Origin of the sequence: Balneola sp., assembly GCA_002694685.1 — a bacterium.
Taxonomy (GTDB): domain Bacteria; phylum Bacteroidota; class Rhodothermia; order Balneolales; family Balneolaceae; genus Gracilimonas.
In genome coordinates this window covers 1-57,671 of record NZMW01000010.1, presented here as the reverse complement: position 1 = coordinate 57,671, position 57,671 = coordinate 1, and the positions used below count along the sequence as shown (strand labels likewise).

The 57,671-nt window shown below is 42.0% G+C and carries 45 protein-coding genes and 1 other RNA gene (1 of these 46 running past the window's edge); 35 read left to right on the top strand and 11 right to left on the bottom strand.

Going from position 1 to position 57,671, the window contains the following annotated elements; translation table 11 throughout:
• Positions 1-420 carry the start of a hypothetical protein gene (locus CL667_09815; protein MAL17996.1) on the bottom strand. The gene continues 438 nt to the left of window position 1, outside the view, so only the first 420 of its 858 coding nucleotides appear in the window; the start codon lies at positions 418-420; its stop codon lies beyond the left edge, outside the window.
• A gap of 222 nt (positions 421-642) precedes the next feature.
• On the opposite strand from CL667_09815, the gene CL667_09810 reads away from it, so the two are divergent.
• Both CL667_09810 and CL667_09805 read left to right on the top strand, forming a co-directional pair.
• A complete protein-coding gene (locus CL667_09810; GenBank protein MAL17995.1) occupies positions 643-3,363 on the top strand; it encodes a hypothetical protein in 2,721 nt (906 codons plus the stop codon).
• A 211-nt stretch (positions 3,364-3,574) separates the two neighbouring features.
• A complete protein-coding gene (locus tag CL667_09805) occupies positions 3,575-5,275 on the top strand; it encodes a hypothetical protein (protein ID MAL17994.1) in 1,701 nt (566 codons plus the stop codon).
• A 17-nt stretch (positions 5,276-5,292) separates the two neighbouring features.
• Here CL667_09805 and CL667_09800 read toward each other — a convergent pair whose 3' ends face one another.
• Positions 5,293-5,700 carry a DUF3052 domain-containing protein gene (locus tag CL667_09800; protein MAL17993.1) on the bottom strand — a complete coding sequence of 136 codons (408 nt, stop codon included), beginning with the start codon at positions 5,698-5,700 and terminating at the stop codon, positions 5,293-5,295.
• Positions 5,700-6,554, bottom strand: coding sequence for a hypothetical protein (locus CL667_09795; protein ID MAL17992.1), 855 nt, complete (start codon positions 6,552-6,554; stop codon positions 5,700-5,702). Before CL667_09795 ends, CL667_09800 begins: the two co-directional genes overlap by 1 nt.
• A 122-nt stretch (positions 6,555-6,676) precedes the next feature.
• Between CL667_09795 and CL667_09790 the strand changes: the two genes are divergently transcribed.
• Genes CL667_09790 through CL667_09775 form a run of 4 tightly spaced genes read left to right on the top strand, consistent with a single transcriptional unit; the run spans position 6,677 to position 10,108 of the window.
• The gene (locus CL667_09790) at positions 6,677-7,912 is read left to right on the top strand and encodes a hypothetical protein (protein ID MAL17991.1); all 1,236 of its coding nucleotides are present in this window, start codon (positions 6,677-6,679) and stop codon (positions 7,910-7,912) included.
• A 10-nt stretch (positions 7,913-7,922) separates the two neighbouring features.
• Positions 7,923-9,140: a site-2 protease family protein gene (locus CL667_09785; GenBank protein MAL17990.1), complete on the top strand. Its 1,218-nt coding sequence runs from the start codon at positions 7,923-7,925 to the stop codon at positions 9,138-9,140.
• On the top strand, positions 9,140-9,574 hold the full coding sequence (locus tag CL667_09780; GenBank protein ID MAL17989.1) for a hypothetical protein: 435 nt from the start codon (positions 9,140-9,142) through the stop codon (positions 9,572-9,574). The genes CL667_09785 and CL667_09780 overlap by 1 nt, the downstream gene beginning before the upstream one ends.
• Positions 9,575-9,631: 57 nt before the next feature.
• The gene (locus CL667_09775; protein ID MAL17988.1) at positions 9,632-10,108 is read left to right on the top strand and encodes an SsrA-binding protein; all 477 of its coding nucleotides are present in this window, start codon (positions 9,632-9,634) and stop codon (positions 10,106-10,108) included.
• Here the strand turns inward: CL667_09775 and CL667_09770 are convergent, their stop codons facing one another.
• A complete protein-coding gene (locus tag CL667_09770; protein ID MAL17987.1) occupies positions 10,109-10,492 on the bottom strand; it encodes a hypothetical protein in 384 nt (127 codons plus the stop codon). It abuts the gene before it with no gap.
• Between the two features lie 6 nt (positions 10,493-10,498).
• An RNA gene (gene rnpB / locus CL667_09765) (RNase P RNA component class A) lies at positions 10,499-10,971 on the bottom strand.
• Positions 10,972-11,242: 271 nt separating this feature from the next.
• Between rnpB and CL667_09760 the strand changes: the two genes are divergently transcribed.
• Positions 11,243-15,244, top strand: a complete 4,002-nt coding sequence (locus CL667_09760) for a hypothetical protein (GenBank protein ID MAL17986.1) — start codon at positions 11,243-11,245, stop codon at positions 15,242-15,244.
• 145 nt (positions 15,245-15,389) lie between these two features.
• On the opposite strand, the gene CL667_09755 is transcribed toward CL667_09760, so the two are convergent.
• Positions 15,390-16,124 carry a hypothetical protein gene (locus CL667_09755; protein ID MAL17985.1) on the bottom strand — a complete coding sequence of 245 codons (735 nt, stop codon included), beginning with the start codon at positions 16,122-16,124 and terminating at the stop codon, positions 15,390-15,392.
• An 11-nt stretch (positions 16,125-16,135) separates the two neighbouring features.
• Positions 16,136-17,197, bottom strand: coding sequence for a Nif3-like dinuclear metal center hexameric protein (locus tag CL667_09750; protein ID MAL17984.1), 1,062 nt, complete (start codon positions 17,195-17,197; stop codon positions 16,136-16,138).
• 198 nt (positions 17,198-17,395) lie between these two features.
• On the opposite strand from CL667_09750, the gene CL667_09745 reads away from it, so the two are divergent.
• The 6 genes from CL667_09745 (at position 17,396) to CL667_09720 (ending at position 21,327) form a co-directional block, all read left to right on the top strand.
• Positions 17,396-18,100, top strand: coding sequence for a YggS family pyridoxal phosphate-dependent enzyme (locus CL667_09745; protein ID MAL17983.1), 705 nt, complete (start codon positions 17,396-17,398; stop codon positions 18,098-18,100).
• Between the two features lie 63 nt (positions 18,101-18,163).
• Positions 18,164-18,478, top strand: a complete 315-nt coding sequence (locus CL667_09740) for a hypothetical protein (protein ID MAL17982.1) — start codon at positions 18,164-18,166, stop codon at positions 18,476-18,478.
• A 15-nt stretch (positions 18,479-18,493) separates the two neighbouring features.
• Complete coding sequence (locus CL667_09735) at positions 18,494-18,853, top strand: hypothetical protein (protein MAL17981.1); 360 nt, start codon at positions 18,494-18,496, stop codon at positions 18,851-18,853.
• Positions 18,854-18,898: 45 nt separating this feature from the next.
• A complete protein-coding gene (locus tag CL667_09730) occupies positions 18,899-19,558 on the top strand; it encodes a hypothetical protein (protein MAL17980.1) in 660 nt (219 codons plus the stop codon).
• Positions 19,559-19,612: 54 nt separating this feature from the next.
• On the top strand, positions 19,613-20,449 hold the full coding sequence (locus tag CL667_09725) for a purine-nucleoside phosphorylase (GenBank protein ID MAL17979.1): 837 nt from the start codon (positions 19,613-19,615) through the stop codon (positions 20,447-20,449).
• A gap of 101 nt (positions 20,450-20,550) precedes the next feature.
• A complete protein-coding gene (locus CL667_09720) occupies positions 20,551-21,327 on the top strand; it encodes a hypothetical protein (GenBank protein MAL17978.1) in 777 nt (258 codons plus the stop codon).
• Positions 21,328-21,397: 70 nt separating this feature from the next.
• Here CL667_09720 and CL667_09715 read toward each other — a convergent pair whose 3' ends face one another.
• Complete coding sequence (locus tag CL667_09715) at positions 21,398-22,402, bottom strand: beta-aspartyl-peptidase (protein MAL17977.1); 1,005 nt, start codon at positions 22,400-22,402, stop codon at positions 21,398-21,400.
• Positions 22,403-22,609: 207 nt separating this feature from the next.
• Here CL667_09715 and CL667_09710 point away from each other — a divergent pair, with 207 nt between their 5' ends.
• From CL667_09710 to CL667_09700, 3 genes are read left to right on the top strand one after another with little or no spacing between them, the layout of a single operon-like run.
• The gene (locus tag CL667_09710) at positions 22,610-23,299 is read left to right on the top strand and encodes a hypothetical protein (protein ID MAL17976.1); all 690 of its coding nucleotides are present in this window, start codon (positions 22,610-22,612) and stop codon (positions 23,297-23,299) included.
• Entirely contained in the window at positions 23,286-24,317 is a 1,032-nt protein-coding gene (locus tag CL667_09705) for a hypothetical protein (protein ID MAL17975.1), read from the top strand. Before CL667_09710 ends, CL667_09705 begins: the two co-directional genes overlap by 14 nt.
• Positions 24,317-24,991 (top strand): DNA-binding response regulator, encoded by a 675-nt coding sequence (locus tag CL667_09700; GenBank protein MAL17974.1) that lies wholly within the window; start codon positions 24,317-24,319, stop codon positions 24,989-24,991. The genes CL667_09705 and CL667_09700 overlap by 1 nt, the downstream gene beginning before the upstream one ends.
• Positions 24,992-25,048: 57 nt before the next feature.
• Here CL667_09700 and CL667_09695 read toward each other — a convergent pair whose 3' ends face one another.
• On the bottom strand, positions 25,049-25,588 hold the full coding sequence (locus tag CL667_09695) for a hypothetical protein (GenBank protein MAL17973.1): 540 nt from the start codon (positions 25,586-25,588) through the stop codon (positions 25,049-25,051).
• Positions 25,589-25,773: 185 nt separating this feature from the next.
• On the opposite strand from CL667_09695, the gene CL667_09690 reads away from it, so the two are divergent.
• From CL667_09690 to CL667_09605, 18 genes are all read left to right on the top strand, one after another.
• A complete protein-coding gene (locus tag CL667_09690) occupies positions 25,774-26,187 on the top strand; it encodes a DoxX family protein (protein ID MAL17972.1) in 414 nt (137 codons plus the stop codon).
• 89 nt (positions 26,188-26,276) lie between these two features.
• Positions 26,277-26,966 (top strand): DNA-binding response regulator, encoded by a 690-nt coding sequence (locus CL667_09685; GenBank protein MAL17971.1) that lies wholly within the window; start codon positions 26,277-26,279, stop codon positions 26,964-26,966.
• The gene (locus tag CL667_09680) at positions 26,963-28,240 is read left to right on the top strand and encodes a hypothetical protein (protein MAL17970.1); all 1,278 of its coding nucleotides are present in this window, start codon (positions 26,963-26,965) and stop codon (positions 28,238-28,240) included. Before CL667_09685 ends, CL667_09680 begins: the two co-directional genes overlap by 4 nt.
• 100 nt (positions 28,241-28,340) lie before the next feature.
• The gene (locus tag CL667_09675) at positions 28,341-30,752 is read left to right on the top strand and encodes a hypothetical protein (protein ID MAL17969.1); all 2,412 of its coding nucleotides are present in this window, start codon (positions 28,341-28,343) and stop codon (positions 30,750-30,752) included.
• Between the two features lie 216 nt (positions 30,753-30,968).
• Positions 30,969-31,373: a hypothetical protein gene (locus CL667_09670; protein MAL17968.1), complete on the top strand. Its 405-nt coding sequence runs from the start codon at positions 30,969-30,971 to the stop codon at positions 31,371-31,373.
• A gap of 3 nt (positions 31,374-31,376) precedes the next feature.
• The gene (locus CL667_09665; GenBank protein MAL17967.1) at positions 31,377-31,664 is read left to right on the top strand and encodes a hypothetical protein; all 288 of its coding nucleotides are present in this window, start codon (positions 31,377-31,379) and stop codon (positions 31,662-31,664) included.
• 80 nt (positions 31,665-31,744) lie between these two features.
• Positions 31,745-32,272, top strand: a complete 528-nt coding sequence (locus CL667_09660) for a hypothetical protein (protein ID MAL17966.1) — start codon at positions 31,745-31,747, stop codon at positions 32,270-32,272.
• Between the two features lie 129 nt (positions 32,273-32,401).
• Positions 32,402-34,012: a hypothetical protein gene (locus tag CL667_09655; GenBank protein ID MAL17965.1), complete on the top strand. Its 1,611-nt coding sequence runs from the start codon at positions 32,402-32,404 to the stop codon at positions 34,010-34,012.
• A gap of 195 nt (positions 34,013-34,207) precedes the next feature.
• Complete coding sequence (locus CL667_09650) at positions 34,208-37,156, top strand: hypothetical protein (GenBank protein ID MAL17964.1); 2,949 nt, start codon at positions 34,208-34,210, stop codon at positions 37,154-37,156.
• Positions 37,157-37,213: 57 nt separating this feature from the next.
• Complete coding sequence (locus CL667_09645; GenBank protein ID MAL17963.1) at positions 37,214-38,221, top strand: hypothetical protein; 1,008 nt, start codon at positions 37,214-37,216, stop codon at positions 38,219-38,221.
• 77 nt (positions 38,222-38,298) lie between these two features.
• Positions 38,299-38,739, top strand: coding sequence for a hypothetical protein (locus tag CL667_09640; protein ID MAL17962.1), 441 nt, complete (start codon positions 38,299-38,301; stop codon positions 38,737-38,739).
• Between the two features lie 75 nt (positions 38,740-38,814).
• Positions 38,815-40,068, top strand: coding sequence for a hypothetical protein (locus tag CL667_09635; protein MAL17961.1), 1,254 nt, complete (start codon positions 38,815-38,817; stop codon positions 40,066-40,068).
• Positions 40,065-40,361: a hypothetical protein gene (locus CL667_09630; protein MAL17960.1), complete on the top strand. Its 297-nt coding sequence runs from the start codon at positions 40,065-40,067 to the stop codon at positions 40,359-40,361. The genes CL667_09635 and CL667_09630 overlap by 4 nt, the downstream gene beginning before the upstream one ends.
• A gap of 41 nt (positions 40,362-40,402) precedes the next feature.
• Positions 40,403-42,052 (top strand): hypothetical protein, encoded by a 1,650-nt coding sequence (locus tag CL667_09625; GenBank protein MAL17959.1) that lies wholly within the window; start codon positions 40,403-40,405, stop codon positions 42,050-42,052.
• A gap of 22 nt (positions 42,053-42,074) precedes the next feature.
• Entirely contained in the window at positions 42,075-45,152 is a 3,078-nt protein-coding gene (locus CL667_09620) for a CusA/CzcA family heavy metal efflux RND transporter (GenBank protein MAL17958.1), read from the top strand.
• Between the two features lie 566 nt (positions 45,153-45,718).
• Positions 45,719-46,237, top strand: a complete 519-nt coding sequence (locus tag CL667_09615; GenBank protein MAL17957.1) for a hypothetical protein — start codon at positions 45,719-45,721, stop codon at positions 46,235-46,237.
• Positions 46,238-46,245: 8 nt separating this feature from the next.
• On the top strand, positions 46,246-49,314 hold the full coding sequence (locus tag CL667_09610; protein ID MAL17956.1) for a hypothetical protein: 3,069 nt from the start codon (positions 46,246-46,248) through the stop codon (positions 49,312-49,314).
• Positions 49,315-49,327: 13 nt separating this feature from the next.
• On the top strand, positions 49,328-53,302 hold the full coding sequence (locus tag CL667_09605; GenBank protein ID MAL17955.1) for a hypothetical protein: 3,975 nt from the start codon (positions 49,328-49,330) through the stop codon (positions 53,300-53,302).
• 137 nt (positions 53,303-53,439) lie between these two features.
• On the opposite strand, the gene CL667_09600 is transcribed toward CL667_09605, so the two are convergent.
• Both CL667_09600 and CL667_09595 read right to left on the bottom strand, forming a co-directional pair.
• Positions 53,440-53,685, bottom strand: coding sequence for a hypothetical protein (locus CL667_09600; GenBank protein ID MAL17954.1), 246 nt, complete (start codon positions 53,683-53,685; stop codon positions 53,440-53,442).
• Positions 53,686-53,967: 282 nt separating this feature from the next.
• The gene (locus tag CL667_09595) at positions 53,968-54,381 is read right to left on the bottom strand and encodes a hypothetical protein (protein ID MAL17953.1); all 414 of its coding nucleotides are present in this window, start codon (positions 54,379-54,381) and stop codon (positions 53,968-53,970) included.
• 332 nt (positions 54,382-54,713) lie between these two features.
• On the opposite strand from CL667_09595, the gene CL667_09590 reads away from it, so the two are divergent.
• The coding region (locus CL667_09590) for a hypothetical protein (protein MAL17952.1) at positions 54,714-57,671 on the top strand (2,958 nt) is incomplete at its 3' end.

Below are 57,671 nucleotides of genomic sequence, written 5' to 3'. Positions count from 1 at the left end.
CCGAACCTCTACCGAATAGCTGAAACTTTTAGGGAGCACAGAAAGGACATTCTCGAGTTTGTATAAATCCTGTGGACTAAAACTCTCCGGAAATTGAATCATGAAGGGCCCAAGCTTTTCTCTTATAGGTTCGAAAAGCCGTACGAAACTCAAAGCCTCATCTTCAACGTCCAGCATCTTTCGCTGATGGGTAATAAGCCGTGGAAACTTGAAGCAGAACTTGAAACCCTTAGGCGTTTGCTCACCCCACTTCTTAACTACTTCAGGATCAGGCACATTATAAAAAGTCGTATTTCCCTCAACAGAATTAAATGCTGAAGCATATTGAGACAGGAACTGATCAGGTTTAGCATCATCGGAAAAGAAAGTCCCTTTCCACTCCGGAAGACTCCAGACCGTGCAGCCCAAATGGTATGGCATTATTGTTTTTATCTCTCTAATCCGCTTGCGTTCAACTGACTTCGGGAATTAACTAATTCCATCAATCAAATTCCAAAGGACTTAGTTCACTTTTAACAGATAAAGGGCAGGCTTGAAAGGGAAATAGCCAAAAAAACATCTTTTACGAAACCAAGTAAATAAATTTACTTACACTGTTGCATAAAACAGCTTCAATAAACGACAACAAAACCGATCATTAAAATGAAGATAAAACATTACCTGCTTGGGGTACTAACGCTGACTCTGCTCATCTCGGCTCCTTTAAAAGCCCAACAAAAAGACCTAACGCCTGCTGATTATGCTCAGTGGCAGCAAATTTTTTCAACCGCCTTTTCTGACGATGGCAACTGGTTTTCATATCAGGTTTCGCTAGTTGAAGGAGATGGTTGGCTGATGTTGACAAACGTGAATGGAGACGAAGAACATAAATTCATGTATAGCTCGCAGCCTGCTTTTTCTGAAGATACTAAGTGGTTCGCTTTTCGTATTGGTGTTTCTGAAGATGAGGAAGAGAAGCTTCAGGAAAGCAAAAAGCCTGTTCATTATGATATGGGGCTAGTGAACCTCAGCACCGCGGAAGTAGATACGTTTAAAGCGATTCAGGATTTTGATTTTTCAGAGACTGGAAGCCACCTGGTAATGAAGAAGTACAAAGCTGAAGAAGTGAAAACAGAAGGCACCGATATTATCATCCGAAACCTGAGTGAAGGAACTAATCAGCTGGTAGGTAATGTAGCGGATTATAGTTTTAATGATGCCGGAACTCACCTTGCCATCCTGATTGATGCAAATGAAAAGCTGGGGAATGGGGTACAACTCATCGACCTGAAAAACAGCAATTTTACAGTTTTAGATAGTGACACCGAAGACTACAAGGGACTGAGTTGGCATGATGAGAAAAACGCGCTCGCCTTTATGAAAACGATGACGGATACCACACATGTCGGGGAGTCACATATAGTGTACGCCTTTTCGGATGTTACCAAGGCGTCTTCGAAGAAAGTGTTTAATCATGTGGAAAATAATGCCCTCCCTCAAGATTATAAAGTTGTAGAATATGGAGGATTAGAATGGGCGGAAGATGGAGAGACTGTATTTTTTGGCATCAAGGAATGGGAGTTGGACATCGAAGAACCTGAAGACACCTCAGCTATCGCTAAGCTAAATGAAGGTATGGACCCGACTAATGTAGAAGTTTGGCACTGGCAAGATGACCCAATCCAGCCTCAGCAGCAGGTTCGCCAAAACCGCCTGAAAGAAGCAAACTATCTATCGGCTTGGCACCTGAACAATGGGAAATTTGTACAGCTCGAAGACGAAGACCTTGAAGAGGTAGCACTGACCGGAGATGAGGAGCATGCGATCGGATATAACTCAAATCCCTATGAGCCAAGATTCAGAGAGTCATGGAATGATATATATGTGGTGGACGTGAATACAGGCGACCGTAAAATGATTTTAGAGCGCCACGAAAATGCGAGCAGCAGCCCCGGCGGGAAATATATCGCATACTTTAAAGATAATAACTGGTGGACATACCATATCGGAAACGATACCCATAAAAACATCACCGAAAATATCGATACTCGTTTCGAGAATTATAAGGCGATTTTTGGAAGTGAAGACTTTGGACCCTTTGGTTCGGGGCAATGGGTTGAAGGAGATGACTGGATGTTACTGTATGACGAATACGATGTGTACCGCGTATGGGCGAACGGCGAGAAGCATGAAAACCTGACGAACGGGACTGCGGATGAAATTCGATATCGTCAAAATCGGTTGGACTACGAAGATGATTATATCTCTAAAAATGATCCGATCTATTTTTCTAAGTATGGATATTATACAAAGGACAGAGGCTATGCCCGGATCGATCGCAGAAACCGTTTAACGGAGCTGATCTACGATTCTAAAATGATAAGTCGTTTGGATAAAGCAGAGTCCTCTAATGAGTTTGTATTTATGATGGAATCGGCCACTGAATCACCAAACTATTATTATACGGGCGCTGATTTTGATGATCCGGAAGCCATCACAAATACCAATCCTCAGCAGGAAGAATACCACTGGGCTGATGATGAGTTAATCACCTTCACCAATACTCGAGGCGATAAACTGCAGGGCCGTTTACTTTATCCGGCAAATTACGAAGAAGGGAAAAAGTACCCGATGATTACCTACATTTATGAGCTTCGATCTCAAAACATGCATAGCTACAGCATTCCGACCCGAACCAGCCCATATAATATGCGCCGCTACTCGTCGGAAGGATATTTCGTTTTTGAACCAGATATCAATTATGTGCTGCGTGATCCCGGTGTTTCTGCAGTGGAAAGTGTAGTTCCAGCGGTAGAAAAAGTAATCGAAACCGGAATGATTGATGAAGAAAAGATTGGCCTGACCGGTCACTCTTGGGGCGCGTATCAAACGGCATTCATCATCACGCAAACAAATATATTTAATTCCGCTGTAGCCGGAGCGCCACTGACCAATATGGTGAGTATGTATAACTCCGTGTACTGGAATTCAGGAACACCGGATGCTCAGATTTTTGAAGTGAGTCAGGGACGATTCCCAGATCCTTACTGGAAAGACTGGGACAAATTCATCGAAAACTCGCCGATCTTTCAGATGGAAGATAATACAACTCCACTCTTGGTTGAGTTTGGAACTGATGATGGAGCCGTTGACTTCAATCAGGGAGTTGAACTTTATAACACGATGCGAAGAATGGAGAAGCCATACGTAATGCTGGTGTATGAAGGTGAAAACCATGGCCTTCGTCGGGAAGAAAATCGCATTGATTACGCAACCAGAGCCTTCCAATGGCATGAGCATTTCCTTAAAGGAGATGAAGCGCCGAAATGGATTGAAAGTGGAATTCCTTATATCGAACGCCCAGCCATGAAGGATAAAGACTAGTAGCCCACTTTCTTTATTAATGATTTTGTGCAGAATCGCGGGTTTTACAGCTCGCGATTTTTTTTTGAAATTAAATTCAGCGTAAAGCTAGTCAGTAGTAACTCTGGTTTTTGGATAGCATAAATTCCTTTTCTTAGTATCAGAATCAGTAATTGGTTATACTCTCCGCGAAGCCATTTTTAATTTGAAACTCATCATTTAAAATTACCAAATGCCGTTCGAAACCTTAGACTATGTAGTCGTAGCTGGATATGTTGTTTTGATGATTGCTGTTGCCTGGGCAGCAAAAGTACGGGGACAAGATTCACTGGATGACTTTTTTGCTGGCGGTAAAAACCTCCCTTGGTGGCTGGTTGGCGTTTCCATGGTTGCTACCACTTTTGCGGCAGATACTCCCTTGGCAATAACTGGCATTGTAGCTCGGCAAGGGGTTGCAGGAAACTGGTTTTGGTGGAACTGGATGATATCGGGAATTGTGACGGTATTCATTTATGCCAAGCTCTGGAAACGAGCCGATGTACTTACTGACGTAGAATTTATTGAACTTCGATATGGAGGCAAACCGGCTAGTTTTCTGCGGGGATTCCGGGCACTCTATTTCGCCTTTCCTTTCAACTGTATCATCATGGGTTGGGTAACGGTGGGTATGGCCAAAATCCTGACCGTGGTCACCGGCGCGGACCAATGGGTCGCTATTCTGGTTCTTTATGGCCTCATTGCTATTTACATCGCAATCTCTGGTTTGTGGGGAGTGATGGTTACTGATTTTGTGCAGTTCATTCTTGCGATGGCCGGGACCATTGCACTCGCCTATTTTGCCATTGATCACGTTGGAGGCCTAGCAGAACTAAAATCTCAATTAGGGAGTGTTGCTAACTATGATGTTCTCAGTTTTAACCCCTTCACCAATCCTGAAATTGCCGTAACAACCGCGCTTATTTGGGTGGGAATGAACTGGTGGGCAGCCTGGTATCCGGGAGCCGAGCCTGGCGGTGGAGGCTATATTGCACAGCGAATGTTCTCTGCTAAAGATGAAAAGAATGCAGTGGGTGGTACTCTGCTCTTTAATATCTTGATGTATGCCGTACGTCCCTGGCCATGGATATTGGTTGGACTAGTCGCGCTCGTAGTATTTCCGGGGCTGGAAGATCCGGAATCCGGTTATCCGCTCATGATGCTTGAAGTATTACCGGTTGGCTGGATGGGGTTACTGATGGTGGCTTTTCTATCTGCTTTTGTCTCTACAATTTCTACGCAGTTGAATTGGGGTAGCTCATACGTAGTAAACGATTTCTATAAACGATTCATCAAAACAGAGGAAGAGTTTGAAAGCAGGGATAAAGCCCAAAAGCACTATGTACTGGTTTCGCGAATATCTACGTTCCTGATGGCTGCTTTAGGAATTATCGTTTCTTACTTCTTTGATTCTGTTTCGGGAGGGTGGGAATTTATTCTTTCACTAAGTGCAGGTATCGGAGGTGTATTATTACTCCGCTGGTTCTGGTGGCGAATAAATGCCTGGAGTGAGATTGTAGCTATGATTGCAGCCTTTATTGGAGCGATATTTTCAAACCAAATGGGATATGATTTTTCAGCAAGCATGATATTTACTACCGCATTTTCAACAGTTGCCTGGCTGATTGCTACTTTTGTTACTAAACCTGAATCTGAAGAAACGCTCAAAAAATTCTATGCTAAAGTAACTCCAATGGGAAGCTGGTCTGGCTACCGGGAAGGAAAAACTTCACCGGATAGGTTCCTGCCTCAAGCCATTAACGTTGTGATGTCGGTCTTAGCTATTTTCTTTTTTCTTTATGGACTGGGACAGATTTTCTTTTTCAACGTGGGAACGGGGATCGGGTTTTTAGTAGGCGGGTGTATCTTTGTTTACACCGTCGTGAAGAAGATTTGAACCTTAGATAGGAAAGCCTACCGATCTTCTTTGCGGTACATAAACTTTAATCCCGACCAGTCTTCATCAACCGCACAAACCTTCACATCTACTAAACCGATTTGAAGGCCCAGAGATCGTACTTCATTTCCGGTAATATCAGTGTTCATTTTTGATGACTTCTTAATCCATGAAACCCAAAGAGTACCGTTCTTTGCTAATCTAGATTTTAAAGGAGGGAATGCATTATGAAGCTCCTCTTCATTATGGCAAAATACCTGAATGAAATCGATAAGGTCAGGATGTTTAGTGCCTACCAGTTCAGCACCATCAGGAAAATCACCGAGCAGTTCCAGGAAATGGTCGGGTTCGTTAACAATAAGAACCGAATGGCCGGGCTTAATGCCAAGCTTTTTTAATAGGGGCGTGCCTGAATAGCCCGCCATTAGTCTTGGTACATTTCTGTAATGTTAAGAAGTTTCTGAAGGTCCTCAACACGTTCTAATTGTTCCTGCCGTTCGTAGCTGTGAATTAGGTTTCGGATACATCGAAGGACCACATCCAGGTTTGTTGCAATCTGAAAATGCTCGGGTCTTGGATCAATGTTATTCTTCTTCAGAAAGAAGTAGCACTGATCGTAAGTGACGATAGCTCCGTTATCATAAGGATCTATGAGCAGTTCTTCTTTATCCCCAACATAATTCAGCATAAAGTGGATGGGCATATTGATCCCAAAGAAAGGCATTTCCAATCGGCGGGCAATGAACATAACAATCAGGCTCAGAGAAATGGGTAATCCCTTTCGGCGATCTACCACCTGATTCAGAAAGCAGTTTTTAGGAGCGTGATAGTTATTGGGGTCGCCCCGAAAGTTTAGGTCCTCAAAGATGAACTGAAGCATTCGCTTCATTTTACGCTTCTCATCAAGCTTGTACTTAATCTGTGGCTCAATCATTTGGGCAAAGTGATCCAGCTTCTTCTGATATTCCGAAATCCGAAGCGTGGGGTTGCCAAAGCGGGCAAGGGTAAAGATGGCCGTCTCAAGAGTTTTACGGGTCTTGATGCCGTTCTCAAGAAGGTCTATAAAATCTGATTCAAGATTGTCGAAGGTGAGCTTATGAATTACATCATTGACGCGGTTCTTGGCATCTTCTCCATTTATCTCAGATCGATATTCGTCAAGCAGGGGGACTGCTTTTTCGCCTAATTCCTGTAGGCGACTCTCCACACTTTGTTGCACAAATGGATCAGGGTCATCCATTAAAAAAAGCAACGATTCAATTTCTGTTTTTGAAGTCATAGTTTGATTTCATTTGCTTTGGCTGTTGAAGATAGAAATTCACTTAAACAATTACTTCTTATAAATGCCATCGGTAACCGTTATATTTGAAGGCTTCAACGCATCAACAACCTAACCATTCTATGAACATTAATGTTTCTTCTGAGATCGGTCTTCTTCAGGGCGTAATTGTACACACCCCCGGACATGAAGTTTCTCTTGTTAACCCTGAACTTAAGAACGAGCTTCTTTTTGATGATATAATTTTTGAAGAAGATGCCCGAATAGAGCATCAGGACATGCTGGAGGTATTTCGAACAGCTATGCAAAAAGATGGTCAGGTCATTGAGATTATAGATCTGTTGAAAGAGGTTTTTAAAAAGGAAGATGCCCGGGCTTATTTTATTGAGCAGCTGGTTAAAGAATTTCCTGAAGAAAACCTGCACGTTATTGAGAAGGATTTACTGAAGCTAGATCCTAAAGAGCTGCTGATTTTTATTACTCAGGGATCACTAAAACATCCTAAAGGGTTTACACTCAACCCATCACCCAACCTTCTTTTTACCAGAGATCTTGCTGCCGTTGTTGGCAAAAGCATTTTGATTTCCCGGGCCGCTAAAAAGGCTCGTTTGCGGGAATCACTTATGATGGAGACGCTTGTTCAATATCACCCGTTATTTGATCCGGTGCGGGAGAATGCCATCCGCATTTCAGGGCATCAGTCTATTGAGGGCGGAGATGTGCTGGTAGTTTCTGATGATCTAGTGTTAATCGGAATGAGTGAACGAACGTCATTCAGTGGCTTAATGAAGGGAACTGAGGGATTGTTGAATAGCGGAGTTAAAACCGTTCTTGCGGTGGACATTCCCAAGCAGCGATCTTCCATGCATCTTGATACCATTTTTACTTTTGCTGATAAGAATGAATGTATAGTCTTTCCGCCCGCTATTTTAGAACAAGAGGATAACGTCATTGAGCTTTTTAAAGATGGAGACTCCATCAAAACAAAAGCACATCAATCACTGAAGTTAGCGCTGGAAGAAAAAACGGGCGAAGCCTTTAACTTTATCAAGTGTGGCGGGGAAGACCGAACCAATCAATTCCGTGAGCAATGGACGGATGGCGCTAATGTGTTTGCCTTGGCACCGGGAATAATTGTAGGTTATGAGCGTAATACCAATACCTTTAACACACTGGTTGATCATGGTTATGACCTGATGAATCAGTTCGAGTTTATAGAAGAATACAGCCAAAAAGGTTTTAACCCGAAAGAAGGCCAAAAGATCGCCATTAGCTTTCAGGGACATGAATTATGCCGGGGCCGAGGAGGCGCTCGCTGTATGACGATGCCAATATCAAGAAAGGCACTAACCCATTAAGAAGAGACGATTGAGTTCAGATCCATTTCAAGAAGAAGTAACATCAGATTTTGAAGTTCTCTCCAGAGAAGAAGAACCAAAAAATAAGCCGGATACTAAAACGCTGCTCAAACACGGCGGCTTGTTCCTGCTGACGTTGTTTTTTGTGACCATGACCGGCGCTAATTTCGTTGGCTTTAATCCTGTACTTTTTCCTTTTGCTTTCCCCGATTCTGTAGATTTGCTTCGCGGGTTATTGTTTGCTGGGCTGCTTCTTTCGTTTCTGACGTTTCATGAATTTGGGCACTATTTTGCGGCGGTCTATCATAATATCAAAGTAACGCTTCCCTATTACATCCCTATTCCTGTTGGGATTGGTACTCTTGGTGCAGTCATTAGAATAAAGGAACGCATTCGCAAAATGCACAAGCTGTTTGATGTGGGTGCCGCCGGTCCTGTAGCCGGATTTATAGTTGCTCTTACCGTTTTGATGATCGGTTTTGCTACCCTTCCCGAACCTGACTACATACAGAATTTTTCCGGGCATGAGGAGCTCAAAGAATACGTAGCCGAGAATGGTACTTACCCGGGATTTATTACAGATGAAGCAGAGGGGCAGGGAGTATTGACCGTTGGAAATACGCTGTTATACACCATGCTTGCCTCTATGTTTGATAATGTGCCCCCCATGTGGGAGATGTATCACTTTCCGTTTTTGTTTGCGGGATGGCTTGGACTCTTTTTTACAGCTTTGAATTTAATGCCCGTTGGGCAGCTTGACGGCGGACACATTCTGTATTCACTCATTGGATACAAAAAGCACCGAATTGTGGCTCGGGGTTTCTTCACCTTATTAACAGGACTTGCCGGAGCGGAAGTTTTACCCTTTCTCCGAAGCTTTATCTCAGGTTATACCACACTGCCATTTGCAGAATGGGTGGTTTGGGGATTCATATTATTCATGCTCATGAATAAAGCTTTTCGCTCAGATCGTTATTGGGTTGCCGGGATGATGGTACTTTCCTTATTGGGATCTGTAGGCTATAATTATATGTTAGGAGGAATTGAACCTGGGAATGTGTCGCTTATCTGGGCATTATGGAGCTTTTTCATCGCATTTATTGTAGGAGTGGAGCATCCGCCGGTAGATTTTGAAGAAGAATTATCTCCCGGACGGCGCGTGATAGGCTGGCTAAGTATGCTTATCTTTATACTTTGCATTAGTCCCAATCCAATTTATATGAATTAATGAGTCTCATGAGAATTTTACTATTTATACTACTTACGTTTGGTTTGATCACAGCCTGCTCTGAATCGGAGAAACCAGCTCAGCAGGAAATGACCATGGAGCAGGAAGTCAACAGCTTGGTTGAAGAAGCCAAGTTTGATGAAGCAATGGCAATTCTTGACGGCAAACCTCGTTCACCCGAAGTTGTTGCTTTAGAAGAAAATGTTCACCTGCAGCACGGCATTTATTTGATTTACAATTCTGATCCTTCTCAGATGAGAGAAAATGCAAATAAAGCACTTCGTGAATTTATAGCGGTTCTGGAAATCAACCCGGAAAACGAAAAGGCCACTGCTGAAACCGAGCAGATTTTAATGATATATCGATCATTTCCAGATCGTAGTCCCGAGCCTGAAGTTGTGGAGAAGCTAGAAGAATTAGGTTTCGACATTTAAAGGAAATAGTGTGCTAAGCATTCAGCAAAATCAGCGAAAACAAAAAGCTGTGATCAAATGAGTGACAAGAAGAAAACAACACCAACCATTCAAAACCGTAAGGCCCGCCACGATTATAGCGTGGAAGAGACCTACGAGGCAGGACTCGCCCTAAAGGGAACCGAGGTGAAATCACTGCGTCAGGGAAAGGCCAGTTTTGCGGACACGTTTGCTTACATCCAGAATGGAGAAGTGTACTTGCGGGATATGTATATCAAGCCTTATGAGCACGGCTCGTATTACAACCACAACGAAACCCGGCCCCGAAAGCTGCTGCTTCATAAGAGAGAAATTCGCGAGCTACAAAAAGCCACGGAGCAAAAGGGTTATACCATTGTGCCACTCAAGCTCTACTTCAAAAGAGGAAATGCGAAAGTGTTAATCGGCGTAGCCAAAGGGAAGAAGCAGTTCGACAAGAGAGACTCCATCAAGGAAAAAGATGTGAAGCGCCAGATTGAGCGCAATGTAAAAGGGAACTACAAGATTAATATGTAGTTATTTTTTGTGGTGAGGCTTCTTGATATTCAGATAGAGAACAGCGCAAAGTACAATGCCTATCGAAGTGTATTTGAAGAAGGTTGTTCCGTATGAATCTGGCCAATCCATTATTCCAATAATTAGAAAGAATAAGATATTTGCTATTCCTAAGCCGAATAAAATAAGTTGAACAAAAGAGACTAAAGTTTTCTCATCAATACTCTTTTTTTCAGGAATCGAAAGATTATTAAATCCCGCAATTAAATTCGGAAAAATCTTAACCAGCATACCAAGTAGGGCGAAAAATATACCAGCTATTAGGTTTAGAGAATTCATGACTAAAGCTAAAGCAAGTGGTCTATAAAACAAAACCCCACTCTCAGATAAGAGCGGGGTTTTCATGTAAAATCAACAGGAAAGCCTGTAAGCCGGATTCTGTTCCCTCACATAATTTATGAGCGGGAGGTAATCATTTATCTGGCGCATTCCACCCGATGGCGTCACGACAAGAGGCGTATACCATCTGCATGAACTTGCACCCCGCGAGGTTTGCACTGCCCCCGGCCTCACGACACGGGGCGGTGAGCTCTTACCTCACCTTTTCACCATCACCGCCAACGCGGAGCGTTAGAAACTCTAAGCACCAAAACTTAAATCCCAAAGCTCAATTTCAGATTTGGTCATTGGGATTTGTAACTTGGAATTTCTTGCGCTCCGCGCTGGAGGCTGTCTGTTTTCTGTTGCACTGTCTGTCATCCTGAAATTCCTTTCAGGAAGCCTCCCCTTCGCCAGCTGAACCGAATCGGGGAGCGCGGTACTTGTTGGTGTCCGGACTTTCCTCCCAGCACAATAAAGTACTAAGCGATTACCCGGCTTTCCTGTTGGTAAAAGATAAGAGTTTTGTTTGTATGAAATAGGGTATTTGTCAGCTCGCGGCGAATGCTTGAGATCTTGTAATTGAAAAGCAAGCTATTCTTAAAAACCAAACATCTACTTTGCTGTGAAGTTAACAGGCTTCCTGGTCTGAGGAGTATATCGTAAGTATAGTCAATCAAGTAGAATCAAGAGACTGAAAAACACCATATTATGTGGTGATTATTTTATACAAATTTTTTATATAGGTAATACAATGTTGAAAAAGCTGTTATTTCTATGTTTAAACTTAAAGCATTAACATTATTTTTAACTATCGGTGTTTGGCTTCTTTCGGTTAGCGTGTACGCACAGACTACCATAGAGCGTGAATTAGAATTTAGGGACAGTATTACTGGTGAACCTATTGATAGCCTGACAGTAACCGTTAAAGACACTGTTTCTGGTCAGGTACTTGTAAAGGACACTACCAATGTTGAGGGTAAGGTAAATTTAACCTGGACCATAGTTTCGAATGAGACGGAAGATTTAGTTCCAGAGAACTTTCATGTTTCTGAGATGTATCCCAATCCTGTTTTAAACAAAACAAATGCTAATGTTCAGGTTCAGGAAACAAGCGCATTGACCGTTGAACTTTTTAATGTAATAGGACAGAAAGTTGGCACCTACCAAAAACAGTTAAGGAGCGGTAGTTATAACCTTTCCTTCCAAGTTAGAGGTTTAGCTAAAGGCGTTTATTTTGCGCGTATTAGCAACGATCAAGCAGTGCAAACGCGTTCCTTCGCGTATATGGGTTCACCGGGGGGGCAGTTTCGAATAAATGGTTTTACCCCCATTGGCAACGTAAAGCCCAAAGTTGCAGCCCCAAAAGCAGGTTCGTCAAGCAGAAAGTCTTCTATAGTTCTTGAAGCCGAGAAAGTAGGTTACAAGATATTTAAGAAAGAGCTTAATCCCCAGGGAGAAACCTTTCAATCTATTCATCTGGATCCATCAGAAATAAATATTCAATTTGAAAACACACGGGCAGAGTTTCTTCCCGGGGAAGTGATAGGGATTCTTATATCTGGAACAGCTTTGCCAAGCGACATTTATAGTGGCCTTATTGACGATGAGTCCGAACTTAAACTTGCAGTGGACACCACTTATAACCGTGGCGATACTACAAGAATGCTGATGTTTGTCCCTGAAATAGAAGAAGGAGATCATCAGCTTTCCATAAACCTTGGAAACTGGAATACTGCTTTGGACTTTACGATGCAGCCATACCAGGCTATCGATAATCCAAAAGCATATACAAACACGTTACTGGATTCTCTTGATCATTCCCTTGAGAAACTCATAAATGAGACCGAAAACCCTGATATTGCTGATATAATCTCGGAAGCACGGCAGGAGTTGGCGGATCAAAAAGGCTCTATAAATAATCTGGATGATGATGAGATTAAAGTATTGGCACGCATGCTTGATACCTATTTAAATCGTCAGGCTATAGTTCAAGAAAAAGGGTTTAAACAAGCGGCTTACTCTGAAAGTCTATCCTGCAATAAGGTAACTGAAAATGCACTTAAATCTATTGTAGAGGCGAATTTTACGGCCTATTTAGTAACATCAGGAAGTGTTGCTATAGTTGCAGGAGCTGTTTCTGGAAGTGGGGTGGGTGGAATTCTAGGAGCAGTCGTGCTTGGTGCGGGATTAGGTAATCTACTATTACAATTAAAAGATGTAGGAGTTACCTTAGACTTAGTTGGTGAGTGCATTAGTGAAGTTGGAGAAACCGAAAATTCATATATATCTAACTCATATAATAAGGCCAAAGTTAAGCTAAATACGAAAACGATTAGCTTTACCCATGCGGAGGAACAACAGTTCTATATTCTTACTCAGTACCGACTTCCAGAAGAGCTAAGAGGTCCACTTTCTGAACTGCGAGGATTGATAGCTACTATAGCCGAGACAGTAGAAAATTTTACCGGGAGAATTCCCAGCTCCTGGATCTCTACACTTGAAGAAGAAGAGGTTGAGAAACTAAGTCAACCATCTCTATACCGAATAACAAAAATCTCAAATGAGGATATTGACGTTGAACATAATTATTACGAAGAGCAGATTGGCTTAAGCTTTACGTACAAAATTGACGCCATGCCGGATGAAGCCCAGGATTTTACTTTTAATTTAGAGAAAATTGAAGACCCCGATGAGTCAACTATTATTGAAGCCACTTTGACTCCTATAGCTCTGCCAGAAGTTGTTAATAGCGCTTTTATTATGACCAGAGATAAGGTACATGAAGGGCAGTTACAGGGTGATAACATTGATTATTATAGAATAATACAAGAACCATCTTATGGAACATTAGTACTAGTTGATTCTACGACTGGGAAATTTACTTACGACCCGTTTTATGATTTTACTGGGGAAGATGAATTCTGGTTTGCCGGTTTTAACGAAAATGGTTCTGATACCGCTTCTATTTCTATAACTGTAAATAAATCTACGCCGATAGCCTACGACGATACTTTAACACCGGCAGTTAATGAACCATACGATGCTTTTTTAAAAGCAGATTATCTGAATACCTTTGAAATTGTATCGAATCCGATGCATGGTACCATTAGCAATTTTGATATGGAAAAAGGCACGTTTACTTATACCCCTGATGATGATTATTCCGGAGAGGATTCATTCACATTCAGAGCTGTAAATGAGTTAGGAAAATCCAATGTAGCGACAATACATATAATTATTGCAATAGAATTTAAATTAGCACCTAATGGCGTAACAATTACGTGTAACGGTGCTACACCGGGAGATACCGGTGTAGTTAATGGTGTTACATATACTGCTATAGATCGGTCACTTTTAGAAACGAAACGAGATAACGGAGAGGATTTGACAAAGGTTTGTACCTCTCCGGTGACTGATATGTATAGAATGTTTTACAATGCTGATACTTTTAATCAGGATATAAGCATCTGGGATGTGAGTAATGTGACCAATATGGGTGGTATGTTTCAGGGTGCGGCTGCCTTCAACCAGGATATCGGCAGCTGGGATGTAAGCCAAGTATTCAATATGAATAGTATGTTTTTTGATGCTTCTTCCTTCAATCAGGATGTTGGTGACTGGGATGTGACCAAGGTGACCCATATGTGGAACATGTTTAATGGTGCTTCCTCCTTCAACCAAGATATTGGCGGTTGGGATGTGAGTCAGGTGACCGGTATGGGAGGTATGTTTGGAGATGCACTATCTTTCAACCAGGATATCGGCAGCTGGGATGTGAGTCAAGTGATCGCAATGTCACAGATGTTCAAAGGTGCTACTGCCTTCAATCAAGATATTGGAGGTTGGGATGTTAGTAAGGTGACAAGAATGGATTTAATGTTTAATAACGCTATAGTCTTTAACCAAGATATTGGAGGTTGGGATGTGAGTCAGGTGAACGATATGATGTGGATGTTCAAAGGAGCTACAGCCTTTAACCAGGATGTTGGAGGTTGGGATGTGGGTGAGGTTACCAATATGTATAGTATGTTTCAGGGTGCTATAGCCTTCAACCAGGATATTGGTGACTGGGATGTAAGTCAGGTAACAGATATGAGGAGACTGTTCAATGAAGCCTCATCTTTCAATGGAAATATCAGCGGTTGGGATGTGAGTCAAGTGATCGATATGGAGGTCATGTTTAGTGGCGCTTCCTCCTTCAACCAGGGTATTGGTGGCTGGGATGTAAGTCAGGTGACCGATATGAGAAGTATGTTTAGTGGCGCGTCCTCTTTCAACCAGGATATTGGTGATTGGGATGTGACCAAGGTGATCCATATGGGGTACATGTTTAATGGTGCTTCCTCCTTCAACCAAGATATTGGAGGTTGGGATGTGAGTCAGGTGACTGATATGATACAGATTTTTCGTGGTGCTTCAGCCTTTAATCAGGACATTGGTGACTGGGATGTGAGTCAGGTGACCGATATGAGAAGTATGTTTAGTGACGCGTCCTCTTTCAATGGAAATATTAGCGGTTGGGATGTGAGCCAGGTGTCAATAATGTCAAATATGTTTAATGGTGCTTCTTCCTTCAACCAGGATATTGGCGGCTGGGATGTAAGCCAGGTGACCAATATGGGTAGTATGTTTAGTAATGCTACTGACTTCGATCAGAATCTCAGTGGCTGGTGCGTGGAGCAAATTTCAAATAAACCTGGAGATTTTGATTACAATAGTGGATTTGAGGATCAAAGTGATAAGCAACCACAATGGGGCACATGTCCCGGGCAGTGATTAGCTAAAATAAAATTAGAACAATCCGGCGATGGGATTATATGTTTGGCGACCTTTTTGTTGTAATATGAGCCAAACAAAAAAAAGGGAAGCGGTCGGCTTCCCTTTTTTAAATAAACAATGTGCTGATCCGAAAACGATACTATCAGATAGAAAGCTCTTCTTTGGCCTTGTCAAAGAAAGACTGATCTACCACAATACGCCCGCTACTCTCATCAATGATGATTTTGTTTTTGCGGCGGACTTCAACTTGTGTTTGAGGAGGAAGCGCCATTCCAAGAGCGGCTCCGCGATCCATTGCTACAACAGCCATTCCGTTGGTCAGGCCATTTCGGAGGCGGTTATAACTTCTCATGTATCGGTCGTCGATATCCTTCTCAACTTTCTTGCGATGCTTTAAAAGCTCTTCTTCTTCGTCTTCGGTAGATTTGACAACTTTATCGAGACTGCCGCTTTTTTCGTCAAACATTTCTTGGGCAACATCAAGATCTTCTTGAGCTTTCTCAATTTCAGGCTGAATTTCTTCCTTACGCTTCTCAATTTCCTTAAGGCGAGATTCTGCGTTCTCGATAACCTGTTTTTGAGCTTCAATCTCTTTAGTTAGAGCATCATATTCGCGATTGTTGCGAACACTAAGCTGTTGCTCTTCGTACTTCTCAATTTTTTCCTGAGAGCTTTTCAGGTCCAGCTTGAGGTTATCATACTCAACAGTAAGATTCTGATCTTCCTCTTTGAGGTTATTGAGCTTAGCTTCCTTTCGGGCAATGTCTGTTTCCAGATCAAGTACTTCTTCAGGAAGGTCGCCACGTAATTGTTTCAGCTCATCAATTCGGCTGTCAATGTATTGTAAGTTGGCTAATTTTTGTAATACTTCGTTCATGGAGTGAGGGGTCAGCTTGGTTGAATAGTTTTCGGTTCGGGCTCCGATACATAAACTTGCATCGGGTTCGTTACGGTTCGGGTTACAAATACTTCAAGTTCTTCAAATGCTTCAGACAATTCGTTTTTTAAGGCTTCTGCAATAGGGAATTCACTTTCATAGTGACCTACATCTACCAATAAGAAATTGTCATTCTCAGTAAAATAATCGTGATACTTTATATCGGCGGTAACAAAAGCCTGGGCTCCTGCTTTTATGGCCTGGTCTTTAAGGAAAATGCCGGCGCCTCCACATACAGCAACTTTCTTAATTCGGTCAACATCACCGGAGAAGCGAATGGCTTTCACATTTAGAGCTTTCGAGACCAGATGCAGGAATTCATTTTTTCCAATACCTTCTTCGGGATATTCTCCGACTACTCCCATTCCAAAATTTTGAGAGTTAGATGCCAGGTCAATTACCTGAAAACTGCCTTCTTTCAGCATGCCCTCATTATTCAGGGCTCGTTCTAAAACGGATACATTATGCTGATCAATAATAGCCTCAAAACACTTAAGGCCATCTTCCCGGCTGTTCACATCAAAGTAATGGGCTTCTTCAGCGGAATGATAATTCAGTAGCTTGAGGACAGCTTCACTGTCTGTGTGGGAAGTAATGAGCCGTATTTTGCGGCTTATGTTGTAATTTTTTTCAAGGAATTTCAGATGGTCAAGCCCAAGCATATTCGCCAATACAAAAGAGACGCCATCAAGAGCAGCATCTAAATTTGTGTGTGCAACCAACAGCCCAATATCATTCTTGATGAGCTTATATATAATGCGTCCTTGCTCATCCGTAGGGTTGATGCTTCCAATCTTGCTAAAAATAAGAGGGTGGTGTGCAACAATGAGTTCAGCGCCAGTTTCAATGGCTTCGGAAACAACTTTGTCAGTTACATCAAGGCAGGTAAGAATAGAGGTAACCTGTGCGTTCGGATCTCCTACGAGTAATCCGACGTTATCATAATCCATTTTTACTTTGGGAGGAGCCCATTGATCAAGGAAGGTGGATATTTGCCGGATTCGGGTTGACATGCTATCTATCTCCTTGGAGTTTTAAACCCGACGACCTTAGAGGCGGATAAAGTATGAATTTGAATACGTTCAATATCAATCAGTAATCATTAATTAAGATAACCTTAGAGCTTCCAAAAATAAGGCTTATTGATGAATGATAAAAGCTTATCTTGTGGTTAATTACATAGAATAGTTAAAAAGAAGACTTTTTTTGATATGAGTGACCGAGATATTGCCCAAAATCTGAAAACCATTCAACAAAAAATTGAAACTGTAGCCAAAGAAGCGGGAAGAAATCCCTCCGATATTACACTGGTTGCCGTAAGTAAAACCAAGCCCTCCTCCGATATATATAAAGCCATTGAAGCGGGAACCCTTCATTTCGGAGAAAACCGCATGAAAGAGCTTGAAGACAAAATGGCTGAAGTTGAGATGCCGGATGTTGTGTGGCATTTTATTGGCAATATTCAGACTAATAAGATCAAATATATAGCTGATGGAGTGAACTGGGTTCATTCCGTAGAAAAAGCGAAGTACTTAAAGGAAATTGAGAAAAGAGCTGCCAAAGCAAATCGCGTGGTGAACGCCTTAATTCAGGTGAACATTAGTAATGAAAACCAAAAAGGCGGCTGCAAGCCGGATGATCTGGCGGGGATTTTGGAGAAGGCTCAGGAGTATGACCATGTAGTTGTTCGCGGTTTGATGGGAATGGCCTCGTTTGTAGATGACCCCGAAGACGTGCGCTCCGAATTTAAACTGCTTAAAGAACTATTCGATACGCATCAAAAATACAATAAAGGAAGTGTGAAGTTAGAGCATTTGTCAATGGGAATGACCAACGATCTGGAGGTTGCTATTCAAGAAGGATCTACCATGGTTAGAATAGGAAGTGCCATTTTTGGTGAGCGCAACTATGGCTAACTTGAACCGTAGTAAATTTCAGCTATATTTATGAAACGAAACTAAAAGTTAGAGGGCAAAAAAATGTTATTCGGATTACCATGGTTTGCAATTATTCCTATCGTTGCTATAGTTGGCGGCTTGGTTTATGCTTACAAAGAAAAAGAGATGGAGATGGAAGAAAAGCGGATGGTTAAATCTCGCGAGCTTAATGAGATGCGGCAGATTATCCATAATCTAAAATCCAGAGTAGATGCCTTGGAGGCAAAAACATCATCATCATCTGATAAAAGAACTTCACAAGAAGAAAGAAGTCCGCTTAGTGATATTGAAATAGAGGATGAAAGTGAAAGGCAAAATAACGATAATGGTTCTTCAAGAACGAAATCCAGAGCTTAGTAAATAGGAGATTTTATGCCTGAAGAAATTATGATTATATCGGTTGTTGCCATTGTGTTTGGAACGGCACTGACGGCTTTAGTTTTAACAGGGATCTACAAGTTGATAAAGGCAAAAATTGATCAGGGGAATAAGGGTAGTTCCGGAGATATAAATCCACAGTTTTTTCAAGCACTGGGTGATTTCAAGAAGAACACAGAACGAAGACTCTCAAATCTGGAAGAAATTGTAACTGATATTGAGGAAGAACGGTACTTGGTTGACGAGGGTGAAAAGTCAATGCCTGAAATTGAAATAGAAGAACAAGAGGTGCGTTCATCTTCAAAAAAAGGGAAAGAAGATGATGGAAATCTGCGGAACATGTTAAACGAATAAATGTTATTTTAATTAAGCTTTAAGGACTACTAAAAACATTTGGTTATGAAACTGACACCTCTTGAAATAAAACAGCAAACATTTGAAAAAGGGCTTCGTGGGTACGATACAGCTGATGTACAGGCTTTTCTTACGCTGGTCTCCAACGAATTCGAACATTTGCTTAACAAAAATAAAGAGCTTGAACAGCAGATTGATAAACTGACCGAAAGAGTTAAGCATTACGAACGTGTTGAAGATGCCCTTCACGAAACCCTTCAGACTGCAAAAGAATCGATGGAGCAAAAGATTTCCGGCGCAAGGCAAGAGGCCAAGAACACGCTGGAAAAAGCTGAGATGGAAGCGGATGCTATTATCAAAGAAGCGAATCATAACCGCCAGCAAATTCGCCAAAGCATTCTGCGATTACTTGACCGCCGGGAAGAAATTATTAACGGAATCAGTTCCTATTTAGAGAACGCCAAAAATTCAGTTGACCAATTTGGGAAGGATGAGATGGAAGTGTTTAACCTTCCTAAAGAAGAAAACCTGGAAGACTCGCTGAATAATGTTAAAAAGTCGTCAAAGTTTATTCTTGATGAAAATATTGATGAAGACTCCGATGAGGCTGAAGACACGAAAGTGACCTCAGAAGGCGAAGAAGAGGATCATGCTTTCCCTCCCGGCAGCGATCGTCTCGATGATATTTTAGATGAAATAGACTAAACGATCTGATATTTTCCTTTTCAAAATCAACGGACATCTTACCAATCCTACTATATGAAACACGACACCGTCAAGGAATTCCGAACTAAAAGAGACGAAGCAGTTCAGTTCATAAAAGACGAAACCGATTTTCAGCCTGAGTACTTGCTAATCCTTGGTACAGGGCTTGGACAGCTAGCTGATGAAATTGAAACTGAGCACATCATCAGTTATTCTGATATTCCGCACTTTCCGGTTTCAACAGTAGAAAGTCATGCCGGAAAACTGATTTTTGGCAAACTTGGCGGAAAGGATGTTGTAGCAATGCAGGGGCGCTTTCATTACTATGAAGGTTATACGATGCAGCAAATTGCTTTTCCGGTTCGTGTGGCTAAAGCTGTTGGAGCACAGTCACTATTGGTAAGCAACGCTTGTGGCGGTCTGAACACAAACTTCAGCCGCGGCGATATTATGCTGATTACAGATCACATCAACTTCTTGGGTGATAATCCTCTGATTGGCCCAAATGATGACGAACTCGGCCCTCGTTTTCCGGATATGAGTGAGCCTTATACTGAGCGTCTGCTCGAGCTAGCCGAAAATGTGGCACTCGAACATTCTATCAAAATGCATCAGGGAGTGTACCTTGCCATCTCAGGGCCTATGCTGGAAACAAAAGCCGAATACCGATATATGCGTCAGTTAGGTGCAGACGTGGTAGGTATGAGTACGGTACCAGAAGTAATATCTGCAGTACATATGGGTATGGATGTACTTGGTATTTCAGTAATTACAGACGAGTGTTTTCCGGATGCTTTAGAGCCGGTTGACATTGAAGATGTTTTGTCCGCAGCTGCGATGGCTGAGCCTAAAATGACACAGGTAATTATTAGTGTTTTGGAACGTCTCTAACAACTTTTTATCCACAAAAAGCGTTACTTTTCCACAAAGTATTGCATTACTACTGACAATTCCTTTTTTATAATAAACAGCAACTATTTAGCCTGCCTAATATGCACATGCATTTTGATGGATTCGATGACGAACAGTGGGACGAATTCAAGTGGGAAGCTCACTTAAATGAAGTTGAGAAAAAGAGCGAGCAGCTTAGAAAGTTTATCGCCTCAGACCCCAAAGGGAACACACCTCGATGGCTTACTTTGCTGAAGGAAAGCCAAAACGAAGACGACGCTTTTGAAGCTTATGTGGAAGAAGAGTTGCTTATGGATGAAGCCTATTTCCCGGAAGAAGAAGATGACTGGGAAGAGGAAGATGACGATTGGGATGACGAAGATTTCCTTTTCGGTCTTGATGAAGGTGGTCCCATGGATAGCAATGATTTCGATGACTTTGATGAAGGCGAGGAGTGGAAAAGCCTGAGTGACGAGTATGTCTATTCTGACTACGGTTCTCTCGAAGATCTGGACACCTACTTCGAAGCCAAAGAGTTCGCTGTTGATATTTTGCGATGGGCTGAAACGGTTCCCGCTAAAGACCAATCAAAAGACTTTCAGGACTTTGTGGATGAAACACTGAAGATAGGAGCTAAACTTGCGGGAGGCCATTCCTTTGGGTTTGACCAAGACTACATTGGAGCCAACATCGCTTATTCTAAAAAAGCACTGGCAAGCGCAAACAGAGCCCTTGGTTTAATACAGTCTCTGAAGAAAAAGTCTCTATTCCAGAAGAAAGATTATAAAGAGCTACACTCAGTTTTATTCGAGCTCAGGAATGACATTGGAATCTACATCCAAGAACTAAGAGATCAATTCCGCTTCGGATTAGAATAGAAAAGGTAAGAGTGTTTAGGTGTTAAAGTGTTAACGAAGTCTTAAACACTTTAACACCTCAGCACGTTGACTACCAGATCCCCACTTCTTTGTTGCCATCTGAATCTGTAGCAGCGCGGAACATGGAGCCTGTATTCGTTTTCATAGAGAAGTTTCCATATTTATCTACGGCTATAAAACCTGCGTCTCCTGGTTCAAGCACTTCATCTACCAGGTAATCCATAGATTCTTGCAGACCGGCATTCTTAAATTCATAGTAGGCAGCAAGAGTGTGAGCTGAAACATTAAGCATGATTTTCTCTCCCCATCCGGTTGCTGAAACGGCAACATTTCCGTTAGCATAAGTACCGGAGCCAATAATAGGAACATCGCCAACACGACCGAATTTCTTATTGGTCATTCCACCGGTAGAAGTACCCGCAGCAAGTTTGCCGTTTTGATCCAGAGCTACAGCACCAACCGTACCATACTTCCAGGCTTTTTCTTCATTGGTTTCAATCAGGCTGGATTCTTGCTCAGCTGCCTGTGCTCTTTTTAATGATTGATATCTGCTTTCTACATAAAAATATTCAGGATCAACACGAGTTACATCAGTTTGGTCGGCAAAAGTCTCAGCACCGTCAGCAGAGAAAAATACATGTTTAGAGTCAGTCATAACTTTACGGGCAAGAGAGACTGGGTTTTTAACGGTAGTGACTCCAGTGACAGCACCAGCGTTTAAGGTAGAACCATCCATAATAGCCGCATCCAATTCATTCCGGCCTTCAGCAGTAAAAACGGCGCCTTTCCCGGCATTAAAAAGCTCATTGTCTTCGAGGTAGTTAATCGTTTTCTCAATAGCATCAAGTGAAGAACCGCCGTTCTCTAAGATCTCTGATCCAATCGATAATGCTTCATTTAGGGCATCCATATAGGCCTGTTTCCGATCTTCAGGCATGTCTTTAGATACATAACCGGCGCCACCATGCAGGGCGATAGACCATTCTTTCTGAGCAGGTTCTGATTGGTTTGATTGAGTATTCGTACAGCCCGCAAATAGCAGTACGGTAAGAAGAGCAGTAAGTAGGTGTTTCATAAAACGTAGTTAATTTAATTTGATGGATTATAACTTAGAATTACTCCATTATAAAGTATAGCAAATGCCATTTACCTATTTTAGCAGTTCTTAAAAGGCTTAAGGAGATTCATTCACCGAGAAAAGGAAGTCGTTCATCGAAAAAATTTCTGAAGGAGGTTAAACCTTGGTTTCTTTGGTTCGCAACCAAAACAAAGCAATAGGATTATGAAAAAAATAATAACCAAAGTTAGCATGCTTGCCATCTTGATGATCGGTTTATCAGGATGTTTTTTGAAATCGGTTCACCCCTTGATTACCGCAGAAAAGGCGATTCTTGTAGAAGAATTGGACGGGGTTTATGAAACCGATGACCAGCGCTGGACCTTTGCATCAGACAAGAACCCAGAGCTAGTGGCTGACCTTATCCGAAAATACCCTGATGAAGAGGTAAGTTTTGATCCCGGTGAAGAAGATAGCCTAGGCATCAATGCTTATCTAGTTCTTTACGAAAACAAAGAGACTGAAAATGCTATCCCGATTCTTTTTGTGGGGACTATAGGTGAAATTAATGGTGACCTTTTCTTGAACCTTAAAATACTGGACTTCAGTTTTGGAGAGAGCAGTGCATTTGTAGATTCACACCGATTTAACGTAAATACCTTTTCGAAAATAAAAGTAAATGAAGGTGGGCTGGTTATGGAGCCATTTGCCAGTGGTTGGATTAAAGATCAGATTGAGAACAACAGGGTCAGAATTAAACATGAGGCAGTATATTCTGATTTTGATAACTCTTCGGAGATTTTAATTACAGCTTCAACAAATGAGCTTCAAAAGTTTGTATTAAAATATGGAAAAGAAGAGGACGCCTACGAAGACCCAATTACAATGAAAAGAATGCCAAATGCAGTACAGTAAATTTTTTAATGAGAAATTGCTCATGTACAGTTTGTTCTGGGCAATTTCTTTTTATATCTGTCTTGAAGTATTTAGCCGAACAGGTGAGTATCGTAAAATAGATGTAATCTATACCTTCCTGTTTCATATACCGATGATCTTTGCAGTCACGACCCACTCCGGCTTGTTTCTGGAAAAGATATTAGCCAAAGGAAGATATGTTCTCTACTCAATTTCATTATTCCTGTTGTTGGTTACAACCATATTGGTTTATCACTTTACGTTCAATTACTTATCCTCGTGGTTGTTTGAAGACTACTTCTTAGTAGGTGTTTATAGCAATTCTGAGTTTCTCGGCTTAATCACTATCTATTTGATCTTGGGTTCCTCTCTTGAATTTTCAAAGACATGGTTTGGTGAAGTAAAAGCGAAGGCAAAGCTTGCCGAAGTTGAGTCAGAAAAAGTGGCTGCTGAATTGAAAGCGTTGAGGGCTCAGGTTAATCCACACTTTTTGTTTAATTCGTTAAATACGATTTACAGTGAAGCTTTAAAAAAGTCTGATAAGGCGCCAAGGCTCATTCTAAAATTGTCCGATATGCTTCGATATGTGGTAGATAAAATGGAACAAGAACAGGTAGCATTGGCAGAAGAAGTTGAATATCTGACCCACTTTGTAGATTTAAATAAAGAGCGTTTGAATGAGCCTGAAAAAGTGACCTTTAAGGTAGAGGGAAATCCTTCCAACGCCAGAATAGTCCCCTTACTGTTGATTATTTTTGTTGAAAACTGTTTTAAACATGGAGACCTGACTGATGACGATTCTTCAATTCAGATTAAGCTGAAGCTGGAAGAAAAGAGCCTGATGTTATATTGTAAGAATTCCGTCTTTGAAAATCCTAAAGGCCATACAGAGTCATTGAAATCGGGGATTGAGAATGCAAAAAGGCGGTTAGAGTTGGCCTATAAAGGGCGCTATAGTCTTGATATAAACAGCCAGGTTAACTTTTATGAGACAACCCTTAAAATGGAGCTGAGCTAATGCGCTGCTTAATCATTGACGATGAACCCGCGGCTCGTGACATTCTGAAAACCTATATTTCAGACACTCCGGAATTAACACTCGCAGGAGTTTGTAAAGACGCACTGGAAGCCCGAAAAGCTGTCAAAGAAAAAGATATCGAACTGCTTTTTTTGGATATTAATATGCCGAGATTAACAGGCATTGAGTTTATCAAAAGCCTTAATAATCCGCCCAAGGTTATTTTGACAACAGCTTACTCTGAATATGCTTTGGAGGGGTATGAGCTGAATGTGATTGACTATCTGCTTAAACCATTTTCGTTTGAACGATTCCTAAAAGCTATTGATAAGGCTGTCTGTGAGCCCCAACCTCTTAATAACGATGATTCATTCATTACAATAAAAGCTGATGGGAAGCTGTACCGTATTAGCTTTAATGAAATACTGTTTGCCGAAAGTCAGGGAGATTATATTACGGTTCACACCAAAGAAAAGAAGATCACCTATAACGAAACCTTAAAAGATTTTTGTTATCAGCTACCCGGTCACCTATTCAGTAGAGTGCATCGTTCTTATGCTGTAGCGCTTTCGAAAATTGATTATCTGGAAGGAAATATGATAGCAATCGGAACAGAAAAGATCCCGGTGGGCAAAGCATATAAAGATGAGTTCTTAGAAAAATATAAGGCATAAAAAAAGGGCGGCTCAGCAAGAGACCGCCCCATCTATACGTAAATTTTAAACAGCTAATTAAGCTTCAGCAGGTACGCTTTCAACAACCTGGACATTCAGGTTTAGCTTAACTTGCTCAGCAACTACAACGCTTCCCGCTTCAGTAACTGCACTCCATTTCAGGCCAAACTCTTTTCGGTTGATGTCGCCGTTAATTTCAAATCCGGCTTTGGTTTGTCCGTAAGGGTCGTCTACCGTTCCGCCATGAACTACATCGAGTGTAATTTCTTTGGTGATGTCTCTGATGGTCAAATTGCCTTTCAGCTCGTAGTTGTTACCGTCAGTGTTCTTGAAAGAAGTAGACTCAAATTTTAACTTTGGAAACTCTTCAGCATTGAAGAAATCGTCTGACTTGAGGTGTCCGTCTCTGTCTTCATTATTGGTAGTAATACTGTCAATATCGGCTTCAAATTTTACAGTGGCACCTTCAAAAGAGTCGCCTTCGGTTTCTAAAGAACCGTTAAAGCTTTTAAAATTTCCTGTTACAGTAGAGATAACAAGGTGCTTTACTTTAAATTGAATTTCAGAATGTGTTGGGTCAATGTTCCAGATTGTCATAATAATATAATTAAGTTGATGTCAAATAGTTTAATGTTGAACTAAAATACACACACATAACTTCTCCTGATAATAGATAGTTCCTATTGAGCTAATTATTTAAAACGGTTCAAGGTTTACAATGGGAATGGTCAGTAGTCGGGAAGAAGTTATGATTGATATAATCTCAATAAAACGTACAAAGAATGTATAAGAAGCTGCTTTCCGTAAATCCGAATAAATTTATCAGTACTGATTATTCCATTCTATTATTAAGAATTGGTGCCGGACTAATGATTTTCACTCATGGCTTACCCAAGCTTTTAAAAGTAATAAATGGAAACTTCGCCTTTGGAGATCCGATTGGATTGGGCCCTGAAGTCTCGCTTATCTTAGCGGCTTTTGCGGAAGGCATATGCGGGCTTTTTATTGTCTTGGGACTATGGACCCGCCTTTCAGCTGCCATACTTTCAATTAATATGGCGGTGGCTTACTTCTTCGCTCATGCCGGTGACCCCTTCAGTGCAAAAGAGAAGTCTATGTTATTCCTGCTGCTTTTTGTAGTAATTCTATTCACAGGTGGAGGAAAGTATTCGGTGGACAAAAAGATGGGCGGTTAGGGTCTAACGATGCTAAACATCGTAAAATCAATCTAATAAGACCGATTCTTCAGCTTTCCTTCAGAGTTAATAAATATCTTTAAGGCGTTATGAAGCTGCTGATAGTAGAAGACAACCCGGATTTACTTGACAATATCATCACGTATTTGAAGCGTGAAGGATATCTATGCGAAACCGCCAGCGATTATGATGCTGCTTTCGACAAAATTATGTCTTACACGTATGATGTCGTCCTTATTGACATCATGATACCCGGTGGTGATGGACTGCAAATACTGAGGGAGCTGAAATCTGTAAAACCGGAAACAAGCACCATCATTATATCAGCAAAAAATTCACTGGACGATAAAGTGAAAGGGTTGGAAATAGGAGCTGACGATTATCTTACAAAACCATTTCAGCTTGCTGAACTTCAGGCAAGAATCAAGGCGGTAAACCGGAGGAATAATTTAGGTGGAACCGAAATAGTCCGCGTGAATGAGATTTCCATCAACACAAAAACGATGGAAGTAAAGGTAGAGGGCGAGTTGGTTGACTTAACGCCTAAAGAGTATGATTTACTCTTGTATTTTGCTTCTAATAAGAACCACGTACTCTCGAAGCAGACCATTGCCGAGCACCTCTGGGGAGATTATGTAGATCATCTGGAAAATCTGGATTTTGTTTATCAGCACATCAAGAACCTGAGAAAAAAATTGGTTGCATCGGGAGCCCAAGACTACATCGAAAGCGTGTATAGCATTGGCTATAAGTTCAACACAAAGAAAGGAAAAGCATGAAGCTGATTACCAAATTCCTGCTGATTTATCTGTTTGTTAGCTCCATAGTGTTGGGTATTGGCGGCGTGATATCATACTACGTAATTAAAGATGAGATTGACCAAGAGTTGAAGTTCGAGTTTATGGATCGAATTGATCGCGTTACGTACCTACTTGAACAAGGCAAAACGTTTAAAGGGTACGATAATGTAGACCAGGATGAGAATTTGATCATAAAACCACTTGACTACCAAGTAGAGAATGATGTGCAAGTTGCTGACACCTTAATTTGGGATGACCGCCTTGAACAGGAAGAAAAAAATGTGAAAGTATCCGCATACCGCACCATCAATGATACTTCTTACTATATCTCTACCTATGGAAATATGATTGAGTCGGATGACGTGAGAGAAGCGGTGATTACTATTCTATTATGGATTCTCGGTTTGCAGGTCATAGGCGCAGTGGGGATTGGCTACTTTGTATCGGGACCATTGTTTAAGCCATTTCGTAATACACTGAAAAGAATTCAGGAATTTCAGCTTAATGAAAAGGAATACCTCAAGGCAGAAGAAACCAATGTCGAGGAATTCAGAGACTTGAATAGGTTTGTTGAGGAAATGACAAAAAAGGCTGTTTTTGACTATAAAAACCTAAAAGAGTTTGCGGAAAATGCTTCTCATGAACTGCAAACACCTCTGGCTATTGCAAAAGGAAAACTAGAGCTGCTTACAGAAACAGACTTAAATGAAGAGCAGTACAAATATGTCGAGAAGCTAGAGCGGACGCTTAAAAAAATATCCAGATTAAGTGAATCTCTGGCTTTATTAACCAAGATTGAAAATCATGAGTTTGTTAACGAGGAGAAGGTAAATCTAAGCAAGCTGATAACGGAAGGTATTGAGGCTTTTGAAGAGTTTGCGGGCTTAAATAATCTCCATCTTGAAACAGATATTGATGAAAATGTATCGGTACAAATGCACCCTTTGCTGGCCGATATAATGTGGACCAATTTATTTCAGAACGCTATTCGCCATAATGTTGAAAATGGAAAGATCAGGGTAAGGCTTAATTCCAAAAAGCTTAAGATTTCAAATACAGGAGAGGAGTTAAAAGTAGATGCCAATAATTTATTTGAACGTTTTAAGAAAGCCAATCAGAGTTCAAATTCCATTGGCTTAGGTCTGTCAATCATCAAGAGAATTACAGACCAAAGTGGTTTTGACATTTCTTATACCACCGAAAATTCATGGCACCATATCGAAATTAGTTTAAAGACTGTAAAAAGGGCCTAAGCTTCAAATTTGCTTCAGAATTGGTACAAATTTCGGGCATGATTGTGCGGTAATTTTCATTGAAGAGACCGACTATTCAACAGAAGTACATCAAAGAATCATGAAAAATATTATTTATAAAGCGTTAATCGCCATCCTTTTTTTATCAGGAAGTACAACCGCTTTTGGACAGAGCACTACTGAAAAGGTTCCAATTACGGGAATGGTTCAGGATACAGAGGGAGAGGTTCTCGCAAATGCTTCAGTGGCTATATATGATGAGGCTGAAGAAAATATTTTAACGGGAGTTGTCAGTAATCCAGATGGAAATTTCACTGTAGAAATGGAACCCGGACAGTATGTAATTGAAGTTTCCTTTCTGGCTTACAATAGCTATAAGTCTGAAATTGAAGTTGAACCCGGCCAGCCTCTTGATTTAGGAACAATAGAGTTGGCAGCCGAGCAAAGTGAGCTTGATGAAGTCGTTGTTGAAGGTCAGCGTTCTTATATGGAAATGAATTTTGATAGCCGAAGTTTCAACGTTCAGGATGATGTAACCAGCCTTGGAGGTTCTGCTCTAGATGTCTTGGATAATGTCCCCTCTATTACCACAGACTTTGAGGGAAACGTAAGCTTGAGGGGAAATCAGGGTGTTCAAATTTTGATCAATGGCAGACCTTCTAATTTGGTAAGAAATGGAACGGACGCGCTTAGCAGCATTCCTTCGAGTATGATTGAAGAAGTTAAAATTATTACCAATCCATCAGCTCGCTATTCTGCCGATGGTACCGGGGGAATTATCGATATTATTTTGGTTGATGACGCAGAGTTGGGTTTCAACGGTAGTGTGAGAGGTAATGCAGGATATCCACAGGATTATGGGTTAGGAGCCAACCTTAATTATCAGCGTAGCAAGGTAAACTGGTTCTTAAATACTCAGGTTGAATACGAAAGTGAGCCTGAATCAGGCAGTACGTTTCAAAGCTTTAGTGGAGATACCACATATGCGTATCAAGAATTGATAGATACTGACGAGACCGAAAAAGAGGCGAACATCAACTTTGGTGCAGACATCTATTTACCCGCTGATCAGTTGTTAACTCTATCAACCCGAATAAACCTCGAAGACCAAACTGAGGACAGGAATCTAAACTATACGGATTATGATCCTACAAATGATGAGGTCTATCGAGATGTATTTGACAACTGGGGTGTTGTTCAGCGGACTACTCGGGATGTGTTGGAAGAGCAAAGAGAAAGTGATTTTGATGTACGTGCCCAATATGAGAAAACATTCAAGGAAAACAATGACCATAAGCTGGTAGCCGATTTTGACTATGAGTTTGGTGAAGAAGATGGCAGAACGAACTTTGAACAGTTTGTAGAACAAGGAACAGGGAATGAAGTCAGGCAGCGCACAAATGCGGGTGAAATTTATCGGGAAGCACGCTTGGACATTGATTATGAACAACCGCTTGGAGAATCGGCAAAAATGGAGGCTGGTCTACGGTTCAACTACGACTGGCAGGATAATGATTATACCGTGGAGGAATTTCAAAATGGAAACTGGGTGCGCACTCCCGAAAACATAGGCGCCGCGGATAATTTCATCTACCTAGAGAATGTAAATGCTGCCTACGCAATCTTTAACGGCGAGCTGAAGCCATTTACCTATCAGTTGGGCATAAGAGCTGAAAACACCAATATTGAGTCCGAATTGGATCAATCGGGAACCACAAGTTCACAGTCCTATACCGACTTTTTCCCGAGTGTATTCTTGTCTTACACCATTAACGAGCTGAATTCTTTGCAGGCAAGTTACAGCCGGCGCATATCTCGCCCATGGTCAGGACAGCTGCTGCCATTTACCGAAATCGAAAATGAAAGAAACCGCGAAATTGGTAACCCAGATCTAAAGCCGGAATTTGGGAACTCCTTTGAACTTGGGTACCTAAGATATTGGGAAACAGGCTCGGTTCTTACAAGCCTATACTACAGGTACCGAACGCAGGTTATTGAGGATATAGAAACGACGGAGATTATCGGAGGTCAGTCCGTAAATATTGAACAACCGATTAATCTTGCTTCTGAAGACGCTTGGGGCGTTGAATTTTCTGCAGACCAGGAACTGTTTGACGGACTTCAGCTTTCCGGAAGCCTGAATATATATCAGTCGAATCGTGAAGGGCAGTTTCAGGGCGTTTTATACACCAGTGAAACAGAGACTTTTAGCAGTCGGATTCGAGTCAGATGGCAGTTCTTGGATAGTTGGAATTTTCAGTCCTACATTTCTTTCAGGGGAGCTCAGAACACCACTCAGGGTCGTAGAGCAGGGCGATCATTCGTTGGAACTGGATTATCAAAAGAGTTGCTAGATGGCAAGGCTAATGTATCCATAAACGTTCGCGACCTTTTCAATTCCAGAAACAGTGACAGGGAAATTATTGAGCCCAACTACTATAGAAACAGTCAATATAGCTGGTCAAGCAGGGCTTTTCGTCTGAACTTCCGCTATAACTTTGGTGGGGAATAGATATAGTGACTCGTCACAGTTGAAGTTTCTGTGTTAACTAAATCAAATCACCCTTATTAAGACCTTAAATTTAGGGTTTTAGTAAGGGTGATTTAAGTTTGTTGAGCTAATGTAATTTTAAAGAGCTAATTAAACAGACATTTGATCGAATATTTTTATATATAATTAGCTGAATAGATTTTGGTTTACGGGTGTAATTAATTTTTAGCTGCTTTCATGAAAAGTCAGAAAGTATTTAAACGTCACATCAATGAGCTCCAAAGTATCTTTAGTTTTTTGAAGGGAAATTGGAATGAATTTGAAGTTGAGGAAGGAGTACAAATGGAAATGCAGCTTTCTGTTGAAGAGCTTTTTATGAATATGGTAAGGCATAACTCAGATGCCGAGGGTGATATTAAAATGAATGTGGAAAGAAAAGGGGACAAAATTAATATAAGCCTTATAGACTCTGAAGAAGTGCCTTTTGATCTTACAAAGATAAAAGAAGTAGATTTTGACCAGTATTTTGAGGAAAAGAAATTTGGGGGCTTGGGTATCCACCTTGTTAAAGAGCTAATGGACGAAATTAAATTTAACCATTGTAATGGGATTTCAACCATCACAATGACAAAACAGATCTAGGATATGCTGACTATAGAAGAAGTGAATGAAAATGAATTAAAGTTTATCGGGGAATTTGATGCGAGCCAGGAAGGGGTTGCTTCTGAAAAACTGGAAAAGCATAACCAAACATTGACTATTGATATGGAATCACTAAATTATATTTCAAGCATGGGGCTTGGGGTACTGGTGAAAACATATCATAGACTGAATGAAAATGGGCAGTCTCTTAGATTGAAAAATCTAAACAAACACCTAAAGGATGTTTTTAAATACACCAGGTTAGATCAAATTTTTGAGTTTGTTGACTGATATTTTATAAAGGAAAGCTTTTTAGAACGGGGTAGGCTTTTCTCTTTTTTATGGTTTTTGGGTAGAAATAAATACTAAATATGACTGAAGCGGAGGACAATAGGCTCATAGAAATGAGCTTGAGGGGTGACAACAGCGCATTTGATGTGTTGGTGAAGCGGTATGAGCTGAAAATGTACCGGACCGCTTTGGGGATAGTCAAAAACAAAGATGCTGCAAAAGATGTAACTCAGGCAGGATTCATTAAGTGCTGGAGAAAACTTGATACCTACAACCAAGCCTATAAGTTCTATAGTTGGTTATATAGAATAATGGTGAATGAAGCATTGAATTATGTTCGGGACAAAAAGAGCCACACTAAATTAAGATTGCATCACTCAGATGGGAATAACCCATATTTGATGATGCTTAAAAAAGAAGAAAGCACATCATTGGCAAAAGCCATTGGAGACCTTTCCGTAGACTATAGGGTAATAATTCAGTTAAGGCATTTCGAAGAGCTGAGTTACCAGGAAATTGCAACCGTTTTAAACATAGAAGAAAAAACGGTGAAATCCCGTCTTTATACAGCGAGGATGCAGCTCAGAGATACTCTTATAGGATATTGAAAGCAGCAAATCGATTAGAAGGTTATTACTTCAAAGTCAGTAAAAAGAATTAATTAATATTTCTCACCAACTTTTTTATTACTCCTGTGTAATTATAGTAGCACGGAGAATTTTTAACAAATATATGTAATGAAACAGGAACTCATAAATCTAATACAGGCAGAAGTTGACGGGGAAAATACTCCTGCTCAAAGCCAGAAAGCGAAAGAGCTTATTAAAAATAATGAAGAGGCAAAAGCTCTATATGACGACCTGATTCATATCACCAATCAGATAAAGGCCTTGGGTTTGGCCGTTGAAACTCCTCCGAGAATTTTAGAAGAAGTAAACAAAGAATTAATAGTTGAATCACAATTAAACGAGGTACAAACCATGAGTAACAAAATCCATAAACCAACTGAGGGATCTGGCAGTTTCTTTTCAGGTCAAAATATTGCAGCCGCTTTAGTAGGTGCGGCGGTGACTCTTCTGGTCGTATTTATTACGCCGGACTTCCCACAACCAAATATGAGTGATGTAAGCGGAACTATCGGGGGACCCGGCGATGGTATTGAAAGAGCTGAAAGATATCGTGGCACTCAAATAACACATGCCGATATTTCTCTGGAAGACGAAGGGTTTCAGCAAGTGCTTCAAAGCGACGTTTTTATAGATCTTGTTGAATCTGGAGAGTTGAAGACTCTTTCCCAAAACGAATCTTTTGTTAGCCTGATGGCAAGCCCAGATTTCAATCAACTTTTTGCTAGTCCAGATTTCAACCAATTGATCGGTAGTCCGGATTTTGCACAGCTGATGTCTGATCCTTCTTTCAGCCGATTGATGGCGAGTCCAAATTTTAATCAGTTAGTATCCAGCCCGGAATTTAATGCTTTAACAGCTAGCCCAGACTTTAGCCGTCTTGCAGCTTCACCGGAATTTAGTGAGCTGATGTCTTCACCAGAGTTCAAATTGCTTACAGCAAGTCCTGATTTCAACAGGCTTTCAGCTAACCCATCATTCAATTCATTGATGGCCAGTCCTGACTTTAGCCAGCTATTAGCATCACCGGATTTTAGTCGCCTTGTTGCAAGTCCAAACTTCAGCCGCTTAATGGCAAATCCTGATTTTAACCGATTAACAGCGAGCCCTGACTTCAGTCGCCTATCCGCAAGCCCTGAGTTCAGCCGCTTGATGGACAGCCCTGAGTTTAGCAATCTAATGGCAAATCCAACATTTAGCCGCTTAATGGCAAATCCGGATTTCAACAGACTGCTTTCAAGTCCTAGTTTCAGTCAGTTGATGGCAAGCCCTAGTTTCAGCCGGTTAACAGCGAGTCCAGACTTCAGCCGTCTTTCTGCAAGTCCTGAGTTTAGCCGATTGATGGCTAGCCCAAACTTTAGCCGCTTGATTGCAAGCCCGAGCTTCAGCCGTTTAATGTCGAGCCCAAGCTTTAGCCGATTGATGGCCAGTCCAGACTTCAGCCGATTGTTAGCAAGCCCAAGCTTTGGGAGACTAATGGCTAGTCCAGACTTTAGCCGATTAGCAGCAAGTCCTGAGTTCAATCAGCTGGTAGCAAGCCCGAATTTCAGCATGTTGATGGCCAGTCCTAATTTTAACCAACTAATGGCCAACCCAAGCTTTAGTAGACTGATGGCAAGCCCGAACTTCAACCAGCTAATGTCCAGTCCAAACTTCAGTCGTTTGATGGCCAATCCTAACTTTCATAGAATGATTTCAAGCCCAGACTTCAACCAGTTTTAGTAAGTAGGGGTTTGAGGGGTACGATTAAGTAGCTTGTTTTACATACGGCAAGTAACAAGAGAAAGAATGTTCCTTTTTAAAGAGGGGCATTCTTTTGTTTTTTTTAGTTTAGTTGCGTAAATAGGTTTTAAATAAAGAATTCAATTATTCGGGGCAAAAGGGTGCAAAATAATTGATCACTTAACGGAGTGTATTTTGGGGTTATTTAAAAGGTTTTTGATTAGTGGGTGTATTCTTTTAGGGTTTCAAATTTCAGTAATTGCTCAGTTTAAAACCGTAAAAACAGAAGACCTTAATCTCGTCTATTACAACTTTGGTCACGAGTATCTGCTAAACCATACTATTCGCAGCTACACGAATGCGTTGAATTTTCACAAAGAAAAATTTCAGTACGAAATCACAGAACCCGTTACGGTTATCATGTCGGATTTTGGGGATTTTGCACAAGGGGGAGCTTCGGCTGTTCCCAATAATGTGATTTTGATGGGTATCGCACCGTTTCATTATGCGTACGAAACCAACCCTGCAAACGAGCGCATCGGTGTTTTGATGAAGCATGAGTTGGTACATATCATTGCCCAGGAAAAATCATCAAGTTCTGACCGGTTTTACAGAAAAGTATTCAGTGGCAAAGTATTTCCGGATAAACAAGATCCCGTTTCTATGCTTTATGGCTATCTCACTGCGCCAAGAATATTTTCACCTCGATGGTATCATGAAGGTATAGCGGAATATATGACCACATGGATGTCTGGCGGAATTGGCCGCGTTTTTGGGGCTTACGACGAAATGATGTTCCGAACCATGGTTAGAGATTCGGCTTATATGTATGATGCCGTTGGGTTGGAATCAGAAGGGACAACCACAGATTTTCAGGTAGGGTCAAACTCCTACATGTATGGAACCCGCTTCATGGCTTACCTATCAAATACCTATGGCCCGGAATCTTTATTGGAATGGGTATCACGAGATGATGAAAGTAAAAGGTTTTATGCTGCACAGTTTAAGCAGGTCTATGGAAAGTCTTTGGATGATGGCTGGTCTGAGTGGACAGACTGGGAAAAACAGTGGCAAAAAGATAACCTCGAAAGAATCCGTAAAAACCCGATAACTGAAAGAGAGGTGTTGTCTGAAAGTCCGCTGGGGGGAGTATCAACGGCAATTTACGACGAGAAGCGAGACAAGATTATACTTGCTGTAGATCTGCCTGGGAATATAGCTCATATCGCTTTGCTTGATCCCGATACCGGTGAGATGGAGCGGGTGACAGACATCAAAGGATCAGCGCTGTATTTTGTAAGCTCACTGGCTTTTGACAGTGAAACCGGTACTATATTCTATACAAACGACAATAACGGATGGCGTGATTTATACTCAGTAAATATCGATACGAAGAAGCCTAAGTTATTAATCAAAGATCTAAGGGCGGGGGACTTGGTCTTTAATCCTAATGATGAATCTTTATGGGGCATCAGGCACCTAAACGGGATTGTGTCTCTGGTTAGAATGCCCTACCCATACACGGACTGGAACAGGGTTTATTCAATGCCTTATGGGGAGGATATTTTTGATATTGATATTTCACCGGATGGAAAAACACTAAGTGCAGCTGTAGGAGATGTGCAAGGTCTGCAAAAATTGGTGATGCTAAGTACTGAAACTCTCTTAGAAGAGAAGTACGAGCCAACAGAGGTTTTCGATTTTGACGTGAGCTCCCCGGCAAGCTTCAATTTTTCTAAAGACGGGAAGTTCCTGTTTGGCTCAACCTACTATAGCGGAGTTTCAAATATTACCCGATATGATATCGAAAAAGATGAAATGAAGTGGTTGACCAATGTAGAGACCGGGTACTTTAAGCCTCTTCCCATAAGCGAAGATACCTTGATGGCATTTGAATACACCGGAACAGGATTCCTTCCGGTATTGATCAAGAATGAACCGGTTGAAAACGTAAGTGCTATTCAGTTTTTAGGGCAGGAAATTGTTGAGAATCACCCCATGGTAATAGACTGGATGTTGCCACCTCCTTCACCAGAAACGATGGATGTTGAGAAACTGAAAACGGGTCAGTCTGCTTACACTCCAATGGGTAATCTTGCGCTCACTTCAGCATATCCGATTATTCAGGGATATAAAGATTACGTAGCCGGCGGAGTCCGGTTTAATTTTAATGATCCTCTTCGCTTTCATAATCTGGGAGTGTCCTTTTCATACTCGCCCTATTCAAGCCTGGCGGGTGACGAAGAATTTCATGCCTCATTTCTATACGAAACTTCACAATGGAGGTATTTTGGAAACTATAATGGGGCAGATTTTTATGATTTATTTGGCCCAACCAAACAATCGAGGAAGGGATACTCACTAGGCTTGGGAAGATCTTTTCAGCTCATTGATAATATAGACCGGTCTTTGAGTTTAAACCTGACCGGCGCTTATTATGGGGGCATGGAGCGCCTTCCAAGCTTCCAGAATATCATTACTTCATTTGAAGAATTTGTGTCGGTTTCGGGAAGATTATCCTATCAAGCACTGCTCAACTCTTTGGGTGCGGTTGATTATGAAAAAGGCTGGAAATGGGAGCTGCTAAGTTCAAATAATTATGTAGAAGGCACACTTTTTCCGAGAGTAAGCCAAAATCTGGATTATGGAATTGCTCTTCCCATTCGTCACTCATCTATTTGGTTAAGGTCATCTGCGGGTGTCTCATTTTCTCCCCGAAGAGAACCCCTTGGGAATTTCTATTTTGGTGGATTTGGCAATAACTGGATTGACTATCAGCCAAGCAAAAGATATCGGGAGTACCTTTCGTTTCCGGGAGCAGAACTTAATGAGGTCGGCGGGACAAATTTTGGTAAAATGATGGTAGAGTGGTCCTTGCCTCCTATACGATTCAAAAGAGCCGGCTTTATGAACTTATATGCAAATTGGGCTCAGCTCAACCTCTTTACCTCCGGCTTGTTGACAAACATCGATGACGATCAGTTTAAGCAGCGATATTACAATGCCGGGGCACAGTTGGATTTCAGGCTTTCGGTAATCTCGATATTAGAATCTAACTTGTCATTTGGATACGCCTCTGCATGGAATGATATTACCGGACAAAGAAGTGATGAATTGATGGTTTCACTAAGACTCATGCGGTAGGAAGTAAGATGGGTGGCAGAAGTAATGCGAAGGTTAGTTTATAGGTAGTACATTCTCATGATAACAACGGTTCTAGAATTTGGCATTGCCTTTTTACCCATTGTAGTATTTCTATTTGGAATGTGGATGTTTGACAGCTTCCAGCTTGTTAAGAAAAGAGAAGTAGTCTACACCATTTTGATTGGCTTTGCTGTGGCCGGGGCAGCTATTCTTGTGAATACACAAATTATGGAGTTTTCCGGCATCACACGAAGCTCTTTCTCTCGATTTATAGCTCCGGTGAGTGAAGAGATCCTGAAAATCCTGTTTGTGGTTTATTTGATCAGAGCCAATAAAGTCGGCTTCATGATTGACTCAGCTATCATGGGTTTTGCTGTTGGGGCAGGCTTCGCTATTGTCGAAAACCTATACTACCTGAGCGTGCTTACGGATGCCGGACTCATAACATGGTTCGTGAGAGGTTTTGGAACGGCCATTATGCACGGAGGCACAACGGCTATCGCGGCGATAATCAGCAAAGATTTCTCGGACAGAAAAGAGTGGCCGGCTTTTGCAGCATTTATTCCCGGACTGGGTGCTGCGATTCTAATACACGCTCTGTTCAATATGTTCATACTCCCGCCCACAACCTCAACACTTTTGATTGTATTCTTACTGCCGCCCGTGTTTTATGGAATTTTTAAACGAAGCGAGGAGAATACTCGAAATTGGTTGGGTACCGGCCTGGACAGTGATATGGAGCTGCTGCAAATCCTGAAAGCAGGGGATATATCAAAGACTAAAATGGGAGCTTACATTAAATCCATTCAGGATAAATTCCCTCCACTTGTGGTGGGTGATATCATTTGCTACCTGAGGATCTATCTCGAGCTGTCGGTCAAAGCAAAGGGGATCTTAATCATGAAAGAAACAGGACTTGAGCTTCCACCTGACCCGGCTATTGAAGCACAGTTTAAAGAGCTGGAGTATCTTGATGGTCAGATCGGAAAAACCGGAAAGCTGGCTATTCAACCTCTTTTAAAAATTAATAATACTGATTTATGGCAGCTTTCTATGATGAGGTAGTTAGAAACAAAAAAGCCATGCAAATCATCTGTTATAAAGGCTTTTGGTTTTAGCCTGTCAGCACCTATTTTAAACCAATGATTGAGTTAACCCGAAAAATAGTGTTCAAACAAACGGCCAGGCTACTGATAGTAGCCAGCGTGTTGTGCGTATTTTTTGGAAATGGCGTCCATGTACATGCTATATTTGATCATATGTTTGAACACGGTGATGTCCATGCCTTTGTGCACACCCATTCGGAAGATCAGACACAAAATCATAGTCACGCGGAAGAGTTTGATGATAAGGATGCCCACCAGCATCCAACGGCTAGCGTTGACCTAACGGGAACACTAACTCAAAAGACTACAAGTAAGGCTGACACTAATCCGGACCCTTTTTCTGCCCCTGATGTTTTAAGCAGCCAAAGAACTTTACAATCTCCGGTCCTGCTTTATTTAGATCTGCCTCCGCCGGATCATCTTAACCAATCCACCCCATTTTCTTCTTACTCTCTTCGCGGCCCACCCCTGGGATAAATCTATCCCTTTGCCAGATAGCATCTCTAATCCGCTATCTCAATAGCATTCAATAACCATTAATACATCCTATTTATGAATTCATCCAAGTGGTGGATCTTGTTCTTGGTATTCCTGTGGATACCGTTTCAGGTTCACGCCCAAACTCAGACTCTTTCCTTAGAGGACGTTGTTGAGCGATTTAAACAATACAGCCTCCAGCAAGAGCTGGCAGAGCTTGATAAGCTTCGAAAACAGGGAGCGGCTCAACAGTATAAATCGTACATGAATCCCGAGGTGAGCATCTTCAGCGAGCAGCTCAATGCCGGCACGCTCGATTATGATGAAACGACCTATCAGATTTCGCAGCCGATTGAACTGCTGGGGCAACCCTTCCTTCGAAATAAAAGCGCGACCAAAAGTAGTGAGGCTGCAGAATTAAGCTATGAGTATGATCGCTCAGTGCTCATTCAGCAGGTAAAATCGCTGTATGCTGGATACTGGTATTTACAGCATAAACTGGAAGTGTACGAACAGGCACTTGCGGTTATTAATCATGTGTTGGCATCATCTAAAGCACGCCAAACGGAAGGCACGGAATCGGGACTTCAGGTGCAGCGTTTTACCGTTGAAAAGAACCGGTACCTGCGAGAGCGAAATAATGTAGAACTGGAAATGATGCAGGCTGGCAACCAATTGGCGGCCATGATCACTTCATCCGAAGAAACCGGTTTTAAATTTCAGGTAGAAGCTGATTTACCGGTTGAGCCGATCATGGAAGATTCAGAAACGCTTCAAGACTATGCCTTGACCCACCGCGCTGATCTTGAAGCCATGGAGCTGGAAGCAGAAGCTGCTGGATTAAATTACAAAGTCGAAAAACGAGAACGCCTGCCGGACTTAAAGGTGAATTTCGGATATAAAAATCAGTCGGACGGCTCGGAAGGTTTTGTAATTGGCGGGGGCATACAGCTGCCCATTTTCAACCGAAACAGTGGAAGCATCACCATGGCAGAAGCCAAACATCGAAGCGTGGAAACATCGATGCAGCTCCAAAGGCGAACCATTCGTAATCAGGTGGATGTAGCTTACCATCGTGTTCAAAATTTGTATGCGCAGTGGCAAGAGATGCAACAAAATCCACTTTCTGCGGAAATGTTGGAAACATCACGGTCAGCTTATCAGGAAGGACGTTATTCGCTGATCGAACTGCTGGATGCCACCAAGGCTTACGTCGATGGTCGTAGTCTTCAGCATCGCATCACAGCTGATTACCAGCAAGCCCTATTTACACTCGATACCATCACTTCAGGAAAAATATTATCAACTCAAAAAACTTCAGAACCATGAAAAATCTATTCACAGCACTATTTGTAAGTCTTGCATTTATCATCGCCGGATGCGGCTCAGAAAAAGAAACGCATAGCCATGGAGAAGACGGCGATCACACCCATGAAACTCCGGCTCAATCATCCACCTCCGGTGATAGTGATGCCGTTCGAATAGGAGGCGGTGACCAAGCAACAGAAGAGGACTCAACTCATGCCCACGATGAAGAAGGAGACCATAGCCATGGGGAAGATGGGGATCATACTCATGAAGAGGATACCCATTCTCACGGGGATGAAGAGCACAGTCACTAATTCCATGAACAAACCACTTATCACGAATAAATTTTAAAGCAATGAAACAGCTTATACTAACCATAATTTTAGGTACCTCTCTGGCGATGATGGGGTGCGGCGGAAGCGGTGATGAAAGCCACAGTCATGGTGAAGATGGTGACCATACCCACGAGCAAACTGCCCAGCAAGAACCGGAAGATGATAGCCATTCCCATGATGGAGAAGATGCCCATAGTCATGCGGAAGATGCCCAGTTGGAAGGAGCCGGGGTAATTACCCAATGGACCAATAAAACCGAACTGTTCATGGAATATCCTGAACTTATTGTAGGTCAGGAAGCCACCTTCGCCGTTCACCTGACCCGGCTTTCAGATTTCCAGCCTATTTCTGAATCAGAAGTACAGTTTGTGTTTAGTTCTGAGCGGGGTAACGAAGGTTCCCTAACCGAAACGGAAGTGCAAATTCCGGGCATCTACGGACCGGATGTTATTTTTGAGCGAGCAGGACGATATGACTTAACTATTATCATCCAGGGAATGGTAGATGATACCCTACAGGTAAATGGTATTCCTGTTTATGCATCCGCAGGAGACGTTCCGGCTACTCACGAGGAAGAAGACCCAAATCTGATTTCCTTTTTGAAAGAGCAGCAGTGGAAGATCCCTTTTGCTACGCAGAAAGTAAGTCGACATACACTTTCTGAAACGGTGGACGCACACGGGGAGCTCAAACCGGTTCAAAGCAGAGAAGTGGTTGTCTCGGCGCCCTTTTCTGGGATCATCCTGAGTAGTGCCAATGAAAACCTTCCAGTTGAAGGTCAGAACGTGCGAAAAGGTACATCATTGGTGCAGCTGAACCCTTCTATCCAATCTGCAGATGGAGAAAACTATGCTCAGCAGTTTATCAATGCACAATCACAATTGTCTTTGGCCAAAAAGAACCTGGAACGGTCAAAGCGATTATATGAGAAAGAAGCGATCCCAGAAGTGGAACTGGAAAGAGCACGAATCGAATACCGTCAGGCGCTCACGCAATTTCAGACAATCAACGAGATCGCTCAAATTGATACTGCAACGGTAGATACTTATGGCGACTCAGAATCCTCTTATCGCTTTGAAATGAAAGCACCGATATCCGGAACCGTAGTGGAATCCTATGTGCAACCCGGAAAGCAGGTGAAAGCCGGAGAGCCTCTCTTAAAAATCGTCGATATGAGCAAAATGTGGTTGAGTGTTCACGTTCCCGCAGCTAAGCGAATAGCCATTCAAAATCCCGGCGCGGCTGTTTTTTACGTGCAGGGTAATGAGAGAATGTACGGAATGAACGAGGTGAACGGACGCTTGCTGAGTGCCGGAAAACAGGTAGATCCTGAAACACGAACACTTTCGCTGATCTATGAAATTGATAATCCAGAAGGTTTGCACAGCGGACTCTTTGTGACCGCAGAGATCGACACCGATCAAAAAGAAAACGTGATCGCGATTCCAGAATCAGCCCTTATTGAAGAGGAAGGTAATTTTGTGGTGTATGTACATGTGGCCGGAGAATCCTTCGAAAAAAGAGCGATAACCACGGGCATTAGAAACCGCGGCTGGGTGGAAGTGACTTCCGGCCTGGAAGAAGGCGAGCATGTGGTTACAACCAATGCGTACCAGGTAAAATTAGCTTCTTTGTCATCTGAAGCACCTTCGCACGGACACTCTCATTAATCATCAGGAAAGGAAATAAATTATGTTAGATGCAATAATCAGAGGATCGTTAAGGTACCGGCTGGTCGTGTTGGTGAGTTCGGTGGTCATACTGGCAGCCGGAATTTATATAGTGGACCGTATGCCTGTGGATGTGTTCCCCGATCTCACGGCTCCCACCGTAACGGTAATGACCGAGGCGCATGGGATGGCACCTGAAGAGGTAGAACGGCTGGTAACCATTCCGGTCGAGACCTCCGTAAATGGAGCGACGGGAGTGCGACGGGTTCGCTCATCCACTTCAAAAGGCATATCCATTGTATGGGTTGAATTCGACTGGGGCACCGATATTTTCAGGGCTCGGCAAATTGTGAATGAAAAATTACAGCTGGTAGCGACCGGCCTGCCCGAAGAAGTCCCGCCGCCCATTATGGCGCCGATCTCATCCATCATGGGAGAGATCATGCTGGTGAGTGTGAACAGCGATGAGCACTCTGAGCTGGAAGTGCGAACAGCCGCCGACTGGGAAATCAGAAGAAGGCTTTTGGCTATCCCTGGAGTCGCCCAAGTTATTCCCATTGGAGGTGGCCAGAAACAATATCAGGTACGGGTTAGTCCTGATAAGCTGAAGCAGTACAATATCACCCTGAATCAGGTTTTACAGGCTACTGAGCAGTCTAATGAAAACTTCTCCGGCGGTTTCTTCAGAGAATACAGTCAGGAGTACACCATTCGTGGAATAGGGCGGGCGTACTCGGTAGAAGATCTGGAGCAGTCCGTGATCACCCAGCGAAATAATATTCCAATCACGATAGGAGATGTGGCTAATGTCGAGATCGCAGCTGCTCAAAAGATCGGGGATGCCTCGGTGAATGCCGAACCGGCCGTGATTATTTCTATTCAAAAACAGCCGGGTGCTAATACATTGGAACTAACATCCCGCGTAGATGAAACGCTGGCGCAGATTGAGTCCAGCCTCCCAGACGGATTTGAGATCAACACACACCTGTTTAGACAGGCCGAGTTTATTGAACTGGCTATCGACAACGTCATCGAAGCCCTGCGGGATGGAGCCTTTTTGGTGATCGTGATCTTGTTCCTGTTTCTGGGGAATTTCCGAACGACCCTGATCTCGCTAACCGCCATTCCGTTAGCGCTGATCTTCTCGATCTTCGTACTGGAATTCTTTGATATCACCATCAACACGATGACCTTGGGGGGGATGGCTATTGCCATTGGGGTGATCGTGGATGATGCCATAATTGACGTGGAGAATGTATTCAGGCGGCTCAGGGAAAACTCAAAACTTCCGGAAACCAAGCAGAAATCGGACATTGATGTAGTATTTGAAGGCTCAAAGGAAATCCGGTCTTCCATCATCAATGCCACACTGATCATTATGATTGTTTTCATTCCGCTATTTTTCCTAAGCGGAATCGAAGGTCGTATGCTGCAGCCTCTGGGGCTTGCCTACATCATTTCGATCGGAGCATCATTAGTGATTGCCATGACGGTTACACCGGCCATGTGCTACTATTTGCTTCCCAGTCAGGCCTCCAAAGGAAAACTGGAAGAAAGCTGGTTTACCAAGAAGTTAAAATCAGGCTATGAACATGTCTTGAACGTAGTCCTACGCATCAAGAAGACCGTTTTGGTTGGAACATTAGTGCTGTTTCTTGGAACATTGGTGGTGTTGCCATTTCTGGGAAGATCTTTCTTGCCTGAATTCAATGAAGGGACGTTGGTGATCAGCGCGGTTACGATTCCGGGAACTTCGCTGACCGAATCCAATGCTATCGGTAAACGAATTGAGGAGATACTGCTGGATCATCCGGCAATTGAATCGACCTCTCGACGTACCGGTCGGGCCGAGCTGGATGAGCATGCTCAGGGCGTGAATGCTTCGGAGATAGATGCGGAACTGGATATCCCGGAAGGAACGACCAAAGAACAAGTGCTGGCTGAGATTCGGGAAGACCTGAGTGTGGTTTCAGGAACCAACATCACTATTGGTCAGCCCATCGGGCACCGAATTGATCATATGCTTTCCGGGACCCGAGCGAACATCGCCGTGAAGATCTTTGGTACGGATCTGTTCAGGCTTCGGGCTATGGCTGAAGAAGTGCGCGGACAAATGGAAACGGTAGAAGGTGTGGTTGATCTGTCGGTAGAGCAGCAACAAAATGTTCCGCAGATCCAAATCCGACCGGACCGAAGAGCGCTGGCTCGCTACGGAATTACCATTCAACAACTTGCTGAGATGGTGGATGTGGCTTTTGCCGGTGAAGTGGTCTCGCAGATACTGGAAGGCGACAAGATGTTCGACCTGCTGGTTCGCTTCGATGAAGATCACCGGGGCAGTATTGAGTCGGTCCAAAAAGCCACTTTTAACCTGGAAGACGGAACCATTGTACCACTGGCAGAATTGGCTTCGGTGACATCCCGAAGTGGCCCTAACACCATCAGCCGGGAAAATGTGCAGCGTAAGATCGTGGTCTCCGCGAATGTCGCGGGTAGAGATCTGCGTGGCACCGTGGATGAGATCCGTGCCAATGTAGCTCAGAACGTCAGCTTCCCACAAAGCTATTTTGTGGAATATGGTGGTCAGTTTGAAAGTGAAGCTCAGGCTACCCGAACGATTTCGTTGCTTAGTATTATTGCTATCGCGGCGATTTATCTGTTATTGTACCTGGAATTCGGTTCTCTCAAAACGGCTCTGTTAGTAATGGTAAACCTCCCTTTTGCTTTAATTGGTGGGATCTACACCGTGCTGTTTACCAGCGGAATCATTTCCATTGCCTCACTGGTCGGTTTTATCACTCTGTTTGGTATTGCCACCCGAAATGGAATCCTGATGGTCTCTCATTACCAACAGCTCAGAAAAGAAGGGAAGGAATTCCTGCAAGCCATCCGGCAGGGAGCTATGGAACGACTTAATCCCATCCTGATGACTGCACTTACTGCAGGGCTGGCACTTATCCCACTGGCTTTAGCCGCCGGTGAGCCGGGGAATGAGATACAGTCTCCAATGGCTCAGGTGATTTTAGGTGGACTCTTGAGTTCTACCCTATTGAACATGGTCGTTATCCCAGCCTTGTTGGCACAGTTTGAGACAGAGTAACCTAAACACATATTAAAATAGAGACAAAGAACAGCGGTTTTATCACAAGTAAGACCGCTGTTTTTTATTTTGTCAAAACTGGTGTGCTGAATGATGACTAAACGCTCTAGAAGCAATAGAACACATTTAAGTGAAAATGTTTGTCGTATGTTGCCCACTCTTAAAAACACAAAAGCCATAAGACATTATATGTAAATATCTTACGGCTTGGCGTTGGTACGTCTATGTACGCCCGGAAGAAATGAATATTCTTCCTTCAAATACGCTTAAAGGCACCTGAATACCATGAAAAGTAGATTTCACTTTTTCTTTAAATGAGTAAACCGAAGGTAAATGAAAGATTTGTTTGCCAGATACATACTTAAGATAGAATACAATCTTTACATATAATTATTTACTCTCTTGTAATACGCGAAGCTGAGATTATAGCAGTTGCAATTATGGTCTGGGTTAGAATGATATTGTCTGTAATAATCATGAATTAATTGTTTTTGCTCTATTAACGTGAAATGTTTAAAATAAATCACGTTTTATTATCGGGGGGCATTTTTAAAACCAATTTATTGATGATTTTTAGAACTTTTATAGGGGTTGTATTCTTTTTCGGGGGGCTTTCGGTTTATTCCTGTACAAATTTGCAAAAACAGACTGACTCCTCTCCAAATGAAATTCTTCTTCAATACCAAGAAATTGGAGGCATGGATATGTATTCAATAGGAGATAATGTTGGCTTTGAATTTATTTTTACCAAATCCGGAGAAGTGCAATACAAGCAACTTATTGCTAAAAGTGTAAGACCCTTGAAAACCGAAGCAGATAGTGTTAGGAATTATAGCTTAAGCCGGGAGCAGAAAAAAATACTAGATGACCTTATACAAAGTGATGATTTAGGACAAGAATTGGCAGAGATTAAACAAAGAATGGTCTCTAAAACAGAATTTATTGGTCCTTCAACTTCTATTACTCTAAGAAATTTAGACTTCAAAACTACTGAGCAAATGAATTTCTCATTAGACACTCTGGTAGAAGAAAAAGATCAAAAGGTGACTCAGTTGATTGTCTGGATTCGGTCATTGAGAAACTAACTAATTTCATGCAGGGTACAAATATGAAAAGGACTATAGATCCCATGAAACAATTAAAGCTCAAAGCTTCATTATTTATATCGGTCTTAATATGTTTTCTATTTGTAGGTACGATTAATCTATACGGCCAGGTAGTCTTACAGAAATCTGAGTTAAATAAAATTGCATCTCAGCAACGCATTGAGTCTCAGCAAAAAAAATTAGCAGCTATCGAAATAGCTAATGCAAAAGGATACTTAATCAGAAGTACGCTACAAAATGGCAGAGTAGTTGAGTTACAACGAATCGAAAATGGAATACCCATCTACCTAACCACCTATAATTTAGAGGGTGCAGACTTAATAAAATCATCAGAACTGTGGGAAAGTGGTACCGCAGGTTTTAATCTATCTGGACAAGGAGAAACACTTGGTATCTGGGATGGAGGAGCTGTTAGAACTACTCATCAAGAATTTGGCGACAGAATAATTCAAGGTGATGGTGCCACTACTATTAGTGAACATGCAACTCATGTAGCTGGAACCATGATTGCAGAAGGAGTTGATGCTAATGCAAAGGGAATGTCTTACAAAGCAAACCTTAATGCTTACGATTGGAACGATGATAATTCAGAAATGGCAGAGGCTGCAGCAGAAGGGCTTACAGTTTCTCAACACTCTTATGGGAATATAGTAGGTTGGTCTTGGGGAAATTACAGTGGTTACGAGGGTTGGCACTGGTTTGGCGATGAAAGCATGAATGAAAAAAGGGATTTCTTTTTTGGTCATTACGATCATTGGGCAAATCAATGGGATGGCATTGCTTTTAATGCCCCTCATTATTTGATGGTTAAATCTGCTGGGAATGATCGTGGAGAAGGCCCGGAAAACCAACCCGTAACACATTATGTAAGAAAAGATGGTGATTGGGTCGCTTCGGATAAAATTCGAGAATTAGATGGTGGGCAAAATGGCTTTAAAAGTTTAGGACGAGTTAGCACAGCAAAAAATATACTCACGGTAGGTGCGGTTGATGCCGCTGCAAATATGGCAACATTTAGCGGCTGGGGGCCTACCCATGACGGGAGGATTAAACCTGACGTAGTTGCAAAGGGCGTAGACGTTTATTCTGCAGTCTCGTCATCAGATGATAGCTATGCCTCTTTTAATGGCACTTCTATGGCTGGCCCAATGGTTAGTGGCTCTATTGGTCTACTAAATGAGCACTACAAGAACGTCTCCGGATCTGATCAGACTCTTTGGTCTTCAACTATGAAAGCTTTAGTTATTCATGCTGCAGATGACACTATAAATGGTGCACCAGGACCGGATTACCGATATGGCTGGGGATTGATGAATACTAAAAAATCCGCTGAAATTATCTCGCGAGACACTGCACAAAATGGTTTTGCATCCGTGAATGAACTGATTCTTAATGAAGGACAGGAGCTTGCTTATCAGGTCAAAGCCTCTGGAGAAGAACCACTTAAAGCGACCATAGCATGGACAGATGTTCCGGGGCCATATAACTATGATAACCCCGACACTACCAAAATGGTACTTGTTAATGACTTAGATATGAGGATCTCTTATAAAAAGGAACAGGAATTTGCCCCTTACATCCTTGATCCTTCAACTCCATCAGCTAATGCAGGTACCGGCGATAATTATAGGGATAATGTAGAGGTCATTTACATTAATGAAACAGATAAAGATAGTCTGTACACCCTACATATTTCTCATAAGGGTATGTTAGAAAATGATATACAAGCCTTTTCATTGATAGTTACCGGTGGTAGTATTGAGCAACAAGAAGCCCGGAGCAAACCCTCTAACTTAACAGCACAATTAAATCAATATTCAGGGCAAGTCGAACTCAACTGGGACCATACCTTCTTAGATGCCGCTGAAGAACAGCGATTTAACCACTATCAAGTATTTAGAAGCGATGAGCTTTTAGAAACTACAACCAAAAAATACTTTACCGAAGCTTTACCTGATACTGGAGTCTACAACTATACGGTTGTTGCATCTTATAATGATGGTGAGTCTCACCCTGCCGGACCTGTTCAGGTTTATTGGGATGATTCGATCCTAGTTGATGTATGGCCCGGAGACGCAAATAATGATGCATACGTAGATGCTTCTGACGTTTTACCAATCGGGCTTTACTACGGTCAGGAAAATGGCGAGAATAATAACCCCGGCAGTGCTTGGGAAATTCACCAAAGAGTACCATGGGACTTGGATGGAGAGACTCCCAAAAGAATTTTTGCTGATACTAATGGCGACGGGAAAATAAATGCCGCAGATGTTTTAGTTATTGGGTTGAATTATTCTCAAACACACCAACAAAATAATGAGCAGTTTACGGGTAACGATCCTACCCTTAATGAAGTGCTAAAATACTTCAAGGTCGAGATCTCTGATGATCAACCAAAAGAAGGGGAATTACAATTGGATCTACAATGGAATTCAGATGAGCCATTACAAGGGCTTGCTTTTGATGTAATCATAGAAAACAAAGAGAAATTGCAAAGTTATGAGTTGGATGTGTCTAACAGTTTTTTAGGAGATGATTTGATTGTGTTTGATTATGATCATGAGGATGAAAGCATGTTGGATATTGCATTCACAAATAAGAAGCAGCCTGTGCATGTTGAGAATACACGTTTAGGCACATTAATTCTCAATCATACTTGGAAACATGATGAAACTGTGAACTTAACGTTTGACCAAATTATTACTTCAGATGACAGATTGATGGAATCCGTTGAAATTAATTATGTGGTTGGCAGCGGTAGCATAACCACTTCGGCAGAAAATGAGCTCCCGCTAAAGAACCATTTGGCAGATAATTATCCGAATCCTTTTAATCCGTCAACTACCATTGAGTACTCCCTTGAAAAGCCCGGCCATGTATCCCTTACTATTTACACTATAGCGGGCCAAAAAGTAAAAACACTTGTTAATGAACAAAAATCAGCGGGTGTACACAGCATTCGTTTTGACGCCAACTCTCTTTCCAGTGGTGTCTATCTCTACAAAATTGAAACCACCAATTTCTCCAAAGTCAAAAAGCTGACTTTAATAAAGTAAAACACAGATCATTATGTTCGTAAATAAGCTTTTAGGTCTACAATTTGTTCTACTCTTAGCAATTAATATTCCTCTATTTGGTCAGGAAATGGTATTCCCAGATCAGGATATATCGGAGTGTGAGTTTTTGAAGGAACTTTCAGAAAAGAAACCTGACATTATTTTACCTAAAAAATGCATAACCGAGAAAAAAAGCTCTGCAAATAACGCAAATTTTCTAACTAAAAATATTCAACATCCCTTCAGTGCATCTGGTGATGAACATTGGATTAGCGAAAGTTATGCTCCAGGTGTGGATGGTAATGTTAGGGCATTGGAGGCTTACGGTGATGACATTTATGTAGGAGGTAGTTTCTTTTATGCTGATACCATAGAAGCTAACTCCATAGTCCGATTCAATAAAACTGACAAAACATGGGAAGCATTAGGAGAAGGAATATGGAGAACTAATGGTAACTATGGTTCTATCGATGACATGCTTATTTATAACGAAAAATTATATGTAGCTGGGTCTTTTGATAGAGCTGGTGAAAAGAACGCAACAAGTATTGCATATTATGATTTTAATAAATCTGAGTGGTTTCCTCTGAAAGGGTATCCTGTTGGTATAGTTCGTAGCATTGACACTTGGAATAATCAACTAATTATTGGTGGACAATTCACCGAAATACAAACTGATGACTCTATTATTTCAGCAAGTAATATTGTGATTTATGACTTAGAACAAGAAACTTGGTCAACTTTAGGTAATGGTTTAGAAGGAGGATATGGTGTTATATGGGATTCAGAGGTTATAAATGACACTCTATATGTGGGAGGAAATTTTATTAATGCCGGAGAATCAGGGGCTGAAAAACTCGCTCAATATTCACTTGTAGAAAAAGAATGGAATGCAATTTCTGAAAATATTACTGGTAATGTTGTATCTCTAGAAAAATATAATGGAAAGCTGATTGTAGCTGGAAACCAGCTTTCTATTTCAGGTTCAGATGAACCAGATCATATAGCTGTTTACGATCCTATCCAAAAGTCTTGGGCGGCACTTCGACTGGGTGATTTTGGGACTACATCTATAGGAGATGATAGTATATGGGAGCTGACTGTATCAGATAATATGCTATACTTTGGGGGAAATTTTGGTGTTTATGACTACGAGTTTCACGATAGAGTTGGTATTTATAATCTAGAAACAGATGAATTTTCAAGATTAGAAGGTGTTTCACGGTGGGGTTCTGTTCTTGATATTGTGGCGACGGAAAATGATTTATTTGTCGCAAACGCTTTAAATTCTCCTGGTACCCCTCCTGCAAAAGGTTTATTGCATTACCGTTTTGACAGTGGCTGGCAAAAAGTAAGTAGTGCAAAAGGTTTTAACGGTCATATTGAACATATTGTAACCAATGATCAATTTGTGATAGTAAGTGGTGAATTTACCTCAGTTGGTGGGGGGGCAACAGGCCCAATTGCTAAATTTTCTCTGCATGATGAAAGCTGGGGTCCTCTAAATACTATTCTAACCAATACAGATATTTGGGAACCCCCTAGAGTGTTTGAATTGGGATTAATAAGTGACTCATTATTTGTTGCAGGAGTCGTTGCCGTAGAAGATGACATAGATAAGAAACGGTTTTTGATGTATGACCTGAAAAACAATATATGGGAACAGATATCTCTTTATAGCGATAGACCTATTATTAATTTAAAAATTACTGAGTCATCAATTTATGCATCTCATAATAATAGTTGGCAAAACTCTTTAGAACTTGTAGAATACAATCTGGATAACCTACAGATTGATAAAGTTTACAACATACCAAATGAAGGTAATTTAGGTATTACAGACTCATATTTGAAGGATGGTAAAATTTATTTTGGGGGCTGGAATTTTGGCAATGACCAAGGGATTTTTGGATTCGACTTATTGAATGAAGAGAAGTTTTATTTAGGGAGTGGAATACCAGGAAATGCTTTTGCAATAGATGGTACTGGGAATAAACTATTTGTGGCAGGACAATTTTCCGCAGCTGGTGGAATAGAAGCAAATAGTATTGCCCAATATGATATTGACACTGAAAAATGGACATCTTTGGGTTCTGGCTTGGGGGGCGGTCCATTCGCAGGAGGTACTGCAGATGCTCAAGTCTGGGATATTAAGTTAGTTGATGATCATGTTTTTGTGGGTGGTTATTTTGCTTATGCAGGTGGAAAGCCAGCCAATTATATCGCCCGGTATAATGTAAATTCTGATTTATGGAGTAATTTAGGCAGCGGTGTTCGAGGTGGCTCACTAGATGTCCAGAGCATGGAAATTGTTGAAAACAGATTATTTGTTGGTGGTTTGTTTACTATTGCTGGGAATAAACCCGCCAGCAGATTTGCTATTTGGGATGGCCTAGAAGAACTAAGGCAACCACCTTCAGAGGTTTCACTTATATCGCCGCAAAATAATATTCAAGATGTTGCAGTTGATGCTCAATTTGATTGGGAAGCTGGTGATTTAGATAAGAACTACAGATTTCAATTAAGCCTTGACGAAGATTTTAACCAACTCATCGTTGACACCTTATTAGCAGATAATATTTTTGTCCCATTAGATAGTTTGGGTTACAAAACAGATTATTATTGGCAGGTAAAAGCCATTAATGATTATGGAGAAAGTGATTGGAGTGAGAGGTGGTCTTTTAAAACTGAGGAGGAACCAGGCATTCCAGTTTTAAAGCCTTCATCCGCAAAAAATTCATATGCGTTGGGTCAGCCTTATTGGGTAGACATAGTCATAGATGACTCAGTAGAAGTTTCCAACCTTTTTGGTCTGTCTGCAAAATTTCATACCAGTTCATCTTTCACTAAATACGTTGACAAAAGTGCTCAAATTGGTGATTTTTTCAGTGGAGAAGTGTTGGAATTTTACTCAGTGATAGATAGCCAAACAGTTGATTTGGCTATATCCTTAACAGACGGAGAAGGTATTAGCGGTACAGGAAAAATTGCCAGAGCACAATTTATCAGTGACAAAACAGGGCAAGTTAACTTTTCTCTTTTTGATATAACCGCTAATGATGCAGAAGGAAATTCAATAAAATTACATACTGACAGCCTTCAAATAAATATAGTCAAATTACCTGATCCTGTAAATTTAATTAGTCCAAAACCAGATAGTTCTTTAATAACTACATCAGCAAAATTAAGATGGTCAGATACTAATTTAGCTACATCATATAATGTTCAATTATCTAATAGTGACAATTTTGAATCGACTATTATTGACACTACCCTAGCTGACACTTCGCTTACACTAAATGCGCTATCTTATGATTCTACATATTACTGGAAAGTCAAAGCTATAAATGACGGAGGTGGAAGTGATTGGTCCGAAGTTTGGAATTTTAAAACCATTCAACAGTCTCCAGAAGCAGTTGTTTTACTTGAACCAACCAATGAATCAACTGAAATAGAGAGAACTCCGAATTTTGTATGGAAACCTTCCAAACGTGCTGAAACATATAAATTCCAGTTATCGGGAAATGACAGTTTTGATCCTGTTTTAATAGACTCAACAATATCAGAACCAGATACAACAATAGCTTTAGAGAATGAACTCAAAGAGGATTTTACCTATTCCTGGAGAGTACAAGCAGAAAATTCTGGGGGATTATCCGATTGGTCTGAAGTGTTTTCTTTTACTACTGCATTGGCCGTATCTAACGAGCTAGAGGGTGCGCCTGTGGAATACACACTTCAACAAAATTACCCGAACCCTTTCAACCCAACTACACAGATTCGATATGGTCTGCCACAAGCAGGAGAGGTGGAGTTGGCTATATTTAATATGCTGGGCCAAAAAGTAGCCACTTTGGTTCACGGAAAGCAAAGTGCTGGCTGGCATACGGCTAGCTTTGATGCTTCCGGGCTATCCAGTGGGGTCTATATCTATCGCATTCAGGCAGGAAAGTTTTTGAGCACAAAGAAGTTTATGCTGATAAAATAAGTCAATTTTAAAATTTTACTAAGCATTTGTAGTTGGATGTCTTTAAATAAGGCAGTCATTGTAGTTGGATTTATTGACTATGTCAGCCTTATAGAGCCTTTCCATTTGAAACTTAGTAATTGGTTTGCCTTTTCTATTTATCCCTTCCTCCCACCAAATAATAGCTCATACACAATCATACTGGTATCCTTCGGTGGATCAGCTAGCTCAGCATTCCCTTCATAAATCTTCCCTGCAAAAGTATCAGGCATTGGAAAATAGTAGTACTCTTCTCTTTCAATATCCCATTCAAAAAATCGGATTTTAAAGGACTGCCTTTTGTGGTAGGTGATGTAATCGTGACAATTAAGGTCGGAAACCTCTAAGCAGGCAATAGAACACATTTAAGTGAAAATGTTTGCCGTATGTTGTCCACTCATAAAAACACAAAAGCCATAAGACATTATATGTAAATATCTTACGGCTTGGTGTTAGTACGTCTATGTACGCCCGGAAGGATTCGAACCCTCAGCCTTCTGATCCGAAGTCAATAAATTTGTTCACATTAAAGGCTGTGTGGGGCTTTTTTAGAGTTTCATGTACCCTTTTATGTACCCTTAATATTTAATTATATGAATTCCTTTCATCCATTTCAGCTCATTTTACTAACTCGTGGAGTACAATATCTAAGAATTTCTTGGGCTGATGGTCTTCTCAACACGCTCCACTAATAGGTCAAAAGGCTCATCTTGATCTTTATAAGGACCGGACTTCATTTGGTATAAGTTACGCTCTTTTTTTAGCAATTCCCCAACCGTGCGGTAATGGCTCCACCGATCCTGGTAATTGTAAATATGGTTCAAAACTGACAGAACGGTTATCGCTAACCCGGCAAAACCAAAGTATGCTAAACAAAAGCTATTTTGAAACAGGGGATTTTCAGATGCTAGCAGGTAGATTGCAAACAAGGGTATAGAAACTGCAAAAATCAAGGTAGCCGTAGTAATACGAAGATAGGCGCTTTTATTACTACTCGCTTTCCGGCTATACCAGTTGATTTGATCTTCCAGTCTGTCTTTTAGGTAGGTATCAGGGTTCATATGCTGACAATCTATATCTTGAAAAAAGCTGGAGTGTATTTCCAGTCAATCGTTTTCATTAATCGGTTTAATTCATTTAATTCCTTGAATATAGATATAAAAATTCGCTAATGAATATTATGCCGATTTAAAAAGCTGATGTATATGTATTCATTTTCTTCTTCGGGATAAGCAAGCTGCGCACGATCATCTTTTATAAAAGTTTCTCCAGGACATTGTAAGTAGGTGAACGCTGAACATGCTGATTCCAAGTTCAAAATTTTAATCATGAAATTACTGGACTGCAGTCTGAAAAAGAATCAAGATTCTAATTATATAAGACAGAAGTAATTATGCCTGATAAAAAATATTTTAAAGCAAGTTACCAAAAAGCACTTGAGCACCTTCAAGCGGAAGGCATAATCACAAATTCGGATCTTCTTTCCATGTGTGACGATGATGAGTCCGTGGCTGAGGCTATACGACAAAATCTCATCGTCAACAACCTGGCAAAAGAGCACGACTCAGGTTATGGCCTTGTTTATGCAGGCAAGGAAACTGTCAACGAACCGAAAGAAATACCTCAACTCAAAATTTTCCTCAGCTATGGTCGAAAAGACGCCTCGGATATTGCACGTACACTAAAGCAAACGCTCGAAAATGAGGGCCACACGGTGTGGATCGATGAAGCCGAGATGAAAGGCGGACGATCTTGGGAAGAACAGATTGAACAAGCAATAAAAGGTGCCGATAGGGTCATCACCGTACTGTCTCCACACGCGGTACGGCGGCCGGAAGGGGTTTGCCTGGATGAGATCAGTTTTGCGCGTTTTCGCGGAATCCCGATTATTCCGGTGATGTATAAGCCTTGTACCCCGCCTTTGAGCATCTTTCGGCTGGACTGGATTGATCTGAAAAACGTAGATCAGCTCAATAATTTAGAGGAACGATTATCCAAGCTGCGGCAAGCCCTTGCGTCAGGCGGGCGCTTATCCGTAGAAGGGGCTCTTGCAGGATTAATGGGACAATTGAATCCCATCGACTTTGGTCCCGAGCTGGCCGCCCTGCAGCATGATTTTACCGGCCGCAAGTGGCTGGTAGATGAAATTGACCAATGGTTGGGCGATAAAGATGGCGATGCCGTATGTCTGATAACGGGTGATCCGGGAGCCGGTAAATCGGCGGCATTGGCCCATTTAGCTCACAAACTGTCCAATGTGGCAGCCATTCACTTTTGCCGTTCAGTCGACTCTCAAACCACAGATCCGGAACGGTTTATTAAATCCCTGGCTGCCCAGCTGGCCACTCAGTTACCAGATTATGCCGAGGCACTGGAGGGAGTACTACATGATCCAGATTTGTTTAATGAAAAGCCCGATGCGCTCTTTAAAAACCTGATCATCAATCCACTTACTTCTGTAACCATTGACGAGAATAATACACCCGCGCTTCTGCTTGTAGATGGGCTGGATGAGGCCTTGCAGTCACCATCCGATCAGACAATTCCCAAGTTGTTGGGGAGTTTTCTCCGCGAGCTGACATTGGCCAAGGATCTGCGGTTGCTTTTGGCCAGCCGGCCGGTAGCTGGTGTGATGCGTTACTTCACCGGTCGTACCCACAGGATCAACATTGATGCCTCTTCCGAGAATAACCGGGATGACATTCAGCAGTATATAGAGTACAAGTTAGAGGGTGGGTCGATACAAAAGGTACTTGAGCAAACCGGCACCGACAGACAAACCGTCAAAGAATGGTTGGAAGAAAAAGCAGGCGGAAACTTCCTGTATGCTGAAAAAGCGATAGAGGCTATTGAAAAAGGAACGCTGGACCCCTCCCAGCCGGACCAGTTCCCGGTTGGGCTGACCGGGTTATACCAGGCCTTTTTTGAGCGTCACTTCTCAGATCTTGAAGCATATGAAAAAGAAGTCCGACCTCTATTGGAAATTATCGTGGCGGCCCAGGAACCGGTTTCAGGTCAAAGAATGGTAGCCGCCCTTTCGGCAAGTGATATGTTAGAAAAAGTGGGTCTGGATCCAATTGACCCGGAATTTGAACTAAATCGCAGGCTTCACAAGTTATCTGCTATGTTTCCCAATGCTGATGGTCAATATCGCCCCTATCATTTAAGCGTAGCAGAATGGTTAGCAGGAGATTCTAACAAAACCTATAATGAGATAAAATTTGGTGTGAGTCCCATTAGAGGGCATCATCGCATGGCTGATGGCGGTTTGCGATCATGGGATACCGAAAAAGAAAACCTCGACAGTTACGATCTCAAATATCTGCCGACCCATCTTCAGCAGGCCGGCCGTTGGGATGAATTGTATGAGCTGCTTACAAACTTTGAGTATGTGGATCTCAAAGCGCGCTCGAATATGGTCCAGGAGTTGGCCGAAGACTTCAAACAGGCTGCAAGGCAATACCGGGAAGATAGAAATAACAAGAAAACGGTTTTATCTGTGCTTAGCCGTGCGATAAATAGTGAGATTCAGTTCATCATGCGCCATCCCGACTTGCTATTTCAGGTCTGCTGGAACCGGGGCTGGTGGTATGATGCGCCGGAGACGGCGATATATTCAGGAATTACTAATGCTGCACCTGAGGATTATCAACCTCCATGGAAACGTGAAGGACAGCAGGCACACTCCCTATTGGAGTCATGGAAATCTCATTTTAAAGCTAAAAACTCCTCTAAGCCATGGGTAAAGGAACTTATTCCCTCTCATGATATTTTTAACATTAATAATAGGACCTTTAGAGGCCACGAGAGAATTATAACCCATCTAGCGTGGTCGCCCTCCGGCTACCGCTTGGCTACCGCTTCCTGGGATTGCACCGCACGCATCTGGGACCCGGACGGGCAGGCCGAGCCCATTATCCTGAAAGGCCATAAGAGCTTGGTAACACATTTGGCATGGTCTCCCTCCGGCAGCCGTCTGGCCACAGCTTCGGGCGATGGCACCGCGCGCATTTGGGCCACCACCGGCAAGGCTGAGCCCATTATCCTGAAAGGACACAAGAGCTCGGTAGACCACCTGGCCTGGTCGCCCACCGGGGACCGCCTGGCTACCGCTTCCGATGATGGCACAGCACGCATTTGGTACCCGGACAGGCAGTCCGAGACTCTCATATTGGAGGGACATAAAATGTCGATAACCAACCTGGCCTGGTCGCCCACCGGGGACCGCCTGGCCACCGCTTCCTGGGATGGAACCGCGCGCATCTGGAACCCGGAGGGGGAGTCCGAGCCCCTGGTCCTGAAGGCGCATGTTATGCGGGTAACCCATTTGGCCTGGTCGCCCACCGGGGAC

Bases quoted from the DNA above. Each gene is read 5' to 3' on its own strand.
- CL667_09810 (MAL17995.1), top strand. From the start codon at position 643: ATGAAGATAAAACATTACCTGCTTGGGGTACTAACGCTGACTCTGCTC.
- CL667_09805 (MAL17994.1), top strand. From the start codon at position 3,575: ATGCCGTTCGAAACCTTAGACTATGTAGTCGTAGCTGGATATGTTGTT.
- CL667_09800 (MAL17993.1), bottom strand. From the start codon at position 5,700: ATGGCGGGCTATTCAGGCACGCCCCTATTAAAAAAGCTTGGCATTAAG.
- CL667_09795 (MAL17992.1), bottom strand. From the start codon at position 6,554: ATGACTTCAAAAACAGAAATTGAATCGTTGCTTTTTTTAATGGATGAC.
- CL667_09790 (MAL17991.1), top strand. From the start codon at position 6,677: ATGAACATTAATGTTTCTTCTGAGATCGGTCTTCTTCAGGGCGTAATT.
- CL667_09780 (MAL17989.1), top strand. From the start codon at position 9,140: ATGAGTCTCATGAGAATTTTACTATTTATACTACTTACGTTTGGTTTG.
- CL667_09775 (MAL17988.1), top strand. From the start codon at position 9,632: ATGAGTGACAAGAAGAAAACAACACCAACCATTCAAAACCGTAAGGCC.
- CL667_09770 (MAL17987.1), bottom strand. From the start codon at position 10,492: ATGAAAACCCCGCTCTTATCTGAGAGTGGGGTTTTGTTTTATAGACCA.
- CL667_09760 (MAL17986.1), top strand. From the start codon at position 11,243: ATGTTTAAACTTAAAGCATTAACATTATTTTTAACTATCGGTGTTTGG.
- CL667_09755 (MAL17985.1), bottom strand. From the start codon at position 16,124: ATGAACGAAGTATTACAAAAATTAGCCAACTTACAATACATTGACAGC.
- CL667_09750 (MAL17984.1), bottom strand. From the start codon at position 17,197: ATGTCAACCCGAATCCGGCAAATATCCACCTTCCTTGATCAATGGGCT.
- CL667_09745 (MAL17983.1), top strand. From the start codon at position 17,396: ATGAGTGACCGAGATATTGCCCAAAATCTGAAAACCATTCAACAAAAA.
- CL667_09740 (MAL17982.1), top strand. From the start codon at position 18,164: ATGTTATTCGGATTACCATGGTTTGCAATTATTCCTATCGTTGCTATA.
- CL667_09735 (MAL17981.1), top strand. From the start codon at position 18,494: ATGCCTGAAGAAATTATGATTATATCGGTTGTTGCCATTGTGTTTGGA.
- CL667_09730 (MAL17980.1), top strand. From the start codon at position 18,899: ATGAAACTGACACCTCTTGAAATAAAACAGCAAACATTTGAAAAAGGG.
- CL667_09725 (MAL17979.1), top strand. From the start codon at position 19,613: ATGAAACACGACACCGTCAAGGAATTCCGAACTAAAAGAGACGAAGCA.
- CL667_09720 (MAL17978.1), top strand. From the start codon at position 20,551: ATGCACATGCATTTTGATGGATTCGATGACGAACAGTGGGACGAATTC.
- CL667_09715 (MAL17977.1), bottom strand. From the start codon at position 22,402: ATGAAACACCTACTTACTGCTCTTCTTACCGTACTGCTATTTGCGGGC.
- CL667_09710 (MAL17976.1), top strand. From the start codon at position 22,610: ATGAAAAAAATAATAACCAAAGTTAGCATGCTTGCCATCTTGATGATC.
- CL667_09705 (MAL17975.1), top strand. From the start codon at position 23,286: ATGCAGTACAGTAAATTTTTTAATGAGAAATTGCTCATGTACAGTTTG.
- CL667_09700 (MAL17974.1), top strand. From the start codon at position 24,317: ATGCGCTGCTTAATCATTGACGATGAACCCGCGGCTCGTGACATTCTG.
- CL667_09695 (MAL17973.1), bottom strand. From the start codon at position 25,588: ATGACAATCTGGAACATTGACCCAACACATTCTGAAATTCAATTTAAA.
- CL667_09690 (MAL17972.1), top strand. From the start codon at position 25,774: ATGTATAAGAAGCTGCTTTCCGTAAATCCGAATAAATTTATCAGTACT.
- CL667_09685 (MAL17971.1), top strand. From the start codon at position 26,277: ATGAAGCTGCTGATAGTAGAAGACAACCCGGATTTACTTGACAATATC.
- CL667_09680 (MAL17970.1), top strand. From the start codon at position 26,963: ATGAAGCTGATTACCAAATTCCTGCTGATTTATCTGTTTGTTAGCTCC.
- CL667_09675 (MAL17969.1), top strand. From the start codon at position 28,341: ATGAAAAATATTATTTATAAAGCGTTAATCGCCATCCTTTTTTTATCA.
- CL667_09670 (MAL17968.1), top strand. From the start codon at position 30,969: ATGAAAAGTCAGAAAGTATTTAAACGTCACATCAATGAGCTCCAAAGT.
- CL667_09665 (MAL17967.1), top strand. From the start codon at position 31,377: ATGCTGACTATAGAAGAAGTGAATGAAAATGAATTAAAGTTTATCGGG.
- CL667_09660 (MAL17966.1), top strand. From the start codon at position 31,745: ATGACTGAAGCGGAGGACAATAGGCTCATAGAAATGAGCTTGAGGGGT.
- CL667_09655 (MAL17965.1), top strand. From the start codon at position 32,402: ATGAAACAGGAACTCATAAATCTAATACAGGCAGAAGTTGACGGGGAA.
- CL667_09645 (MAL17963.1), top strand. From the start codon at position 37,214: ATGATAACAACGGTTCTAGAATTTGGCATTGCCTTTTTACCCATTGTA.
- CL667_09640 (MAL17962.1), top strand. From the start codon at position 38,299: ATGATTGAGTTAACCCGAAAAATAGTGTTCAAACAAACGGCCAGGCTA.
- CL667_09635 (MAL17961.1), top strand. From the start codon at position 38,815: ATGAATTCATCCAAGTGGTGGATCTTGTTCTTGGTATTCCTGTGGATA.
- CL667_09630 (MAL17960.1), top strand. From the start codon at position 40,065: ATGAAAAATCTATTCACAGCACTATTTGTAAGTCTTGCATTTATCATC.
- CL667_09625 (MAL17959.1), top strand. From the start codon at position 40,403: ATGAAACAGCTTATACTAACCATAATTTTAGGTACCTCTCTGGCGATG.
- CL667_09620 (MAL17958.1), top strand. From the start codon at position 42,075: ATGTTAGATGCAATAATCAGAGGATCGTTAAGGTACCGGCTGGTCGTG.
- CL667_09615 (MAL17957.1), top strand. From the start codon at position 45,719: ATGATTTTTAGAACTTTTATAGGGGTTGTATTCTTTTTCGGGGGGCTT.
- CL667_09610 (MAL17956.1), top strand. From the start codon at position 46,246: ATGCAGGGTACAAATATGAAAAGGACTATAGATCCCATGAAACAATTA.
- CL667_09605 (MAL17955.1), top strand. From the start codon at position 49,328: ATGTTCGTAAATAAGCTTTTAGGTCTACAATTTGTTCTACTCTTAGCA.
- CL667_09600 (MAL17954.1), bottom strand. From the start codon at position 53,685: ATGTGTTCTATTGCCTGCTTAGAGGTTTCCGACCTTAATTGTCACGAT.
- CL667_09595 (MAL17953.1), bottom strand. From the start codon at position 54,381: ATGAACCCTGATACCTACCTAAAAGACAGACTGGAAGATCAAATCAAC.